Source organism: Pseudomonas sp. B21-012, from assembly GCF_024749305.1.
Lineage (GTDB): Bacteria > Pseudomonadota > Gammaproteobacteria > Pseudomonadales > Pseudomonadaceae > Aquipseudomonas.
This window is the reverse complement of sequence record NZ_CP087197.1, coordinates 3,324,799-3,382,469: the sequence shown is the minus strand read 5'-3', so window position 1 is coordinate 3,382,469 and position 57,671 is coordinate 3,324,799. Positions and strand designations below refer to the sequence as shown.

The 57,671-nt window shown below is 63.3% G+C and carries 45 protein-coding genes and 1 pseudogene (2 of these 46 only partly in view); 30 read left to right on the top strand and 16 right to left on the bottom strand.

The window, feature by feature from the left end; genetic code table 11:
- From LOY37_RS15345 to LOY37_RS15285, 13 genes and pseudogenes are all read left to right on the top strand, one after another.
- Positions 1 to 415, top strand: partial view of a NarK family nitrate/nitrite MFS transporter gene (locus LOY37_RS15345; protein ID WP_258715161.1) — the 3' end only. Its footprint begins 983 nt before the window's first position; 415 of the gene's 1,398 nt are visible here — the last part of the coding sequence; the start codon falls outside the window, past its left edge; the stop codon is at positions 413 to 415.
- A 73-nt stretch (positions 416 to 488) separates the two neighbouring features.
- The gene (locus LOY37_RS15340) at positions 489 to 4,256 is read left to right on the top strand and encodes a nitrate reductase subunit alpha (protein WP_258715160.1); all 3,768 of its coding nucleotides are present in this window, start codon (positions 489 to 491) and stop codon (positions 4,254 to 4,256) included.
- An 11-nt stretch (positions 4,257 to 4,267) separates the two neighbouring features.
- The gene (narH, locus tag LOY37_RS15335; protein ID WP_258715159.1) at positions 4,268 to 5,806 is read left to right on the top strand and encodes a nitrate reductase subunit beta; all 1,539 of its coding nucleotides are present in this window, start codon (positions 4,268 to 4,270) and stop codon (positions 5,804 to 5,806) included.
- 2 nt (positions 5,807 to 5,808) lie between these two features.
- Positions 5,809 to 6,564 (top strand): nitrate reductase molybdenum cofactor assembly chaperone, encoded by a 756-nt coding sequence (narJ, locus tag LOY37_RS15330; protein WP_045198015.1) that lies wholly within the window; start codon positions 5,809 to 5,811, stop codon positions 6,562 to 6,564.
- The gene (narI, locus tag LOY37_RS15325; RefSeq protein WP_195884341.1) at positions 6,557 to 7,237 is read left to right on the top strand and encodes a respiratory nitrate reductase subunit gamma; all 681 of its coding nucleotides are present in this window, start codon (positions 6,557 to 6,559) and stop codon (positions 7,235 to 7,237) included. The genes narJ and narI overlap by 8 nt, the downstream gene beginning before the upstream one ends.
- 10 nt (positions 7,238 to 7,247) lie before the next feature.
- Entirely contained in the window at positions 7,248 to 8,072 is an 825-nt protein-coding gene (locus LOY37_RS15320; RefSeq protein WP_258715158.1) for a peptidylprolyl isomerase, read from the top strand.
- A 10-nt stretch (positions 8,073 to 8,082) separates the two neighbouring features.
- Positions 8,083 to 9,075 (top strand): GTP 3',8-cyclase MoaA, encoded by a 993-nt coding sequence (moaA, locus tag LOY37_RS15315; protein WP_258715157.1) that lies wholly within the window; start codon positions 8,083 to 8,085, stop codon positions 9,073 to 9,075.
- A 158-nt stretch (positions 9,076 to 9,233) separates the two neighbouring features.
- A pseudogene (locus LOY37_RS15310) lies at positions 9,234 to 11,447 on the top strand (ribonucleoside triphosphate reductase).
- Positions 11,444 to 12,139, top strand: coding sequence for an anaerobic ribonucleoside-triphosphate reductase activating protein (locus tag LOY37_RS15305; protein ID WP_258715156.1), 696 nt, complete (start codon positions 11,444 to 11,446; stop codon positions 12,137 to 12,139). The pseudogene LOY37_RS15310 and the gene LOY37_RS15305 overlap by 4 nt, the downstream one beginning before the upstream one ends.
- Before the next feature lie 12 nt (positions 12,140 to 12,151).
- Positions 12,152 to 13,771 (top strand): methyl-accepting chemotaxis protein, encoded by a 1,620-nt coding sequence (locus LOY37_RS15300; RefSeq protein WP_258715155.1) that lies wholly within the window; start codon positions 12,152 to 12,154, stop codon positions 13,769 to 13,771.
- 95 nt (positions 13,772 to 13,866) lie between these two features.
- A complete protein-coding gene (locus tag LOY37_RS15295; RefSeq protein WP_258607037.1) occupies positions 13,867 to 14,088 on the top strand; it encodes a DUF3079 domain-containing protein in 222 nt (73 codons plus the stop codon).
- A gap of 59 nt (positions 14,089 to 14,147) precedes the next feature.
- Entirely contained in the window at positions 14,148 to 18,404 is a 4,257-nt protein-coding gene (locus LOY37_RS15290) for an NEL-type E3 ubiquitin ligase domain-containing protein (protein ID WP_258715154.1), read from the top strand.
- Positions 18,401 to 22,930: an NEL-type E3 ubiquitin ligase domain-containing protein gene (locus LOY37_RS15285; protein WP_258715153.1), complete on the top strand. Its 4,530-nt coding sequence runs from the start codon at positions 18,401 to 18,403 to the stop codon at positions 22,928 to 22,930. The genes LOY37_RS15290 and LOY37_RS15285 overlap by 4 nt, the downstream gene beginning before the upstream one ends.
- A 7-nt stretch (positions 22,931 to 22,937) precedes the next feature.
- On the opposite strand, the gene LOY37_RS15280 is transcribed toward LOY37_RS15285, so the two are convergent.
- The 3 genes from LOY37_RS15280 to LOY37_RS15270 all read right to left on the bottom strand — a co-directional run bounded on the left by LOY37_RS15280 (position 22,938) and on the right by LOY37_RS15270 (position 24,541).
- Complete coding sequence (locus tag LOY37_RS15280) at positions 22,938 to 23,186, bottom strand: hypothetical protein (RefSeq protein ID WP_195884332.1); 249 nt, start codon at positions 23,184 to 23,186, stop codon at positions 22,938 to 22,940.
- A gap of 257 nt (positions 23,187 to 23,443) precedes the next feature.
- On the bottom strand, positions 23,444 to 23,965 hold the full coding sequence (gene gloA / locus LOY37_RS15275) for a lactoylglutathione lyase (RefSeq protein ID WP_093381899.1): 522 nt from the start codon (positions 23,963 to 23,965) through the stop codon (positions 23,444 to 23,446).
- Between the two features lie 216 nt (positions 23,966 to 24,181).
- Positions 24,182 to 24,541, bottom strand: a complete 360-nt coding sequence (locus tag LOY37_RS15270; RefSeq protein ID WP_093381900.1) for a histone-like nucleoid-structuring protein, MvaT/MvaU family — start codon at positions 24,539 to 24,541, stop codon at positions 24,182 to 24,184.
- Between the two features lie 364 nt (positions 24,542 to 24,905).
- On the opposite strand from LOY37_RS15270, the gene LOY37_RS15265 reads away from it, so the two are divergent.
- Positions 24,906 to 26,195 carry an OprD family porin gene (locus LOY37_RS15265; protein ID WP_258715152.1) on the top strand — a complete coding sequence of 430 codons (1,290 nt, stop codon included), beginning with the start codon at positions 24,906 to 24,908 and terminating at the stop codon, positions 26,193 to 26,195.
- Positions 26,196 to 26,267: 72 nt separating this feature from the next.
- Entirely contained in the window at positions 26,268 to 27,017 is a 750-nt protein-coding gene (gene cobF / locus LOY37_RS15260) for a precorrin-6A synthase (deacetylating) (RefSeq protein WP_258715151.1), read from the top strand.
- Here cobF and LOY37_RS15255 read toward each other — a convergent pair.
- On the bottom strand, positions 26,983 to 28,302 hold the full coding sequence (locus LOY37_RS15255; protein WP_213604207.1) for a glycosyltransferase: 1,320 nt from the start codon (positions 28,300 to 28,302) through the stop codon (positions 26,983 to 26,985). The two genes, cobF and LOY37_RS15255, sit on opposite strands and share 35 nt — an antisense overlap.
- 64 nt (positions 28,303 to 28,366) lie before the next feature.
- Positions 28,367 to 28,729, bottom strand: a complete 363-nt coding sequence (locus LOY37_RS15250; RefSeq protein ID WP_258715150.1) for a response regulator — start codon at positions 28,727 to 28,729, stop codon at positions 28,367 to 28,369.
- A gap of 296 nt (positions 28,730 to 29,025) precedes the next feature.
- Here LOY37_RS15250 and LOY37_RS15245 point away from each other — a divergent pair, with 296 nt between their 5' ends.
- The 7 genes from LOY37_RS15245 to LOY37_RS15215 all read left to right on the top strand — a co-directional run bounded on the left by LOY37_RS15245 (position 29,026) and on the right by LOY37_RS15215 (position 38,054).
- Entirely contained in the window at positions 29,026 to 32,517 is a 3,492-nt protein-coding gene (locus LOY37_RS15245; protein ID WP_258715149.1) for a response regulator, read from the top strand.
- Positions 32,514 to 33,335, top strand: coding sequence for a protein-glutamate O-methyltransferase CheR (locus LOY37_RS15240; RefSeq protein WP_258715148.1), 822 nt, complete (start codon positions 32,514 to 32,516; stop codon positions 33,333 to 33,335). The genes LOY37_RS15245 and LOY37_RS15240 overlap by 4 nt, the downstream gene beginning before the upstream one ends.
- On the top strand, positions 33,332 to 33,907 hold the full coding sequence (locus LOY37_RS15235; protein WP_258715147.1) for a chemotaxis protein CheB: 576 nt from the start codon (positions 33,332 to 33,334) through the stop codon (positions 33,905 to 33,907). Before LOY37_RS15240 ends, LOY37_RS15235 begins: the two co-directional genes overlap by 4 nt.
- A complete protein-coding gene (locus LOY37_RS15230) occupies positions 33,901 to 35,127 on the top strand; it encodes a hybrid sensor histidine kinase/response regulator (RefSeq protein ID WP_045198057.1) in 1,227 nt (408 codons plus the stop codon). Before LOY37_RS15235 ends, LOY37_RS15230 begins: the two co-directional genes overlap by 7 nt.
- Before the next feature lie 53 nt (positions 35,128 to 35,180).
- Positions 35,181 to 35,558, top strand: coding sequence for a response regulator (locus LOY37_RS15225; protein WP_093381910.1), 378 nt, complete (start codon positions 35,181 to 35,183; stop codon positions 35,556 to 35,558).
- A 107-nt stretch (positions 35,559 to 35,665) separates the two neighbouring features.
- Positions 35,666 to 37,435 carry a PAAR domain-containing protein gene (locus LOY37_RS15220; protein ID WP_258715146.1) on the top strand — a complete coding sequence of 590 codons (1,770 nt, stop codon included), beginning with the start codon at positions 35,666 to 35,668 and terminating at the stop codon, positions 37,433 to 37,435.
- The gene (locus LOY37_RS15215) at positions 37,428 to 38,054 is read left to right on the top strand and encodes a DUF2931 family protein (protein ID WP_258715145.1); all 627 of its coding nucleotides are present in this window, start codon (positions 37,428 to 37,430) and stop codon (positions 38,052 to 38,054) included. Before LOY37_RS15220 ends, LOY37_RS15215 begins: the two co-directional genes overlap by 8 nt.
- 1 nt (position 38,055) lies before the next feature.
- Here LOY37_RS15215 and LOY37_RS15210 read toward each other — a convergent pair whose 3' ends face one another.
- Genes LOY37_RS15210 through LOY37_RS15200 form a run of 3 tightly spaced genes read right to left on the bottom strand, consistent with a single transcriptional unit; the run spans position 38,056 to position 40,708 of the window.
- Positions 38,056 to 38,649 (bottom strand): TetR/AcrR family transcriptional regulator, encoded by a 594-nt coding sequence (locus LOY37_RS15210; RefSeq protein ID WP_045198063.1) that lies wholly within the window; start codon positions 38,647 to 38,649, stop codon positions 38,056 to 38,058.
- 11 nt (positions 38,650 to 38,660) lie between these two features.
- Complete coding sequence (locus LOY37_RS15205; protein ID WP_045198065.1) at positions 38,661 to 39,509, bottom strand: 3-hydroxybutyryl-CoA dehydrogenase; 849 nt, start codon at positions 39,507 to 39,509, stop codon at positions 38,661 to 38,663.
- A gap of 14 nt (positions 39,510 to 39,523) precedes the next feature.
- On the bottom strand, positions 39,524 to 40,708 hold the full coding sequence (locus tag LOY37_RS15200) for an acetyl-CoA C-acyltransferase family protein (RefSeq protein WP_045198067.1): 1,185 nt from the start codon (positions 40,706 to 40,708) through the stop codon (positions 39,524 to 39,526).
- A gap of 170 nt (positions 40,709 to 40,878) precedes the next feature.
- Between LOY37_RS15200 and LOY37_RS15195 the strand changes: the two genes are divergently transcribed.
- On the top strand, positions 40,879 to 41,910 hold the full coding sequence (locus tag LOY37_RS15195; RefSeq protein ID WP_258715144.1) for an AraC family transcriptional regulator: 1,032 nt from the start codon (positions 40,879 to 40,881) through the stop codon (positions 41,908 to 41,910).
- Here the strand turns inward: LOY37_RS15195 and LOY37_RS15190 are convergent.
- The 3 genes from LOY37_RS15190 to LOY37_RS15180 form a co-directional block, all read right to left on the bottom strand.
- On the bottom strand, positions 41,879 to 43,408 hold the full coding sequence (locus LOY37_RS15190; RefSeq protein WP_093381921.1) for a catalase: 1,530 nt from the start codon (positions 43,406 to 43,408) through the stop codon (positions 41,879 to 41,881). The genes LOY37_RS15195 and LOY37_RS15190 overlap by 32 nt on opposite strands.
- Positions 43,409 to 43,568: 160 nt before the next feature.
- Entirely contained in the window at positions 43,569 to 44,453 is an 885-nt protein-coding gene (locus LOY37_RS15185) for a dihydrodipicolinate synthase family protein (RefSeq protein WP_258715143.1), read from the bottom strand.
- A 35-nt stretch (positions 44,454 to 44,488) separates the two neighbouring features.
- Positions 44,489 to 45,271 carry an aldolase gene (locus LOY37_RS15180; protein WP_195884321.1) on the bottom strand — a complete coding sequence of 261 codons (783 nt, stop codon included), beginning with the start codon at positions 45,269 to 45,271 and terminating at the stop codon, positions 44,489 to 44,491.
- A gap of 160 nt (positions 45,272 to 45,431) precedes the next feature.
- Here LOY37_RS15180 and LOY37_RS15175 point away from each other — a divergent pair, with 160 nt between their 5' ends.
- Complete coding sequence (locus tag LOY37_RS15175; RefSeq protein WP_045198076.1) at positions 45,432 to 45,968, top strand: helix-turn-helix domain-containing protein; 537 nt, start codon at positions 45,432 to 45,434, stop codon at positions 45,966 to 45,968.
- Positions 45,969 to 45,973: 5 nt separating this feature from the next.
- Positions 45,974 to 46,759 (top strand): AraC family transcriptional regulator, encoded by a 786-nt coding sequence (locus LOY37_RS15170; protein ID WP_258715142.1) that lies wholly within the window; start codon positions 45,974 to 45,976, stop codon positions 46,757 to 46,759.
- Here the strand turns inward: LOY37_RS15170 and LOY37_RS15165 are convergent.
- The gene (locus tag LOY37_RS15165; protein ID WP_258715141.1) at positions 46,748 to 47,335 is read right to left on the bottom strand and encodes a LysE family translocator; all 588 of its coding nucleotides are present in this window, start codon (positions 47,333 to 47,335) and stop codon (positions 46,748 to 46,750) included. The genes LOY37_RS15170 and LOY37_RS15165 overlap by 12 nt on opposite strands.
- A gap of 181 nt (positions 47,336 to 47,516) precedes the next feature.
- On the opposite strand from LOY37_RS15165, the gene LOY37_RS15160 reads away from it, so the two are divergent.
- Both LOY37_RS15160 and LOY37_RS15155 read left to right on the top strand, forming a co-directional pair.
- Positions 47,517 to 48,227 (top strand): SDR family oxidoreductase, encoded by a 711-nt coding sequence (locus LOY37_RS15160; RefSeq protein WP_258715140.1) that lies wholly within the window; start codon positions 47,517 to 47,519, stop codon positions 48,225 to 48,227.
- A 201-nt stretch (positions 48,228 to 48,428) separates the two neighbouring features.
- Positions 48,429 to 50,000 carry a TerC family protein gene (locus tag LOY37_RS15155; RefSeq protein WP_258715139.1) on the top strand — a complete coding sequence of 524 codons (1,572 nt, stop codon included), beginning with the start codon at positions 48,429 to 48,431 and terminating at the stop codon, positions 49,998 to 50,000.
- On the opposite strand, the gene rarD is transcribed toward LOY37_RS15155, so the two are convergent.
- Positions 49,963 to 50,850, bottom strand: coding sequence for an EamA family transporter RarD (rarD, locus tag LOY37_RS15150; RefSeq protein WP_258715138.1), 888 nt, complete (start codon positions 50,848 to 50,850; stop codon positions 49,963 to 49,965). The two genes, LOY37_RS15155 and rarD, sit on opposite strands and share 38 nt — an antisense overlap.
- Before the next feature lie 61 nt (positions 50,851 to 50,911).
- On the bottom strand, positions 50,912 to 52,483 hold the full coding sequence (locus LOY37_RS15145; RefSeq protein ID WP_258715137.1) for an EAL domain-containing protein: 1,572 nt from the start codon (positions 52,481 to 52,483) through the stop codon (positions 50,912 to 50,914).
- 325 nt (positions 52,484 to 52,808) lie between these two features.
- On the opposite strand from LOY37_RS15145, the gene hppD reads away from it, so the two are divergent.
- Positions 52,809 to 53,885, top strand: a complete 1,077-nt coding sequence (gene hppD, locus LOY37_RS15140; protein ID WP_123566094.1) for a 4-hydroxyphenylpyruvate dioxygenase — start codon at positions 52,809 to 52,811, stop codon at positions 53,883 to 53,885.
- Between the two features lie 63 nt (positions 53,886 to 53,948).
- Here hppD and LOY37_RS15135 read toward each other — a convergent pair whose 3' ends face one another.
- On the bottom strand, positions 53,949 to 54,737 hold the full coding sequence (locus tag LOY37_RS15135) for a CSS-motif domain-containing protein (protein WP_258715136.1): 789 nt from the start codon (positions 54,735 to 54,737) through the stop codon (positions 53,949 to 53,951).
- Positions 54,738 to 54,874: 137 nt separating this feature from the next.
- The gene (locus LOY37_RS15130) at positions 54,875 to 55,570 is read right to left on the bottom strand and encodes a type 1 glutamine amidotransferase domain-containing protein (RefSeq protein WP_258607006.1); all 696 of its coding nucleotides are present in this window, start codon (positions 55,568 to 55,570) and stop codon (positions 54,875 to 54,877) included.
- Positions 55,571 to 55,745: 175 nt separating this feature from the next.
- Here LOY37_RS15130 and LOY37_RS15125 point away from each other — a divergent pair, with 175 nt between their 5' ends.
- Together LOY37_RS15125 and LOY37_RS15120 are read left to right on the top strand one after the other, a co-directional pair.
- On the top strand, positions 55,746 to 56,183 hold the full coding sequence (locus LOY37_RS15125; protein WP_258717196.1) for a nucleoside deaminase: 438 nt from the start codon (positions 55,746 to 55,748) through the stop codon (positions 56,181 to 56,183).
- A gap of 64 nt (positions 56,184 to 56,247) precedes the next feature.
- Positions 56,248 to 57,671: the 5' portion of a PAS domain-containing sensor histidine kinase gene (locus LOY37_RS15120; protein WP_258715135.1), read on the top strand. The gene runs 604 nt beyond the window's last position; the window shows 1,424 of its 2,028 coding nt (coding positions 1-1,424); it begins with the start codon at positions 56,248 to 56,250; its stop codon lies off the right edge, out of view.

Below are 57,671 nucleotides of genomic sequence, written 5' to 3'. Positions count from 1 at the left end.
CATGGTCTTCGGCGTGCTGGCGTTCATCCCCGCCCAGGGCGAGAGCAGCAACTTCTACGGCTTTCTCGGCATGTTCATGCTGCTGTTCATCACCACCGGCATCGGCAACGGTTCGACCTTCCGCATGATCCCGGTGATCTTTCGCACCCTGCACGAACAGGCCGCCAGCGGCAAAGGCGCCGCCGCCCGCGAACAGGCGCTGAAGAACGCCGGCAAGGAATCGGCCGCAGTGCTCGGCTTCAGCTCGGCGATGGGTGCCTTCGGCGCGTTCTTCATCCCCAAGACCTTCGGCACCTCCATGGCCCTGACCGGTGGCCCGCAGATGGCCTTCTACCTGTTCGTCGGCTTTTACCTGAGCTGCATCGTCGTGACCTGGTGGTGGTACGCACGCAAAGGCGCTGCGACCCCCTGCTGACAGTACCCCGAATTCACACCTTGCCCGGGCGGGGCGCAGAACCCCGCAGCCGCAAGCCTGAGAGGAAAGCACCATGAGTCATTTACTGGATCAACTGCGGTTCTTCAATCGCAAGCAGGGCGAGTTCGCCGACGGTCATGGCGAAACCCGCAAAGAGTCGCGCGACTGGGAGAACGTCTACCGTTCGCGCTGGCAGTACGACAAGATCGTGCGCTCCACCCACGGGGTCAACTGCACCGGCTCCTGCTCGTGGAAGATCTACGTGAAGAACGGCCTGATCACCTGGGAAACCCAGCAGACCGACTACCCGCGAACCCGCAACGACCTGCCCAACCACGAGCCGCGCGGCTGCCCGCGGGGTGCCAGCTACAGCTGGTACATCTACAGCGCCAACCGCCTGAAGTACCCGAAGATCCGCAAGCCGCTGCTCAAATTGTGGCGTGAGGCGCGCCAGAACCTGGCGCCCGTCGAAGCCTGGGCCAGCATCGTCGAGAACCAGGCCAAGGCCGACAGCTACAAGAGCAAGCGCGGCATGGGCGGCTTCATTCGTTCCAGCTGGGATGAAGTCACCGAGATCATCGCCGCCGCCAACGTCTACACCATCAAGCAATACGGCCCCGACCGGGTGGTGGGCTTCTCGCCGATCCCGGCGATGTCGATGGTCAGCTACGCCGCCGGTGCCCGCTACCTGTCGCTGCTGGGCGGCACCTGCCTGAGCTTCTACGACTGGTACTGCGACCTGCCGCCGGCCTCGCCGATGGTCTGGGGCGAGCAGACCGACGTGCCGGAATCGGCCGACTGGTACAACTCCAACTACATCATCGCCTGGGGCTCCAACGTTCCGCAGACCCGCACCCCCGACGCGCATTTTTTTACCGAGGTGCGCTACAAAGGCACCAAGACCGTGGCCATCACCCCCGACTATTCGGAAGTGGCCAAGCTCACCGACCTGTGGCTCAACCCCAAGCAGGGTACCGACGCCGCCCTGGCCCAGGCCTTCAACCATGTGATCTTCAAGGAATTTCACCTCGACCGGCCCAGCGCCTACTTTACCGAGTACGCCAAGCGCTACACCGACCTGCCGGTGCTGGTGCTGCTCAAGCCGATGCTCGGCACCGCGCCGGGCAACGGCTATCAGCCGGACCGCTTCCTGCGCGCCTCGGACCTGGCAAACAACCTTGGCCAGGACAACAACCCCGAGTGGAAAACCATTGCCCTGGACGCCGACGGCGAGCTGGTCTCGCCCCAGGGTTCGATTGGCTACCGCTGGGGCGAGCAGGGCAAGTGGAACATCCTTGCCCGTGAAGGCGGCGAAGGCCGCGAGATCGACCTGACCCTGAGCCTGATCGGTGGCGACGTCGCCGAAGTGGCCTTCCCGTACTTTGCCGGCGAGAGCCACGAGCACTTCCAGCATGTCGCCGGCGACGCCGTGCAGTACCGCCGCGTGCCGGTGCGCAGCCTGACCCTGGCCGACGGCAGCCAGGTCAAGGTGGCCACGGTGTTCGACCTGTCGGCGGCCAACCTTGCCATCGACCGTGGCCTGGGCGGCGCCAATGTGGCCCGCGACTACGACGACGCCAGCGTGCCCGGCACCCCGGCCTGGCAGGAGCAGATCACCGGCGTCAGCCGCGAGAAAGCCATCCAGATCGCCCGCGAGTTTGCCGACAACGCCGACAAGACCCGTGGCCGCTCGATGATTATCGTCGGCGCGGCGATGAACCACTGGTACCACATGGACATGAACTACCGCGGGCTGATCAACATGCTCATGCTCTGCGGTTGCGTCGGCCAGACCGGTGGCGGCTGGGCCCACTACGTCGGCCAGGAAAAACTGCGCCCGCAGTGTGGCTGGCTGCCGCTGGCCTTTGGCCTGGACTGGAGCCGGCCGCCACGGCAGATGAACGGCACCAGCTTCTTCTACGCCCACAGCTCGCAATGGCGTCATGAGAAGATGAGCATGCACGACGTGCTCTCGCCGCTGGCCGACAAGCGCGAGTTTCCCGAACACGCCCTGGACTACAACATCCGCGCCGAACGCGCCGGCTGGCTGCCCAGCGCGCCGCAGCTCAACACCAACCCGCTGCACATCTGCCGCGACGCCGCCGCAGCCGGCATGGCGCCCAAGGACTACGTGGTCAAGGGCCTGCACGAAGGCAGCCTGCGCTTTGCCTGCGAGCAGCCGGACAACCCGGTCAACTTCCCGCGCAACATGTTCATCTGGCGGTCCAACCTGCTTGGCTCCTCGGGCAAGGGCCACGAGTACATGCTCAAGTACCTGCTCGGCACCCGCAACGGGGTGATGAACGAAGACATCGGCCAGGTCGGCGACTGCAAGCCGCAAGAGGCCGAATGGGTCGACGACGGCGCCATCGGCAAGCTCGACCTGGTGACTACCCTGGATTTCCGCATGTCCTCGACCTGCGTGTATTCCGACATCGTCCTGCCGACCGCGACCTGGTACGAGAAGGACGACATGAACACCTCGGACATGCACCCGTTCATCCACCCGTTGTCGGCAGCCATTGACCCGGCCTGGGAATCGCGCTCGGACTGGGAGATCTACAAGGGCATCGCCAAGGCCTTCTCGGCCATGGCCCAAGGGCACCTGGGTATCGAGCAGGACCTGGTCACCGTGCCGCTGATGCATGACAGCGTCGGCGAGCTGGCCCAGCCGTTTGGCGGCAGCGACTGGAAAACCGCCGGCGTCGCCCCGCAGCCGGGCAAGAACGCACCGAACCTGCAGGTGGTCGAGCGCGACTATCCGAATATCTACAAGCAGTTCACCTCGCTCGGCCCGCTGCTGGAAAAACTCGGCAATGGCGGCAAGGGCATCAACTGGAACACCGATGAAGAAGTGAAGTTTCTCGGTGAGCTGAACTACCGCGAAGTCGAGGCGGGCATCAGCCAGGGCCGGCCGAAGATCGACACTGCCATCGACGCCGCCGAGGTGATTCTCTCGCTGGCCCCGGAAACCAATGGCCACGTGGCGGTCAAGGCCTGGGCGGCGCTGTCGCAATTCACCGGCATCGACCACAGCCACCTGGCGCTGTCCAAGGCCCACGAAGCGATCCGCTTTCGCGACATTCAGGCGCAGCCGCGCAAGATCATCTCCAGCCCGACCTGGTCGGGGCTCGAGGACGATCACGTCAGCTATAACGCCGGCTACACCAACGTCCACGAGAACATCCCGTGGCGGACCATCACCGGCCGCCAGCAGTTCTACCAGGATCACCCGTGGATGCAGGCGTTCGGCGAGCAGTTGATGAGCTACCGGCCACCGGTCAACACCCGCACCATCGCCGGGGTGAAAGACAAGCGCAGCAACGGCGAGACCGAGATCGTCCTGAACTGGATCACCCCGCACCAGAAGTGGGGCATCCACAGCACCTACAGCGACAACCTGCTGATGCTCACCCTGAGCCGTGGCGGGCCGATCGTCTGGCTCTCGGAGATTGATGCGAAGAAGGCCGGCATCGAGGACAACGACTGGATCGAGTGCTTCAACGCCAACGGCGCGCTGACTGCGCGGGCGGTGGTCAGCCAACGGGTCAAGGAGGGCATGGTGATGATGTACCACGCCCAGGAGCGGATCGTGAACGTGCCCGGCGCCGAGACCACCAAGACCCGCGGCGGCCACCACAACTCGGTCACCCGCGTGGTGCTCAAGCCGACCCACATGATCGGCGGCTACGCGCAACAGGCCTATGGCTTCAACTATTACGGCACGGTCGGCTGCAACCGCGACGAATTCGTCGTGGTGCGCAAGATGGCCAAGGTCGACTGGCTCGACGGCTCGCGCGGCGATGAGCTGCCCCGTCCGCTGCCGACCGAGATGGAATAAGGAGCACTGTCATGAAGATCCGTTCACAAATCGGCATGGTCCTCAACCTGGACAAATGCATCGGCTGCCACACCTGTTCGATCACCTGCAAGAACGTCTGGACCAGCCGCGAAGGCATGGAATACGCCTGGTTCAACAACGTTGAATCCAAGCCCGGGGTCGGCTACCCGAAAGAGTGGGAAAACCAGGACAAGTGGAAGGGCGGCTGGCAGCGCAACGCCAACGGCTCGATCAACCCGCGCATCGGCGGCAAGTTCCGGGTGCTGGCGAACATCTTCGCCAACCCCGATCTGCCGAGCCTGGACGACTACTACGAGCCGTTCGACTTCGACTACCAGCACCTGCACACCGCGCCCCTGGGCGAGCACCAGCCGACCGCGCGGCCGCGCTCGGTGGTGTCCGGCAAGCGCATGGAAAAGATCGAGTGGGGGCCGAACTGGGAAGAAATCCTTGGCACCGAGTTCGCCAAGCGGCGCAAGGACAAGAACTTCGACCAGATCCAGGCCGACATCTACGGTGAATACGAAAACACCTTCATGATGTACCTGCCGCGCCTGTGCGAGCACTGCCTCAATCCTGCGTGCGCGGCGTCCTGCCCGAGCGGGGCGATCTACAAGCGCGAAGAGGACGGCATCGTCCTCATCGACCAGGAAAAATGCCGCGGCTGGCGCATGTGCATCAGCGGCTGCCCGTACAAGAAGATCTACTTCAACTGGAAGAGCGGCAAGTCGGAAAAATGCATCTTCTGCTACCCGCGCATCGAAGCCGGCATGCCTACCGTGTGCGCCGAAACCTGCGTCGGGCGCATCCGCTACCTCGGCGTGCTGCTGTATGACGCCGAGCGCATTGCCGAGGTGGCCAGCACCGCCAACGAGCACGACCTGTACGAGAAGCAGCTGGAGATCTTCCTTGACCCCAACGACCCGGCGGTGATCCGCCAGGCCCTGGAGGACGGCGTACCGCAGTCGGTGATCGATGCCGCGCAACGCTCGCCGGTGTACAAGATGGCCGTCGACTGGCAGCTGGCGCTGCCGCTGCACCCGGAATACCGCACCTTGCCGATGGTCTGGTACGTGCCGCCGCTGTCGCCGATCCAGAACGCCGCAGCTGCCGGCACCGTGGGCATGAACGGGGTAATCCCGGACGTCGACAGCCTGCGTATCCCATTGCGCTACCTGGCCAACCTGCTCACCGCCGGAGACGAAAAGCCGGTCAAACGCGCCCTCAAACGGCTGCTGGCCATGCGCGCTTACAAGCGCGCCGAGCAGGTCGAGGGCGTGCAGGACCTCAAGGTGCTGGAGGACGTCGGCTTGAGCGTCAACCAGGTCGAGAAGATGTACCGCTACCTGGCCATCGCCAACTACGAAGACCGCTACGTGGTGCCCAGCGCCCACCGCGAAGAGGCCATGAGCGATGCCTTCGCCGAGCGTTCCGGTTGTGGCTTCAGCTTCGGCAGCGGCTGCAGCGGCAGCTCCGACACCAACCTGTTCGGGGCGAAGAAGGCCAACCGCCGCGACATCCTCAAAACCGTACAGCTGTGGGAGGAATGAGCATGCGCATCCTGAAAGTGATTTCGCTGCTGCTCGATTACCCGAACGAAGCCCTGGTGGCCGGCCGCGACGAGCTGGAGCAGGCGATCATCCAGGCGCGGGAAATCAGCCCGCGCCAGCGCGGCGCGCTGTTCGAGCTGCTGGAGCTGATCTGCAACAACGACCTGATGGATGGCCAGGAGCATTACGGCGCGTTGTTTGGCCGTGGCCGTTCGTTGTCGCTGCTGTTGTTCGAGCATGTGCATGGCGAGTCCCGCGACCGCGGCCAGGCCATGGTCGACATGCTCGCCCAGTACCAAGCGGCGGGCTTTGCCATCGGCGTCAAGGAGCTGCCGGACTACATCCCGCTGTACCTGGAATACCTCTCGACCCGCGAAGACCTCGAGGCCCGCGAGGGCCTGGCCGATGTCGCGCACCTGCTGGCGCTGCTTGCTGCACGCCTGGAGGAGCGTGAGAGCGCCTACGCGAGTTGCTTCCGGGCGTTGCTGCAGATTGCCGGCGCCGAGCCGCACCAGGCGGTGGCTGATTTGCGCGAGCAAGTCGCCGCCGAGCAACGCGATGATTCTCTCGAAGCCCTGGACAAGATCTGGGAAGAGGAGGCGGTGGACTTTCTCAAGGCCGAGCAGCAGGAGCGTTGCAGCTCACTGCCAAGCGCGCCGGGCAAGGCCCGGGAAGAAAGCGCGGTACCGCTGCACTGGGTCGATTTTCAGCATCAAGGCCAGGCTGCTGCGCCGGCCGGGGAGGTGGGTAATGTCTAAGTGGAACCTATTGATGTTCGGGGTCTATCCCTATGTCGCCCTGGCGATCTGCTTGCTCGGCAGTTGGGCACGGTTTGACCTTTCGCAGTACAGCTGGAAGGCCGGCTCCAGCCAGATGCTCGACAAGCGCGGCATGCGCGTGGCGAGCAACCTGTTCCATGTCGGCGTGCTGTTCGTGTTGGCCGGGCACTTCGTCGGCCTGCTGACCCCGGCGTCGGTCTATCACCATGTGCTTAGCACCGAGCACAAGCAGCTGCTGGCGATGGTCTCTGGTGGTTTCTTCGGCCTGCTGTGCCTGATCGGCCTGATCATGCTGCTGCACCGGCGCCTGACCGAGCCACGGGTGCGGGCGACTTCCAGCACCTCGGACATTCTCATCTTGCTGGTATTGCTCGCGCAACTGGTACTCGGCCTGCTGACCATCGTCGCCTCCACCGGCCATATGGACGGCTCGGTGATGGTCATGCTCGCCGACTGGGCGCAGAACACCGTGCTGCTGCGCCCGGTGGATGCGGCGGCGGCAATCGCCCCGGTGAGCCTGGTGTACAAGCTGCACGTGCTGCTGGGCCTGACCCTGTTCGTGCTGTTCCCCTTCACCCGCCTGGTGCACATCGTCAGCGCGCCGGTGTGGTACCTGGGCCGGCGCTATCAAATTGTCCGGCAGAAAGCCTGAGGAGGTCGCCATGACGCACGCAAGCGAAGCGCACCTGATTGCCAGCAGTGAACAGCAGTGGCCGGTTATCAGCGTCAATGACGTGGTCATCAGCCAGCAGGCCCTGGCCCAGGAGCTGCAATACCACCCGGCCAACGATCGTGAAGAGGCCGTGTACATGGCCGCCCGCGCCCTGGTGATCCGCGAGCTGATGCAGCAGCGCATCGCCGAACTGGGGCTGGCGCTGCAGGTGGGCGCCGGCGAGAACCCGGAGGAAGCGGCCACGCGGTTGCTGCTGGAGCGCGAAGTGCAGGTGCCCAGCTGTGACGAGGCCACCTGCCTGCGCTACTACCACAGCAACCGCGGGCGCTTTCACAGCGCGCCGCTGCTCGCGGTGCGGCACATCCTGCTCGAATGCGCGCCGGACGATGCCGAGGCGCGCAGCCTGGCCCTGGTGCAGGCCGAGATCCTGCATGAGCGGCTGCAGCAGTTCCCCGAGCAGTTCGCCGAGCTTGCGCAAAAGTACTCGGCCTGCCCGTCGAAGGCCCAGGGGGGTGAGCTGGGGCAGATCAGCAAGGGCCAGACCGTGCCGGAGCTTGAGCGCCAGCTGTTCACCCTGGCGCCGGGCCTCGCGCTCAAGCCGCTGGAAAGCCGCTACGGCTGGCACCTGGTCAGTGTCGACCAGCGCATCGAAGGCCAGGCCTTGCCTTACGAGGCAGTGGCCACGGCGATCCGCACCCAGTTGCAGCAGGGCGTGTGGCAAAAGGCCCTGGTGCAGTACCTGCAAACCCTGATCGGCGCCGCCGATATTCGTGGCATCCGCCTGCAGGGCGCCGATTCACCGCTGGTGCAATAAGGGGACGCTGATGAGCACTGTGATGCAGGACGGCTTCGGGCGGCAGATCGATTACCTGCGCATGTCAGTGACCGATCGTTGTGATTTTCGCTGTGTGTACTGCATGGCCAAACACATGACCTTCTTGCCGCGCCAGCAGGTGCTGACCCTCGAAGAGTTGCGGCGCCTGGCCACGCTGTTCGTCGGCCAGGGCGTGGGCAAGATCCGCCTGACCGGCGGCGAGCCGCTGATTCGCCCGGGTATCGTCGAGCTGTGCCGTGACATTGCCGCCTTGCCCGGCCTGCGTGAACTGGTGATGACCAGCAATGGCTCGCAGCTGCAGCGCCTGGCCCGGCCGCTGGTAGAGGCCGGGGTCAAGCGCATCAACATCAGCCTCGACAGCCTCGATGGCCAGCGCTTTCGGGCAATTACCCGCACGGGCGATCTGGATCAGGTGCTGCGCGGCATCGAGGCGGCGCGCGAGGCCGGTTTCGAAGGCATCAAGCTCAATTGCGTGGTGATGAAGGGGCGCAACTTCGATGAGGTGTTGGCGCTGCTGCAGTACGCCATCGACCAGCGCATCGACATCACCTTCATCGAGGAAATGCCCTTGGGCGAGGTCGGCCGTGCGCGCGCTGAGTCGTTTTGCGCCAGCGACGAGGTACGGGCGCTGATTGCCAACCGCCACGCCTTGCTCGACAGCGCCGAGCACAGCGGCGGGCCGGCGCGCTATGTGCGCCTGGCCCGGCACCCGGCAACGCGCATCGGTTTTATCTCGCCCAACAGCCACAACTTCTGCGCCAGCTGCAACCGGGTGCGGATGACTGTGGAAGGGCGCTTGCTGCTGTGCCTGGGGCAAGAGGATTCGCTGGATCTGCGCGGCTTGTTGCGGCGCTATCCGCTGGATGACCAACCGATCATCAGCGCTCTGCAACAGGCGTTGCGCCGCAAGCCGTTGCGCCATGATTTCAACCCGCAGGGGGAGGTGCAGATCTTGCGGTTCATGAACATGAGCGGCGGGTGAGGGTGGCTGTTCTGGCCTTATCGCGGGTCAAGCCCGCTCCTACAGGATCTTGCCAGTCTTGATATCGATCAATTTCTTTCACCCGCTTTACCCGTAGCCTGCACTGCATATTGTGTTTCCAAATTAATAAACGTCTATATGTAGTGTCAGGAGGGCAAATGCACAGCACGCTGATCAGGGTAGGGCACAACCGGTTGCACAAGCGCGATGGCAGCCTGGTGGCCTTTGACGCCGACAAGATCCGCCAGGCGTTGATCGCCGCCGGCAAGGCCACTGGCGAATATGCCGAAGCCGAGGCAGACGGTTTGCTTGAAGCAGTCCTTGCCCACCTTGAGGGCTACTCCAAGCTGCACGTCGAGCAGATCCAGGACCGGGTCGAACGGGTGCTGATGGACGCCGGGCACTTCCTTTCGCTGCGTGCCTTTATCGTCTATCGCGAACAGCACGGACGCCTGCGCCGTGACCGCAAGACCCTGGTCGAAGTCGCCACCTCGATGAACGAATACCTCAACCGCGAAGACTGGCGGGTGCAGGCCAACGCCAACCAGGGTTATTCCCTGGGCGGCCTGGTGCTCAACGTCTCCGGCAAGGTCACTGCCAACTACTGGCTCGACGAGGTCTACAGCGAAGCCATCGGCCGCGCCCATCGCGAGGCCGACCTGCATATCCACGACCTCGACATGCTCGCCGGCTACTGCGCCGGCTGGTCGCTGCGCAGTTTGCTGCACGAGGGCCTCAATGGCGTACCCGGGCGGGTCGAGGCCGGCCCGCCCAAACACTTGAGCAGCGCCCTGGGGCAGATGGTCAACTTTCTCGGCACCCTGCAGAACGAGTGGGCCGGGGCCCAGGCCTTCAGCTCCTTCGACACTTACCTGGCGCCCTACGTGCGCAAGGACCGGCTGAGTTATGAAGAGGTGCGCCAGGCCCTCCAGGAGTTCATCTACAACCTCAATGTGCCGTCGCGCTGGGGCACGCAAACGCCGTTTACCAACCTGACCTTCGACTGGGTCTGCCCGCAGGACCTGCGCGAGCAGATCCCGGTGATCGGCGGCGAAGAAATGCCCTTTGCCTACGGCGAGCTGCAAGCGGAGATGGACCTGCTCAACCGTGCCTACATCGAAGTGATGCAGGCCGGCGACGCCAAGGGCCGGGTGTTCACTTTCCCGATCCCGACCTACAACATCACCCACGACTTTCCCTGGGACAGCGACAACGCCGAGCGCCTGTTCGCCATGACCGCGCGCTATGGCCTGCCGTACTTCCAGAACTTCCTCAACTCGGACATGCAGCCCAACCAGGTGCGCTCGATGTGCTGTCGCCTGCAACTGGATGTGCGCGAACTGCTCAAACGTGGCGGCGGCCTGTTCGGCTCGGCCGAGCAGACCGGCTCGCTGGGGGTGGTGACCATCAACTGCGCGCGCCTGGGCTACCTGTACAAGGGCGACATCAGCGGCCTGTTGCAGCGCCTGGATGCGCTGATGGAACTGGCCATGGAGAGCCTGGAGGTCAAGCGCAAGGTGATCCAGCATCACATGGATGCCGGGCTCTATCCGTACACCAAGCGCTACCTGGGCACCCTGCGCAATCACTTCTCGACCATCGGCGTCAACGGCCTGCATGAGATGCTGCGCAACTTCAGCGACGAGCAGATGGGCCTGCACACCGCCCAGGGCCGGCGCTTCGCCCTGAACCTGCTGGACCATGTGCGCGCCACCCTGGTGCGCTTTCAGGAAGAAACCGGCCACCTGTACAACCTCGAAGCCACCCCGGCCGAGGGCACCACCTACCGCTTCGCCAAGGAAGACCTCAAGCGCTTCCCCGACATCCTCCAGGCCGGCTGCAGCCAGGCGCCGTACTACACCAACTCCTCGCAACTGCCGGTGGGCTATACCGACGATCCGTTCGAGGCCCTGGAACTGCAGGACGAGCTGCAATGCAAGTACACCGGCGGCACCGTGCTGCACCTGTACATGGCCGAGCGGATCTCCTCGGCCCAGGCCTGCAAGCAACTGGTGCGCAGGGCCCTGGAGCGCTTCCGGCTGCCGTACCTGACCATTACCCCGACGTTCTCCATTTGCCCGGTGCATGGCTACCTGGATGGCGAACACGAGTTCTGCCCCAAGTGCGACGAAGCGCTGCTGCTGGCCCAGCAGCAGGGCAGCGTGCATTGACCCGTTTTACCCTCAACAGCAAGGAGCTTCATCATGACTGCACAGCAAACCCTGCCGACGGCGCAACGCCAGCGGTGCGAAGTCTGGACCCGGGTCATGGGTTATCACCGCCCGGTGTCGGCGTTCAACCCCGGCAAACAGTCCGAGCACCACGAGCGGCTGCACTTCAATGAGGGCGCGGCAACGGCCGGGCATCCATGAGCCGAGCGCTGCGGGTCGGGGGCATGGTGCCCCTGACCACCCTCGATTACCCCGGCAAGCTCGCCTGTGTGCTGTTCTGCCAGGGCTGCGCCTGGCGCTGCCGTTACTGCCACAACCCGCAACTGATCCCGCCCCGGGGCAGCGATGAGCTGCCCTGGGCGCAGGTGCTGGCGTTTTTGCAGCGCCGCCGCGGCCTGCTCGATGCCGTGGTGTTCAGCGGCGGTGAGGCAACCTTGCAGGACAGCCTGCCAGAGGCCATGGCCCAGGTGCGGGCCATGGGTTTTGCCATCGGCCTGCACAGTGCCGGGATCAAGCCCGAGGCGTTTGCCCGGGCATTGCCTGGGGCCGACTGGGTCGGCTTTGACGTCAAGGCGCTGGCCGAAGATTGCCAGTTGGTTACCGGCGTGCGCGGCAGTGGCCAGGCCAACTGGCGCAGTCTTGAATACCTGCTGGCCAGCGGCGTCGACTACGAATGCCGCACCACGGTGCACTGGCACCTGATCGATCCACCGCGACTCCTCACCCTGGCCCGGCGCTTGAATGCGCTTGGGGTCCAACGCTTCGTCGTGCAGCGGGTACGCACGGCACGCATGCTCGACCCGCAGCTGCCCGGTGCTTCGGCACACAGATTGCTACCCGAGCTGTGGGACACCCTCCACACGCTGTTTCCCGCGTTTGAAGTACGCGACTAGTAAGGCTTTGAAATGACCAGATTGACCACAGCACAACGTATCCTCATTGGTTTTGCCATCGCGCCCCTGGCGCTTCTGGGCCTGGCCTTTTATGCATTGCATGACCTGGCCACGCTCAAAGAGCAGGCGGTGGTGATCGTCAAACAGGACTGGCCGAAGATCGAACCGATCATGGTCATCGCCACCGGGGTTCGCGACAACGCACGCAACACCCGCGACCTGTTGCTCGACAAGGACAACCTGCAGGTGCAGCAGGCCATCGACACCACCAAGCAGCGCATCAGCCAGGCCCTGGCAACGCTTGAGCCGCTGTTCTACCTGCCCGAGGGCAAGGCCGCCTACGCTGCGCTGAAAGCCAGCCGCGAAACCTATGTCGCGGCGTTTACCCAGGTACAGACACTGATCCGCCAGGGTAATGCGCAGGCGGCAATGACCCAGCTCAAGCAAAACGTGGTACCCGCCGAGCACGAGGTATACCAGCACCTGGAAAGCCTGATGGCCTTGCAGGGGCAGATCTTCGTCGAGCGCGAACAGGCCGCCCAGGCCCTGTACAACGACGCGCGGCTGAACATGCTCGGCCTGGTCGTGCTGTGCCTGCTGGCGGTGATCGCCGCTGCGCTGCTGGTGACCCGCAGCGTCACCCGGCCGCTGGGCGGCGAGCCGGATGCCGCCGCACGGGTGCTCAGCCGGATCGCCGAGGGCGACCTGACCATCGCCGTGCCGACCCATGGCAGTGCCGACGGCAGCGTGATGCTCAACATGCAGCAGATGCAGCAGAGCCTGAACAGCATGGTCAAGCACATCGCAGCTTCGGTGGAGCGGGTCGCCAGTTCTTCCGAGGAACTCAGCGCGGTCAGCAGCCAGACCAGCAGCAGCCTGCAGCTGCAGGGCCTGGAAATCGAACAGGCGGCAGCCGCAGTCAACGAGATGACCGCCGCGGTGGACGAAGTGGCGCGCAACGCGGTGAGCACCAGCGAAGCCTCGAAGGTCTCCGAACAAACCGCCCAGCGTGGCCGTGAGCAAGTGCGCGAGACGGTCGCCTCGATCAGCACCCTGGCCGACGGCGTCAGCGATACCTCCGCGCGCATTCAGCAACTGGCCGGGCGTGTGCAGGACATCAGCACGGTGCTGGATGTGATCCGCAGTATCGCCGAGCAGACCAACCTGCTGGCGCTCAACGCCGCCATCGAAGCGGCCCGCGCCGGCGATGCCGGGCGTGGCTTTGCCGTGGTTGCCGACGAGGTGCGGGCCCTGGCCCATCGTACCCAGGTGTCGACCCAGGAGATCGAGCAGATGATCGGCAACATCCGGCAGGACACCAGCGAAGCGGTGAGCGCCATGCTCAGCAGCAGCGAGTTGGTGCACACCACCCTGGATGTGGCCCAGCGTGCCGGCGAAGCGCTGGAGGCGATCACCCGGTCGATTTCGCAGATCAACGAGCGCAACCTGATGATCGCCAGCGCCACCGAAGAACAGGCCCTGGTGGCCCGTGAGGTGGACCGCAACCTGGTGGGTATTCGCAACCTCTCCGAACAGGTGCTGCTGGGGGCGCAACACACCGACAGCGCCGGCCAGGACCTGGCGCAGATGGCCGGCAGCCTGAGCCAGACCGTGGCGCGCTTCAAGGTTTGATACCAGTCTGGATCAGCGCCCTTGATCTGTATCAAGGGCAAACCCGGCACTGGGCGCTAGCGTGAACGCTCGCCCATTGCCGCCTGAGGCACTTCATGGCCAAGCCCTTTCCTGTCAGCCCCAAGCACCCCGAGCGTATCTGCTGGGGCTGTGACCGCTACTGCGCGGCCAACGCCCTGGCCTGCGGCAACGGCGCCGACCGCACCATGCACCCGGCAGAAATGTTCGGTGACGACTGGAACGAGGAAGTTGACTACGGGCTGGCGTCGCCGGCCGGCAACGAAGGCGCAGCGCAGCGGGCCACACTACTTAAATAGCACCCGCGCAGACCATGCCCAGGGTCTGCTGCTGACTTTTCCAACACCAGGAAGTCAGCATGAACGACCACGACGATGCCTCGATCGACAGCTTTATCGCCCAGCGCCTGCCAGGCTGGTTACGGGATGCGCCTTTGGCCGCGGTGCAAGCCTTGCAGCAGAGCATGGGCGACAGTCAACGCGCCCAGGTGCCGATGCAGGCACTGCTGGACTCGCTGCAGTCTCCTGAAGATTTTGCCGCGCCACTGTTGAGCGCAGCACTGAGTGCTCGCTTTGCCCAGCGGGTAAATGTGCGCACCTGGCGCTTGCGTCTGGTGCGGCGCATCCTCGAGGGCCTGCCGCAAGCGTCTCTGCCGCCGGTTTTTCGCGTGCAGACCACTTACCAGAGCCTGTTGCATGCCGCGCTGCACAATTTTGCGGCTGAAGAAACGGTGGAGGGTAGCCATGACGAACTGACCGCGATCATCGACGAAAAGGGCGTAGTGCAGCCGCTGTCGGTGGCAGCGTTCGCCAGCCTGTGCCGGGAACTGGACCTGGGTGGCCAGTACCAGGCTCACCTCAAGGCGCTGCTAAGCCCTGCTGGCGAGGTGGCCAGGCAGGTAAGCAAGACCCTGGAGCAGGCCAGCCGCAGCGGCCTGGCCGTCGCCCTCAACCAGGCCTGGATCAAGGGCGACCTCGACGCCGCCAGCCATGACTGTCTGTTGCGCGTCCTGGCGCTCAGGCCGCTGGTGCCCAATGCCGCCTTGAGCAGTTTTCCCCACCACCTCAATCTGCTGGGCAAGCGTCTGGTCGGGGTGGTGGCGTTTGAGATGCGCGAGAAACTGTTCGATCCCAATGGTTATTCCGATGTTCTGGGGGTGGTCTTGTATGTGCCGGATGATCCGCTGTACCCGGTCAAACACTACAACTCGTGGAGTGCGGCGTATTCGGCGCTTGCCACACGCTTTGCGCAAGCAGGGTACGGGAAGTTCTTTCAACGCTTTGTCAGCGAACGCGATCGTGCGACATTCGTGATCACCCTGACGCGGCTGCTCAGGCAAGCCACGGCGGGCTCGGCAATCGAGCTCGATGGTCGACAGTTCTCCTTTACCGGGCCGCTGCTGGCCACGCTGGCAGGCGCACGGATCAGCAAGATCGAGGACGACGCCCGGGTGCTGGCGGTGCCAACCGATGATGAAGACCGCGCCAACCGCAACGTCAGGTTGCAGGAGTACCTGGACGCCGGGTTGACCCTGGCGAACCTGGCGGCGTTTTTTGTTCCGGGGCTTGGGGAAGTGATGCTCGGTGTCGCCATCGGACAGATGCTCGGCGAGGTCTATCACGGTTATGAAGACTGGCAGCAGGGTGATCGAGAGGGGGCCTTGAACCACTTGCTCGGGGTGGCGGAGAACCTGGCGGCCAACGCCTTGCTGGTGGCCGGTGGCACGGCGTTGGTCAAGGCCGTGAAGCGTTCGGGCTTTGTCGATGGCCTGGTGCCGGTAACGCTAGCTGACCAGCACCAGCGCTTGTGGAGTCCCGACTGGCAATCGTACCGGGCCAATGCGTTCGAGCATCGCCTGGAGCTTCTCGGTACCACGGGCTGGCGCCCGGCCTGGGACAGCCCGCAGCACTGGCAGGATAGCCGGTTGATGCTCAGGCGTTACGGCGGGCAATGGGCCCGGGCATCCGACGCGCAACTGGACCGGGTACTGGCAATTACCGGCACCGAGGAGGCGCAGGTCAGGCACTGGCAGGTGCAGGGCGCGGCGGTGCCGGCGACGCTGGTCGATGCGCTGGAGCGCGTGCAGCTCGACCACCAGCTCGCCTCGATGCTCAGCAGCCTGACCGTGGGTAACGTCGGCCAGCCGGTACCCTTGCTATTACGGGCGCTGACCGCTATTGAGGGCTGGCCCGCACAAGTGCTGTTGCAGCTTGGTGATGAGCGTTTCGGCCAGCAGGCGCTCGAGCAATCGCGCACCATTGAACTGACCGGTGTGCCTTCGGCCAGTGGCGATTGGCTGAGTCAGGTTCTGCAGGCACTGGATGAAACCGAAAAGAGCACGCTGCTGAGCGATGACGCAGAGGGCCTGAGCGAGCGCCAGCAATTGATCGCGCGTCTGTCCAGTCACCTTGAACAGCAACGACCGGATGCCTTTGACTACCTCTATGCCCGTAGGCGGACAAACCCCGGCGCCGGGGCGCAGATCCTCCAGCGCAACTTTCCCGGGCTGCCGCTGGTGGTTGCCGAAGAGATCTGCAGCCACGCCCGGGCCGATCACCTGCAGAGCCTGCTGGACACCTCGAAAGTGCCCTTGGCGATGCTGGAAGAGGCTCGCCTGTTGATGCGCGAAGTGCGCATCAACCGCGCCCTGGAAGCTGTCCACCTGCAGAGCCCGGGCCGGGTCAGCAGCGCTACGCTGGCGGCCCTGAGCGGGGCGCGACGCGAGGAGGTGGCTGGCATTATCGGCCTGAGCGAGCCGGGGCAGTGGTTTCACCCGCCGCAGCGCCTGGCCGACGGGCGTATTGGTTACCCCTTGAGCGGGCGTGGGGTGGGCGGGCGGCAGGCAGTCAATCGCGCCGTGCGTGAGTTGTACCCCACGTTCAGCGACGCCGAGATTGGCGAATTCCTCGCCGAGTTGCGGGTGTCTGGCCGCGAGTTGTGGAGCGGCTTGCAGGCACTGCATCAGGAGCTGGCAACCCTCAATGAAACCCTCTACAGCTGGCAAGCGGCAGACCCGATCCGCGGCGCTGCCCGCGAACGGGTCGCCGCGCGCTTGCGTCGCTGCTGGCGCCGGCAGACGGCGCGGGTGCGCAATCGCGGCGCCGACTATCGCCTGCTGCTCGAGCACGAGCCGATAGGTGCATTGCCGCAGCTTCCCGAGAGCATCAGCTTTGCTCATGTGGCGGAGATTACCCTCAATGACTTGCAGATCACCGAGTTGCCGCCAGGCTTTCTCCAGCGCTTTAGCGCATTGCGCTGGCTGGATGTGGTGCACGGTGATCTCGCCCGAGTGCCTGAAGGCATTGACGGGCTGAATCATCTGACCTGGCTGAACCTCAGTCACAACCGGATTGCCTGGACCCCGGCCGACAATCAACTGCTGGCATCGCTGGGCCGCCTGGAGGTGCTCGACCTGGATCACAATCCGCTGGCGTCCCCGCCGGATGTGACCGCGCTGTCGCGCTTGCGCTTGTTGCGCCTGCGCAGTACCGCCATCACCACGGTCCCGGCCGGCTTGCTCAGCCGCCCGGCGCTGGAGAGCGCCGACCTGCGCGAAAACCCCATTGTGGTGTTGCAGGAGGGCCTATTCAACGCCCCGCGGCGCATCCTCGAACGCATCAACTTCCACGACAACCCGCTCAACGCCGAGAGCCGCGAACGCTTGCTGGCGTTCGAACGCGCCGGTTTGTTGCCGGCGGTCGCCGGCTTCAGTCATGCGCGCTTCGACAACCTGCAGGAGGAGTGGCTGACGGGATCGCAAGACGAGGTGCGCGTGCAGCGCGCCCGGCAATGGCAGGCACTGCAGGGGGAGGAAGGCTCCGCCGACCTGTTTCGCCTGTTGGGTGACCTGCGTGAGACGGCCGACTTCAGGCGTCGGCGCCAAGACCTCACGCGCCGTGTCTGGGAGGTGCTTGAGGGTTGTTATGACGATACCGGCTTGCGCAACGAACTGTTCGCCCTGGCCGGCGCACCGCGAAGCTGCTCGGACAGCGTCGCCCTGAACTTCAGCGCCCTGGAGGTGCGCGCCCATGAACTCACCGCGACCCGTGGCCTTACCGGAGCCAGTCGCCAGCAACCGTTGCTGAACCTGGCCCGTTCGCTGTTTCGCCTGGATGAAGTGGACCGCCTGAGCGCCGAGGAAATCCAGCTGCGTCGCGCGATGGGCATGGCCCCGGACGAAATCGAAGTCCTGCTGGCTTTTCGCACCGGGCTTGCCGACGAACTGGAACTGGTCGGGCAGCCACGGAGCATGGCTTACCGTTTTGTCGCCGGCGTCGATCGGCATGCCTTGAACACCATGCGCGACCAGGTCCGTATGGCCGAGCGCACGCCACGCCTGGCGGCATCGGTGGCGGCACGGGGATTCTGGGTCCGCTTTATCGAAGCGCATCAACAGGCGGCGTTCGATGCGCTCGACCAGCCGTTCTTCCAGCAACTGGAATCGCTGCAGGCGATGCAGGCCGAACTCACCGACCAGCAGTACCTGCAGCGCAGCAATGACATCGGTGCGGCCCGGGAAGCGGCGCGTGGCGAACTGGTCCTGCAGTTGACCACCCTTGCCCTTGGGCAACACCCCGCGGCCAGCGCCGGCGCCTTCAGCGAGGAGGGGCGATGAACACGCCAGGCCCGCAGGCGCAGGTGCCAGTGAACGACAGCCAGGTCCATGACTACCTGCCTCAATGGCTGCTGCAGGCGCCGGCCGAGCGCCTGCTGGCCCTGAGCCGCGCAATGCAGTTGAGCCAGCAGCAACGTACCCGGGTTGCTGGCGTACTGTCGAACATTCAACCACTCGATAGTTTCGCCCGCACCTTGCTGCGGCAACAATTGCGCAGGCAGACCGGCGTGGACCTTGACGTCGAGCACAACCAACTGGTCCACACCCGGCACCTGAGCCGGACCTCGACCTTGCTGTCGCTGCCGCGCCAGGGTTCAACCGCAGTGGTCTCCAGCCACAGCCTGTTACAGGCGGCGCTACAGAACTTCAGCGCGGCCGAGGCGGCCAATGGCGGGCTTGCGGGCAAGGCCCGGCTGCAGTTCGTGCGACCGCTGGCAACCTTGGCGCAATTGACTCCCGAATCCTTCGCCGGCTTGTGCCGCACACTCGACCTGGGGGGCCGCTACCAGCTGCATCTGGATCAGGTGCTGACGGACGAGCTCACGCAAATGCTGCGGCGCAGCCACTACCACGACCTGGAAGTCGCCGCGTTGCTCGCGGTACTCAGTGGCGCGCTCGATGAGTACGGCTTCACGGCACTCCTGCAGCATATTCATGCAGATTTTCTGCAGCCGGGCGATGACCCGGTCATCCGCCCCCTGCAGGTGCGTTTGGGTGGGGTGAGGCTCAGTGGCTTGGTGGTCTTCGAGCTATTGCCGGAGTCGGCCTTCAATACATCGCCGGGCGTGGTGCGCCTTGGCCAACTGAACTGGCTATTGTACATCCCCGGTGACCCACAACGTCCGTTGGTTCAGTTCAGTGCCCGCGAAGATATGCTGGGTGAGCTGGGAGCGCGCTTGAAATCGCCCGGCTACGCGCGCTGGTTCACGCGCTTCGTGCCCCAGGCCGAGCAACTGGCATTTGCCGCGAGCCTGGGTGAGCTGCGCCAGCGCGCTGCGCCGGGAGCGCCGCTGGCAATAAGCATGGGCTTGTCGGCCTTCGCCGGGCCGTTGTTCAGTACCCTTGCCAGCCAACAGCTGGCGAAGAGCCGCAACGATGCGCGCACCTTGGCCGTGCCTACCGATGACGAAGATGAAAAACAGCGGGTGGAACGCCTGCATGCCTACGAGAACGCCGGCCTGTTGTTGCTCAATGTTGCCGGTTTGTTTGTGCCGGTACTGGGTGCGGCAATGCTCGGCGTGGCTGCAGCGCAGTTGGCCTCGCAGTTGTTCGAAGGCTTTGAGGACTGGCTGCAGGGCGACAGCGACAAGGCCCTCGAACACCTGAGCGACGTGGTCGAGAACCTGGCGTTGTTTGCGGCCGCTGGCGCCGGCGTGCACCTGGTGAGCAAGGCGCTGCGCCACGCAGCCTTCATCGAGGCGCTGGTACCGGTCAGTAGCCGGCAAGGCCAGGCGCGTTTGTGGAAGCCCGACCTGGCGGGTTACCAGGCCCGGATCGAACCAGGTACGGCTGATGCCCAAGGGTTCATTGGCGGCGCCCCGGGCCCTTATCTCACCCTGGACGACCGGGTTTACGCGGTGGAGCACGACAGCGCGCTGGGGCAATGGCGCATCGTCCATCCCGAGGGGGGCGAACGCTATTCGCCGGTCCTGCAGGGCAATGCTCGGGGAGGGTGGCGCCATAGCGGGGAGAACCCGCTGCAGTGGCAAGACACGCGGTTCATGCTCAAGCGCCTGCTACCTGAGCTGGCAACGCTGGCGGAGCCTGCGCAAGAACAGATTCTGACCATAAGCGGCCTTGATGGCGGGCAGTTACGCCGCTTGCACCTGGACAACCTGGCGGCTCCAGGCCTGCTGTGCGACTGCCTGTTGCGCTGGCGTCTGGATCAGGACATCGAGCGTTTTATCGAACAGCTTGCGGTAGGGGCTCCACTGGACACCACAGAGGCGCAGATGCGTGACTACCTGGTGTCGCGCCTGCCCGCTGACACTACCGCCAGCCCTGCGCCCGGGGTGCTGGCCCGGCAAGCAAGGATGCTGCGCCAGGCGTTGTTCAGCCATTGCTATGGCCTGCGTACGCGCCTGGCAGGCATCGCCGGGTCCGTAGTCCAGGTGGATTTTCCCGAGCTGCCCAGCAGCCTCGTCGGTGATTTGCTCGAGGCGGCCAGTGACGCTGAGCTGGAACGCCTGGTGGAGCAATGGCGGGTGCCTCTGGCGATGGCCAACCGCATACGGGCGCCGTTGCACGATGTACGGATCAGCCGCGCCGTCGAAGGGCTGTTCCTGCAATCGGTGCGCAGCCGCGACAGCGACAGATTGATCCTGGCCTTGCTTGGGCAACTGCCTGGCTGGCCGCAGGCGCTAACTATCGAGGTGTTCGAAGGCAGCTTGTCAGGGCCCAGACTCGTCCCGGCCGCGGCAGCGACCGGCAGCCGTCGCGTACAGATCGTCAGGCTGGAGTCGGGATACCAGCTGTATCGCCAGGCGGGGGAGCACGCGGGCGAGTTTTACCTTGATCTGTCCAGTGCCTTGAGCAACGCGCTGTCTGCCTCGGAACAGGCGGCGCTGGACACGCCGCTGCGCAGCCGCCTTGGCGAGCTGATGCACCTGCACCGCGGCAAGGTTGGGCAGTGGCTGCAACCGACGCCCAGGCAACGCCCCTGGTTCAATCCGCCACAGCGCTTGGCCGATGGGCGTATCGGCTATCCCTTGAGTGGTCGCGGCCTGTTCGGTGGGCGCCGCGCGGCCCAGGTGCGGGATATCCGCCAGCTGTACCCGGGGCTCTCGGATACCGACGCCGATGCCTTTGTCGACGCACTGCAGCGCAATGGTGTCGACGTCGCGGCGCGTATCACAGCCTATCAGCGTGAATACCAGCTGCTCGACGGCACCTTGCGGGCCTGGAGCCAATCAGTAGCCGTCGATGAAGCGGGCCAGGCCCTGCGCCGCAGCCGTCAGCAGGCGGCGCTGCTGATCCGCCGTGCCTGGCGCAAGCTGTCGCCCAAACGTTGGTCCAACCACAGCGTCATCGGCTACAGCTTGAGCCTCGAAGGGCTGTACACCGGCGACTTGCCTGGCTGGCCGGCCGAGGTCAATTTTGACCATGTGGTCGATCTACAGTTGCACAACATGGGCCTGGGCGACGCCTCGGCGGCTTTCCTGCTGCCCTTCAAGCGCTTGCGCGAGTTGAACCTGGGCAACAACGCCCTGACCCGTTTGCCCGACGCCCTGAGTGCTATGCCGGCGCTGGCGCGCTTGTTGGCGCCGGGTAACCACATCGAACTCGACCAGCAGGCGGCCCGGCAACTGGCCGGGCTGTCGCAACTGCGCATCCTCAACCTCAATGACAATCCTGTGGGGCCCTTGCTGGACCTTGAACGTTTGTCGCGCCTGGAGGAGGTGCAACTGCGCAACACCGGGCTGCAAGCCTGGCCGCACGGGCTGTTGAACCGCTATCACGGCTACCGCCTGGACCTGCGCAACAACCAGATCGACAGCCTGCCGCAAGCGGTACTCGACGCCCCGGGCTGGATCAACCGCGGGCTGGCGCTGCATGACAACCCGCTGTCGCAGGCAACCCTTGAACAGCTTGAGCAGTACCAGCAGCGCACCGGTATTCGCCTGGCCAGCCGCCGTAGTCATCAGTCGTCAGTGAGCAAGGCGCGGCGCCTGTGGCTGCAAGCGGCGCCGGCCGGCGACAGCGCCCAGGCGCTGACTACCTGGCAGGCATTGGCCGACGAGCCGCAGGCGACAGGTTTGTTCCAGCTGCTGGCCGACCTCAGCGCGACTGCCGAGTTTCAGCGCACGCCTGCTGACCTGGGGGGGCGAGTATGGGCTTTGCTCGATGCCGCCAGCAAAGCGCCCGAACTGCGCGAGTCGCTGTTCGAGCTTGCGGCCTCACCAATCACCTGCGGTGACAGCGTCACCCTCAATTTTGCCACCCTGGAAATCCGCGCGTCGGTGTACATCGCCTCGCACCTGGCGACCGACCAGCCTCTGGCACAGCGGCTATTGAGCCTGGGGCGGCGGCTGTTTCGCCAGGAGCAACTGGACCTGCTGGTTGCCGAGCAGGCGCAGGCGCCAACAAACGCGGCGGCAGTTGTCGATGTCGTCGAGCTGAACCTGGCCTACCGCATTGCCCTGGGCGAGGCCCTGGACTTGCCGAGCAAGCCACAGAGCATGTTGTTCCCGGCCCTGGCGCCGCTGGATGAGGGCGAGATCGCCAGCGTCCGCCAGCGCATCGAGGGCCTTGAACAGACGCAGGCGCTGCAGCGCTTCATCGGTAGCCGGGACTTCTGGCTCGACTACCTCAAGGAGCAACACAAGGCGCAGTTCGACACCCTCGACCTGCCTTATCGCAACCAGCTGGAGGCGATCATGGACAGCCAGGGCGAGCTGCGCGATGACGATTATCTTCAGCGCATGCGGGCATTGGCCAGTGCCCGCGAGCACGCCGAAGCGAACCTGGCGTTGCGTTTGACCGAGGAGGCGTGGGCCGCCTTCGTGGCCCAGGCGGCCGAACCGTGAAGGTGCCTCAGAACAACTGCTGGCGCCTGTCCAGTTGCTGATCGACCAGCCACTTGCCGTGGGCCAGCGCCGCATGCTGGGCGTTTTCCAGGTCGGCCAGGTAGGCCATCTTCACCGGCAATGACAAGCGCCGGCTGGTGTGGCCTTCGGGATCGGTGATCAGGCAGCCGGCGTTATAGGGCGTGGGGATGCCGGGGTGGGTTTCGACGCTGGCGGTGATGGTGTGGTTGCGATGCTCGCATTGAAGGGTTTTCATCGTCCTTACCTCGCTGCTGTGGTATCGAAAGCGCCTCAGTCAGGGTGCTTTTTCGGGTATACCACAGCAGCGGCGCGGTTGGATCCGGGCCGACGAACGTCAGCTTCAGCGAAACGCTGGCAGCACTTCGTTGATGGGGCGTGATCCTCGGAAGCTAGACCGTAATACGTGATTTGCAGGTGTAATAGTTGGCTGCGAGCGCTGGCAAGTCCGGCTCCCACAGCTCTGGCGCACACCGTGGGAACCGGCGAGAAGGATCAGAACTCGGTCGGCTGGATGATCTCAACCCAGTAGTCATCCGGGTCCTTGATGAATGCCAGGTGCTTCATGCGGCCGTCGCTCAGGCGCTTCTGGAAGGTGACGCCCAGTTGCTCGAAACGCTCGCAGGCGGCGCGGATGTCCGGCACCGAGATGCAGATATGACCGAAGCCACGCGGGTCGGTGTTGCCGTTGTGGTAGGCAAACCCGGCGTCGTTTTCGGTGCCGTGGTTGTGGGTCAGCTCGAGAATGCCCGGGATCGATTTCATCCACTCGGTGCGCTGGGCAGCATCGGCCGGGATCTGTGCCTTGTCGACCAGGGCGAGGAAGTACAGGCTGAACTCGGCCTCGGGGAAGTCGCGCTTCTCGACCAGGCTGAAGCCCAGCACGCGGGTGTAGAAGTCCAGGGACTTGGCAACGTCCTTGACCCGCAGCATGGTGTGGTTGAAAACGAATTTGTGGGTCGCGGCATCCGGTTGCGCGGTGACACCAGGGAGGGTGTCGAGATGGTTCAGGCTCATGGGCTCTCCGCATTTGAGGCTGGCAACAGCGCTGCCAGCAAAACAGTCAGGGCGTCATGATACGGAACTGAAGCGATTGCGCAAACGATTTGCGCCCCGCCTTTGTGGGGCGGGGCGCAGGAATTAGAAGCCCGCCGAAGCGGGCGTATGGGGCGCTAGTCCGTTAGCAGTCTTCATCCTGAGCCAGTCGATGTGAAAAAAGTGTGAAGGGTTTTTTCACCTGCGCAACCAGCTGTCGACAGTCTTGGCCCCGTACTGCTCCTTCCAGGCCTTAAGGCCGCGGTGGTTGCCACCCTTGGTTTCGATCAACTCGCCGGTGTGCGGGTTTTCATAAACCTTTACCACCCGCGCACGGCGTTGTTTCGGTGCACTGGGCGGGGCTTTGTGGGTAGCCTTCGGGTCGAGGATCGCGACAATATCGCGCAGGCCCTTGTCGTAGTGTTTCATCAGGTCGACAAGTTTCTTCTCGAACTCGATTTCACGCTTCAGGCCGGCGTCCTTTTTCAGCGCCTCCAATTGCGCCATTTGTTCCTGAAGGGCCTTTTCGGCGGCGCGGAACTCTGCAAGTCTGGACACTGTCATCACTCCTTTAAGTCTGCAGTGGCCCGGCATGCGTGTAGATAGCAACATTCTGTATAACGCAGCCGCCACCGGGTTGGGCACAACATCGCACTAATAAAGAGTGTAGTAGTCGTCGCGCAGTGGGTAAACATTAAACTTTTATATTGTGTGTTATGGAACTTTCTTAATTGCCACCAGACCTTGACCAGAGAACTAGTCAATATTCCGCCAGCGGCCTTAGACCATGGTCCAATGGCCCGCAATAGAGCGGTTGCGAGATCATGATCGGTCACCGTCGACTGCCATCGACGCTGGGAGCATTGTCGGCGCCGGGATCGGCGCCGGTTGTTTTTTGCCTTTCTTTCGGATTTCGCTTCTCATGTTTGCCCCATACCCTCTCGCGCCCGGGCGCAGCCTTGTCGGCCTGCTCGCGATGTTTGCTGCTGTCTCGACACAGGCCGCTGGTTTTCTTCAAGACAGCAGCGCCAAAGTCGAAGCACGCAACGTCTACTTCAATCGTGACTTTCGCGATGGTCATACCAGTTCCGACCAGGGCGCGTCGAAACGCGAAGAGTGGGCCCAGGGTTTTATTCTCAATGTGCAGTCTGGTTATACCGAAGGCACTGTAGGATTTGGTGTAGATGCCATCGGCATGCTCGGCTTCAAACTCGACTCCAGTCCGGCCGATAGCAACAGTGGTCTGTTGCCCTCCAGCGGACATGATCCGCGTGGTTCGGTGGACCAGTACGCGAAGATGGGCGTAGCCGGCAAGATGCGTTATTCGCAGACTGTGCTCAAGGTCGGTTCGATGATGCCGGACATGCCGCTGCTCAAGTACAACGACGGCCGCCTGTTGCCGACGATGTTCCAGGGCGCGATGCTGAGTTCCGAAGAATTCAAGGACCTGAAGTTCACCGTGGCGCGCCTGGACAAGTACACCGCGCGGGACTCGACCGACCGCGAGGACATTCGCGTTCACTGCAAGAACAAGCGCTACGCCTGTGGTACCACGGCCGATCATTTCGACATGGCCGGGATCGACTACAAGTTCAATGACCGCCTCAGTGCGCAATACCAGGTAGGCAAACTTGAAAACATCTACCGCCAGCACTTTTTCGGCCTGGTGGCCAGCCAGCCGCTGAGCGTCGGCAGCCTGTCGGCCGACCTGCGCCTGATAAAAAGCGATGACATTGGCCGTGCCCGCGCCGGTGACATCGATCACCGCGCCTTCAGCGGTATGCTCGGCTACAGCCTTGGTGGTCACAAGGTCAGCGCCGGCTGGCAGCGCATGTATGGCGAGAACGCCATGCCGTACCTGGATGGCAGCAACCCGTACCTGGTCAACTACGCCCAGGTCAACGACTTCGCGGCGGCCCAGGAGCGTTCCTGGCAACTGCGTTACGACTACGACTTCAAGGCCATGGGTGTACCGGGCCTGAGCTTCTTTACCCGCTACATCAACGGCGACCATGTCAAGGTTCCGGGCAGCCTGGCCGAGGGCAAGGAGTGGGAGCGCGACAGCGAACTCAAGTACCAGGTCCAGAGCGGTACCTTCAAGGATGTCAGCGTGCGCCTGCGTAACTCCACCTATCGCAGCAACTATGAGAAGTATGCCCGCGACATGGACGAAACCCGGGTGATCGTCAGCTACAACTTCTCTATTTTCTAAAGCGCAGTACGTTGCCATTGTGCTTCGGCCAGCCGACTATGAAGGCTGGCTGAATCATGGAAGCGACGCGCAATGAAACAACTGCTGTTGATTGGTATCGGGCCGGGCAATCCGCGCCAGATCACCCTGCAAGCCATCGACGGGCTGAACCGGGCCCAGGTGTTCTTCGTGCTCGACAAGGGCGCGGTCAAGGACGAATTGCTGCAACTGCGCAAGCACATTCTCGAGCGTTACATCGATAAGCCCGGCTATCGCCTGGTGCAGGTCGAAGACCCCCTGCGCGATGGCGCTGCCAGCGATTACGTTGGCGCCGTCGAGGACTGGCACCAGCAGCGTGCGGCGTTGTACGCCAACCTGATCGAAAACGAACTGGCTGACGGCGAATGCGGCGCTTTCCTGCTCTGGGGCGAGCCGACCCTGTACGACAGCACCCTGCGTATTCTCGACCTGGTCCAGGCCCGTGGCGTGGCCCTGTCGCTTGAGGTGATCCCCGGCATCAGCAGCGTCCAGGCCCTGGCCGCCGCTCACCGTATTCCCTTGAACCGTATCGGCGAGCCGCTGACCGTGCTGCCTGGCCGGCGCCTGGCTGAACAGCCGTGCATCGACAACCTGGTGGTGATGCTCGACGGCCAGTGCGCCTTTGCCGCGTTGGACGATCCGCAGTTGCATATCTACTGGGGCGCTTACCTGGGTAGCGCCGATCAGGTCCTGATCGCCGGGCCGCTACTGGAGGTCAAGGCGCAGATCCTCGCCGCCCGTGAACAGGCACGGGCGCGCAAGGGCTGGATCATGGACACTTATCTGCTGCGTCGGCCGCTGTAGCCAGGCGGTTCTTGGCCTCGATCCACTGCGACATGTACTGGGTACTTTTGTGCTGGTGGTGACGGAGCATGGCGCCGGTGAAGTTGAACAGCCGGTGCTGGTCGAGGTCGGCCAGGGCGTACTCGATACGCTCGACCAGGGCGCTGGCGTGCTGGCGCCGGTCGTAGCGTGCGCCGAGCAAGCGCAGCGCGTCCTGCTGGGCGCGGTTCCAGCGTGCTTCATCGCTGTACAGGGCGGCGGCGGCTTCGGCCAGGCCTTCGGCGGTTTCGGCGATTGCCCCGGGCCAGGGCAGGGCGCCGTGCATGGCTTCGGCGCCGATGGGGGTGGTGACGCTGGGGGTACCGCACTGCATGGCGTCGGTGAGCTTGCCCTTGATCCCGGCGCCAAAGCGCAGCGGCGCCAGGCAAATGCGCGCGTTGCTCATCACTTCAAGGGCGTCTTCGGCCCAGTTCATGATGTGAAAGCCCTCGGCGGGTTTGTGCAGCGCCGTGGCCTTGGGCGGGGTGTAGGCGCCGTAGATGTGCAGCTGCGCCTGGGGCAGGCGCCGGCGGATCATCGGCCACAGGCTGTTCTTCATCCACAGCACCGCGTCCCAGTTAGGCGCATGGCGAAAGTTGCCGATGCTGAGAAAATGCGCGCGCTCGGCAAATGGCTTGAACGGCTCGCTGGGGGCGTCGAGCATCAGCGGGCACCAGTGCAGCAAGTGCTCGGGCACGCCGAAGCCGTTGATCAGCAGGTCGATCTCGACATCGGAAATCATCAGGCTGAGGTCGCTGCGGTAAATGGCGGCGAGTTCGCGCAGGGTCAGGTCGGCGCTGGCCATCTGCCGATAGAGGTCGGGGCCGGAAGTGTTGAACAGCGCGCGAAAGTCATTCGGGTCCAGGCCTTCGATCAGGCGCCGGCGCAGCAGTTGCTGGCGGGCATCGCGCAGGCTTTGCAGGTCGGAGGTTTCCAGCACGCGCAAGGCGTTGGGGCAGTGTTTTTCGACGCGCCAGCCGAACTGCTCTTCCATCATGAAGCGGTCGAACAGCACCACGTCCGGGGCCAGTTCGCTGACAAACGCGTCGAAGCTGCTGTCGTTGAGGGCAATGGCCTGTTCGCCGATGCCCAGGCTCGCCAGGTCGGCCTTGTGCTCACCGATGGCTGCGGGGCTGCTGAAGGTGACGCGCCAATCGCGCTGCACGAAGCTTTCAAGGATCTGCATCATGTGCGAGCCGGCGGCCGAAGAGCGCGGCTCGGGCCACACGTAACCGATGACCAGGACGTTGAGGGCAGGGGCGGGCATGGGCATCGGGGACCTTGGCAAAAAGTGCGTATTAAAGCAGATTCCGTGCTGGCCGGTAGGTGCACTAAATGGCCTGGAGAATACCCTGCACCTTGTCACGCAACTGGTCGATGCTGAACGGCTTGGTTATCTGGTGCATGCCGAGCGGTATGTCAACGTCGCCATAGCCGCTGGCAAACAGCACCGGCAGCTCCGGCCGCAGTTCCCGGGCTTTGACGGCCAGGTCCTTGCCGTTCATGTCCGGCAGGCCGACATCGGTGAGCATCAAGGCCAGGGATTGTTGCGTGTCTTTCAAAACCTTCAGCGCCGCTTCTGCATCGGCAGCCTGCAGCACCTGATAGCCCAGCTCTACAAGCACCTCGACCGTCAACATGCGCACGATATCGTCATCTTCAACGACGAGCAGGGGCGGGGATGTCTGCGCCATGGCGGTATTCCTGTACAAAAGTCTGTTCATTATCTGTAAGCCGGGCACGCCCTGAAGTTCCCTCTGCGCTGAAAAAAGCCTCCCGAATGAACAGCATAGCGGTCATTGAAAAAGCAGGGAACGTTTGCGCGCGACACCTCTCAAATGCTGGCTAAATGCCCTGCCAGAATGGCCAAAGGCGTTTAGACTCGGAGTAGGAAGGGCTGGCAGAATGGCCGTTCCCGCGGAAAATAGAACGATTACTCGAAAATTCCGCCACACTCTTTCGTTTGCTTCCTTTGCTCGGGCGTCTTGAGATGATTCAACCAGCCTCAATCGATCAGCGCAGCTTTCGCAAGCTGCTGACCCGCAACATCGGCCTGCCCCTGGGGGTAGGGCTGCTCAGTGCGGTGGTGTTCGTGACGATCATCAGCTACCTGCTGTCGGCCATTCAATGGGTCGAGCACACCGACCGGGTGATCAACAACGCCAACGAGACGGTGAAACTGTCGATCGACATGGAAACCGGCATGCGCGGCTTCCTGATCACCGGCGAGGAGCGCTTTCTCGACCCCTATGAGGTGGCCAAGCCGCAGGTGATTGCCGGCATCAAGGGCCTGGAACAACTGGTGGCCGACAACCCGCAGCAGGTTGACCGCCTGCAGCGCCTACTGGGCCTGCAGGATGAGTGGAACACCTTCGCCGCAAACATGATCAGCCTGCGCCGCGACAACGGTAATTTCCGCGAGGCCGTCGGCTCCGGACGGGGCAAGCGCCTGACCGACGAGATCCGCAAGGAGTTCGACGCGTTCATTGCCATGGAGCATCAGCTGCGGGTGGCCCGCAACGACACGGTGAATACCACCACCATCGTGTCGATTTCGGCATACCTGGTGTTTGTCATCCTGCTCAGTGGCCTGCTGGCCTACCTGGGTCGCCGCGACCTGCTGGCGCTGTCGGGCAGCTACGCCAGCAGCCTTGAATCGCAGCAACGGGCCAATCAGCGCCTGGAACGCCAGGCCTGGCTGCGTACCGGGCAGACCGAGCTGGCCGGCCAGGTATTGGGGCAACTGACCCTGCCGATGCTCGGCAACAACATCCTGCGCTTTTTTGCCGGGTACCTGGGCAGTGCTGTCGGCGCCATGTACGCCCGTGACGAGCACGGCGGCCTGCGCCGGGTGGCCACTTACGGCATGTCGGCCGAGCAGGCCGGGCAAGAGCAGTTGGTCGGCAGCCACGAAGGCATTCTGGCCCAGGCGGTGATGCAGGAGCGCCTGTTGCGCCTGGACGAGTTGCCGGCTGACTACTTCAAGGTCAGCAGCGGCCTGGGCCAGGGCTTGCCGCGCAGCGTGCTGGTGATGCCGACCAGCAACGACGGGCAGATCAACGGCGTGGTCGAACTGGGCTTCTTGCGCAGCCTGGATGAACGCGACATCGAATTCCTCGAACTGGTGGCCGGCAACATGGGCACTTCGATCGAGAGCGCCCGCTACCGCCAGCGCCTGCAGGAAGTGCTGGCCGAAACCCAGCAGCTCAACGAAGAGCTGCAGGTGCAACAGGAAGAGCTGAAAACCGCCAACGAAGAGCTCGAAGAGCAATCGCGGGTGCTCAAGGAGTCCCAGGCGCACCTGGAAACCCAGCAGGCCGAGCTTGAGCAGACCAACGAGCAACTGGCCGAGCGCACCGAAGCCCTGGCCGAGCAGCGCGACGTGCTGGACCGCAAGAACGGCGAGCTGAACCAGGCTCAGGTCGAGCTGCAGGAGCGCGCCGAAGAGCTGCAGCGCTCGAGCAAGTACAAGTCCGAGTTCCTCGCCAACATGTCCCACGAGCTGCGCACGCCGCTCAACAGCTCGCTGATCCTGGCCAAGCTGCTGGCCGAGAACGGCGAAGAGAACCTCACCGGCGAGCAGGTCAAGTTTGCCGAGTCGATCTACTCGGCGGGCAACGACCTGCTCAACCTGATCAACGATATTCTCGACATTGCCAAGGTCGAGGCCGGCAAGCTTGAAGTGCGCCCGGAAACCACCCATGTGGCGCGCCTGAGCGAAGGCCTGCGCAACTTGTTCGAGCCGCTGGCCAGCGAGAAGCAGCTGAGCTTCACGGTGTCGGTCGAGCCGCAGGTGCCGGCGACCCTGTACACCGATCGCCAGCGCCTGGAGCAGATCCTCAAGAACCTGTTGTCCAACGCGGTGAAGTTCACCGAACGCGGCGAAGTCAGCCTCACTATCGGCTGGCAGCCCGGCGCCGGCATTGTCTTCTCGGTGCGCGACAGCGGCATCGGCATCGCCGCCGACCAGCAGCAGAGCATCTTCGAAGCCTTCCACCAGGCCGATGGCACCACCAATCGCCGGTATGGCGGCACCGGCCTGGGCCTGTCGATCTCGCGCGACCTGGCGCAGTTGCTGGGCGGGCAGATCAGTGTCGACAGTAGCCTGGGCCAGGGCAGTGTGTTCAGCCTGGTCTTGCCGGAACGCTACGAGCCGATTGTCGATCAGAGCCCGGTGCAGATCGTTCATCAGCCAGCGCGCCTGGTCAGCGCGCCGCTGCCCGCACCCGTTGCGCCTGCGCCGCTAGCACGCCCGGCGCCGAGCTTTGCCGACGACCGCGACAAGGCGCCGTTCAGCAACCGGCTGATCCTGGTGATCGAAGACGAGCCGAATTTCGCCCGTATCCTCTTCGACCTGGCCCACGAACTGGGCTACAGCTGCCTGGTGGCCCAGGCTGCCGACGAGGGCTTTGAACTGGCGGCGAGCTTCATTCCCGATGCGGTGCTGCTGGACATGCGCCTGCCGGACCATTCCGGTCTCACCGTGCTGCAGCGCCTGAAAGAACAGGCCAGCACCCGGCACATTCCGGTGCATGTGATCTCGGTCGAGGACCGGGTCGAGGCGGCGCTGCACATGGGCGCCATCGGCTACGCGGTCAAACCTGCCACCCGCGAAGAGCTCAAGCAGGTGTTCGCGCGCCTGGAAGCCAAGCTGACCCAGAAGCTCAAGCACATCCTGCTGGTCGAGGACGATGACCTGCAGCGCGAAAGCATTGCCCGCCTGATCGGCGACGAAGACATCGAGATCACCGCGGTGGGCATGGCCCAGCAGGCCCTGGACCTGCTGCGCGAGAATATCTACGACTGCATGATCATCGACCTCAAGCTGCCGGACATGCTCGGCAACGAGCTGCTCAAGCGCATGTCCGACGACGACATCCGCGCGTTCCCGCCGGTGATCGTCTACACCGGGCGCAACCTGACCCGCGAAGAAGAAGCCGACCTGCTCAAGTACTCGCGCTCGATCATCATCAAGGGCGCGCGCTCGCCTGAGCGCCTGCTTGATGAAGTGACGCTTTTTCTGCACAAAGTCGAATCCAAGCTGTCCCATGAAAGACAGCGCATGCTCAAGACCGCGCGCAGCCGCGACAAGGTCTTCGAGGGCCGCAAGCTGCTGCTGGTGGATGACGATGTGCGCAATATCTTTGCCCTGACCAGCGCTCTGGAACACAAGGGCGCGATTGTCGAGATCGGGCGCAATGGCCGCGAAGCCATCGAGCGCCTGGAGCAGCACGAGGACATCGACCTGGTGCTGATGGACGTGATGATGCCGGAGATGGACGGCTACGAAGCCACCCGCCTGATCCGCAAGGACCCGCGCTGGCGCAAACTGCCGATCATCGCCGTCACCGCCAAGGCGATGAAGGATGACCAGGAGCGTTGCCTGCAGGCCGGGGCCAATGACTACCTGGCCAAGCCCATCGACCTTGACCGGTTGTTCTCGCTGATCCGTGTCTGGCTGCCGCAACTGGAGCGAATTTGAGTATCGAACGCAACACCGACATTGAAATACGGCTGCTGATCGAGGCGATCTACCTCAAGTACAGCTATGACTTTCGCGATTACTCCGGCGCCTCGATCAAGCGCCGGATCCAGCACGCATTGCGCCAGTTCGACTGCAAGACCGTCTCGGCCCTGCAGGAGCGGGTGCTGCACGACCCGGGCATGTTCATGCAGTTGCTGCAGTTCCTGACCATCCCGGTCAGCGAGATGTTCCGCGACCCCGAGCACTTCCTTGCAGTGCGCCAGGAAGTGGTGCCGCTGCTGCGCACCTGGCCGTCGATCAAGATCTGGATCGCCGGTTGCAGCACCGGCGAGGAGGTCTATTCGATGGCCATCCTGCTGCGTGAAGAAGGCTTGCTGGAGCGCACCATCATCTATGCCACCGACATCAACCCCAGCTCCCTGGAGAAGGCCAAGCAGGGCATCTACAGCATGCACAACATGCGCCTGTACGCTGACAACTACCGCAAGGCCGGCGGGCGCGGTGAACTCAGCGACTACTACACCTCGGCCTATGGCAACGCCATCGTCGACAGCAGCCTGCGCGACAACGTGACCTTCGCCGACCACAGTCTGGCCACCGACAGCGTGTTCTCCGAAACCCAGTTGATCTCCTGCCGCAACGTGCTGATCTACTTCAACAAGACCCTGCAGGATCGCGCGTTTGGTCTGTTTCACGAGTCGTTGTGCCATCGCGGCTTCCTGGTGCTTGGCAGCAAGGAAACCCTGGACTTTTCGGCCTATGCCGACAAGTTCGAGGCGCTGGTCAAGCCCGAACGGATCTACCGCAAATCATGAGCGGCGTTCAGGCGATTACCCTGGGCGCTTCGGCGGGCGGCGTCAGTGCCTTGCTCACGGTGTTTCATGCCTTGCCGCCGGCGTTTCGCATTCCGCTGCTGTGCGTGCTGCACTTGCCGGATGACCGGCGCAGCCACCTGGCCGAGGTCCTTGCCCGCAGGCTCAAGCGCCCGGTGCGCGAAGCGCGCGACAAGGAAGACATCGCCCCCGGCACCATTTATGTGGCCGGGCCCGGTTATCACCTGTCGGTGGAGCGCGACCACAGCCTGTCGTTGAGCCAGGAAGAGCGCGTGCATTTTTCCCGGCCTTCAATCGATTTTCTTTTCGAGTCGGCCGCCGATGCCTACGGCGCGAGCCTGCTTGGCGTGCTGCTGACCGGTGCCAACGAGGACGGTGCCCGCGGCCTTGCCTGCATCAAGCGCCAAGGCGGCCGGACCATTGTCCAGGACCCGCTTGAAGCGCAAGTGTCGACCATGCCGCGTGCGGCGCTGGCCCTGCATCGGCCCGACTACATACTCCCTTTGAATGGCATCGGGCAACTGCTCGCCAGCCTGGAAGCCCCAGAATGCTAAGGCACATACAAGCAAAACTGCTGATCGTCGACGACCTGCCGGAGAACCTCCTGGCCCTGGAGGCGTTGATCAAAGGCGAAGACCGCGAGGTGCACCAGGCCCAGTCCGCCGACCAGGCCCTGGCGCTGCTGCTCGAGCACGAATTCGCCCTGGCCATTCTTGACGTGCAGATGCCCGGCATGAACGGCTTCGAGCTGGCCGAACTGATGCGCGGCACCGAGAAGACCAAGAACATCCCCATCGTCTTCGTCAGCGCCGCCGGGCGCGAAATGAACTATGCCTTCAAGGGTTATGAAAGCGGCGCGGTGGACTTCCTGCACAAGCCGCTGGACAGCCTGGCGGTGAAAAGCAAGGTGGCGGTGTTCGTCGACCTGTTCCGCCAGCGCAAGGCCCTCGGCCAGCAACTGGAAGCCCTGGAGCGCAGCCGCGAAGAGCAGGAACTGCTGTTGGCCCAGTTGCAGGTGACCCGCCGGGAGCTTGAGCACGCGGTGCGCATGCGCGATGACTTCATGTCGATCGTCTCCCATGAGGTGCGCACGCCGCTCAACGGCCTGATTCTGGAAACCCAGTTGCGCAAGCTGCACCTGGCCAAGGACAACGCCGATGCCTTTACCCTGGACAAGATGCGCGCCATGGTCGAGCGCGACGAGCGGCAGATCAACAGCCTGATCCGTTTGATCGAAGACATGCTCGACGTGTCGCGGATCCGCACCGGCAAGCTGTCGATCCGCCCAAGCCAGTTCGACCTCGGGCAACTGGTCGGCGGCTTGATCGAGAACTTCCAGGCCCAGGCCGCAGCTGCCGAGTCGCATATCGAGTTCAACGCCGGCGTGCCGCTGGCCGGCGTATGGGACGAGTTTCGCATCGAGCAGGTGGTCGCCAATCTGCTGACCAACGCCCTGCGCTATGGGGCGAAAAGCCCGGTGCAGGTGCGCACCTTCGAGGAAGGCGGCATGGCCTGCGTCGAAGTGCGCGACCACGGCATCGGCATCAGCGAGCACAACCAGCAGCGGATTTTCCAGCAGTTCGAGCGGGTTGCCTCCAGCCAGAGCAGCGCTGGCCTGGGCCTTGGCCTGTATATCTCCGAGCAGATTGTGCTGGCCCATGGCGGCAGCATCAGCGTGCACAGCATTGAGGGTGCGGGCGCGACCTTTACCGTGCGTCTGCCGCTGCCGCAATCGCTGCGGGAAAATGACCGGCACCAGGCAACCTCTGCCTGAGGTCGGGGTCGTATAGCCAAACAGCTGAATATTTTATCGAACAAGGCATTGGCATGAGTGAAGATGCGCAAGACGTAGTACTGGTGGTCGAAGATGAGCCAGTGATTCGCATGATTCTCGAGGACTACCTCAAGGGCGAGGGTTACCACGTGCTGGTGGCGGAGAACGGTGAGCAAGCTTTCAAGATTCTCGCGAGCAAGCCGCACCTGGACCTGATCGTCACCGATTTTCGTTTGCCGGGAGGAATCACCGGGGTGCAGATCGCCGAACCTGCGGTGAAGATGCGCCCGGACCTGAAGGTGATCTTCATCAGCGGTTACCCGGCAGAAATTCGCGAATCAGGCAGCCCGATCGCCTTCAAGGCGCCGATCCTGGCCAAGCCGTTCGACCTGAACAGCTTGCGCGAGCAGATTCAGGAGCAATTGCGCTAGGAGCCTGCTGACACTTCCCACGCCATCCAGCATGGATGGCTGATGTTCCCCGTCGAGTAAAAAAGCGTCCGATAGCACCCTTGTGAGTCGCCACAGGGAGTCGGCGCATGCGCTTTATCGTTCGCAAGGGAGACGCCACCAGCACCGGTGGTGAAGTACGCAATGGCTGCGCAAAGCACCCGCTTGGCGGTCGGCCCATCGCCCGCATGGGCGACCCGGTGTATTGCCCTCGCTGCCAGCGTACCGGCGAAATTGCCCAGGGCAACCCGGCCTACCGGGTAAGCGGCCAGGCGGTGGCCGGCGAAGGTCACCTGGTGCGTTGCGCCTGCCCTTATGGCAGCCACACGCTGATTGCCAGCCAGCGGCGCGCACGCATGGGCCTGACCACCACCGGGCGAACGCTACCGCCCGCTATTGCCCTCGAAGAAGAGGAGGAAGAGGTCGAGGCAGACAATGGCGTCACCCTGCGTATTGGCGTGTTCTTTGATGGCACCGGTAACAACCTGGCCAACAGCGCCACCGTCGCCCAGTGTTTTGCCCGCGATGTAGAGCTGGCAGACGAGGCCGAGGAAGTGCGTCGCCATTGCGCCAGGTATGGCTATGACGGCCAGGGGAGTGTGCCGGAAGACAGCTACGGCAATGACATGACCAATGTCGCGCGGTTGTATGAGTTGTATCAGGATCGGGTGTGGGGTGATGAACAGCAGGGCAGGCGCCGCGATGTGCTCAAGGTCTACATCGACGGTATTGGCACCACGGCAGGTCAACAGGACTCGGCGTTAAGTCAGGCCACCGGTCGTTATTCGGCAGGGGTCGTGGCGCGTGCTGAAGAGGCCCACCAGAAAGTACTGAATCAGATAAGTGCATGGCTTAGTGTCGTTCCACAGGCACGCATCATTCGTCTGGAGTTCGATCTCTTCGGCTTTAGCCGAGGCGCGGCCGCAGCGCGTCATTTTGCCAATGATCTGGCCAAGGGTGGCAACAGTCACCTGGCGAAAATCTGGCCCAGGCACATGGAGGTGTTTTGCGAACAGTTTGACTGGAACACCCGCCGAAGCCTTGGTATCAACTTCATTGGCTTGTTTGACTCCGTGGCGGCCATCGTGTCAGTACTTGAAGGGAATTTCAGCCCGGCGAATGCCCGTTACTCTGGTGTCAACATGCGACTCGCGCCGGGCATTGCGAAAAAGGTTGTACAGTTGGTGGCACAAGATGAGCGCCGCAAGAATTTCCCGCTGACACAAACCGATAACGACATTATCGTCCCCGGTGCCCACTCGGACGTGGGTGGCGGTTACTTGCCACGTATACGCGAGAAGGTACTGCTGACGCGCCCGCGTAGCAGTACCGAGCAGCGAGGCGTGCCCGATGAGCGAAGCCAGGCTTACCTGAAAGTTCAGGAGGATTATTTGCGCAACCGGCGGGTATGGGAGGGGTTGAATTTACAGGTCGACATCATCGTCTGGTCCATCGACCTTCCGTTTTCACCCAAGCGTGACCTCTCTGCACAGAAGCGGGTATATGCGTTCCTGCGCTGCGAGCGGGAGGTGCTGGCAGATCTTTCCCTTGTGTATCTACGTGTCATGCGCGAGCTGGCCATCCGTGAAGGGGCGCCGTTCAACGAGATTCGAGCGCAGAAGGCATGGCTGCTACCGGACGAGCTACGGGGGATAACACGCAAGTTGATGGCCTATGCCCTAGGTGAAACCAGCAGCCCTGAACTTGTCTGGGAGGAAGAGAAGTTACTTCGGACCAAGTACATTCACTTGTCGGCCCATTGGAATCCCGCAGGCTATCCCATCAGCGACAGTGCTGATGTGATGTTTATCCATCGGCCTAATGACAGCGGCGAACGTAGCGTATACCCCAATGAATAGAGGGCTTCGAACCGCGCTACTTTGTGTTTTTTTGATTTTGACCGGCTGTGCCAAGCGAGGTGTATCCAGCCTGCCGTATGACGCCTGGTACCTGGGTTTTGTAGCCCCCACCCATATGGCTGTCTGGATCGAGGCCGCCGACGTACTGGACATTCGCGATCGGGGGTTCTGGAGGGTCATGGGCGGCGGCGCCAGGATGGACTTTTCGCACAGGCCTGAGGACGGCTGGTCTGAACGTACCGGTGTTGGCTCGGGCAAATACATAAGCGGCAGTGATCTGCCCAAGATGATTCGTGTTCGATGGCAGTCGTTGGCTGAAATGAAAACCTATGACGTGGTCGTTGAGATACCGCAATCCGCTCGTAACACCATGTTGACAGCGCAAAGGGTCTATTGCCGATTGGACGGCAAAGTGGTTCCTCAGTACCGCACCTACCTTACCATCGGCCTGGCCCCAGGCGGCATCGCCCAGGCCTGGCTACGGGGTGTTTGTCTGGACCGCATCCAGGTCACCCGCGCGGTCGGTCGCAGCGTGCCATCGGAGGACGGCTACCTACCCCTGGAACCCGAATCCCAAGCCTACATCGACGCCCACGGTATCCCCTATGGCGCCTGGTAAGTCAGGCCATCGAGTTCAGGCTTTCACCGCGCAGGGTCCGCTCGATTCCGCCCAGCAGCATGCTTTCCATCAGCGCCAGGCCCTGGGCCTGGGGCAGTTGCGAGGCTTGCAGCCAGCCGGGCAGGCTGTTGAGCAGGTTGGCGATGACATGGGCGGTGGCTTGCAGTGCCTTGCCGTGCAGAGTTGCCTTGGGCGCCAGCAGGCGCAGCAGGGCGCTTTCATACTGTTGACGCAGTTGGCCGATGCGCGCTTGCTGCTCGACACTCAAACAGCACAGGTCACGCTCGGCCAGACGAAACTGCAGCGGCCGCTCGGCATGCAGGCTCCAGTGCGCGGCAATCACCTCGCCCAGGGTCTGCTGCTGGCTGCGCCGCCCCGGGTTAAGGGTGGCCAGCAGCTCCTCGAACAACTCCTCGATGAGGTCGAACAGCAAGTGCTGCTTGCTCGGGAAGTGGTGGTACAAGGAGCCTGCGGTCAGGCCCAGGTGGGCGGCCAGTTCGCGCATGCTGACCTGGCCGAAACCCTTCTCGGCGAACAGCTCCAGGGCCTTGTCCCGCCGCTCTTCAAAGTTCGCACAACGCAAAGCGGCGTCCATGGCAGGGCTCCCTAGTAGGTGAAAAAGCCGCGACCGCTTTTACGCCCCAGGTAGCCGGCGGCAACCATTTCCTTGAGCAGCGGGGCAGGGCGGTACTTGCTGTCGTTGTAGCCTTCGTGGAAGGCTTCGATGATCGCCAGCAGGGTGTCGAGGCCGATCAGGTCGGCCAGGGCCAGCGGGCCGATCGGCTGGTTGCAGCCAAGGCGCATGCCGGTGTCGATGTCTTCGGCGCTGGCCAGACCTTCCTGGAGCACGAAGATCGCCTCGTTGATCATCGGCACCAGGATGCGGTTGACCACAAAGCCCGGGCGATTGCCGGCGCTGATCGGGGTCTTGCCGACCTTTTCGGTCAGGGCCAGGGCCTTGGCGTAGGTGGCGTCACTGGTTTGCAGGCCGCGGATGATCTCGACCAAGGCCATCATCGGTACCGGGTTGAAGAAGTGCACGCCAACAAAGCGCTCCGGCTGGCTGACCGCCGCGCCCAACTGGGTGATCGACAGCGACGAGGTGTTGGTGGCGATCACGCACTGCTCGCTGACGCTGGCGGCGATCTGCTTGAGGATGCGCAGCTTGAGCTCGAGGTTCTCGGTGGCCGCCTCGATCACCAGTTCGGCCTGTTGCAGTTGCGCGTAGTCGGTGCTGGTGCGGATGCGTGCCACGGCGGCTTCGGCATCTTCTGCGGCCAGGGTCTGCTTGCTGACCTGGCGCTCGAGGTTCTTGCGCAGGGTGGCCAGGCCGCGCTCCAGGGCGGCGTCGGAAACGTCGATCAAGGTGACCTGGTAACCGGCAACCGCACAGACCTGGGCAATGCCATTGCCCATGGTGCCGGCGCCGATTACTGCAATGTTCTGAATACTCACTTTTAAATCCTTGCTCAGACGCGTTCGAAGACGATGGCGATACCTTGGCCGCCGCCAATGCACATGGTTGCCAGGGCGTAGCGGCCCTGGATGCGCTGCAGTTCATGAATGGCCTTGGTGGCGATGATCGCCCCGGTGGCGCCGACCGGATGGCCGAGGGAGATGCCCGAGCCGTTGGGGTTGACCTTTTCCGGGTCGAAGCCCAGTTCACCGGCAACCGCGCAGGCCTGGGCGGCAAAGGCTTCGTTGGATTCGATCACGTCGAGGTCGGCAACGCTCAGGCCGGCCTTGTCGAGCACCTTGCGGGTCGCCGGTACCGGGCCCAGGCCCATCAGCTCAGGTTCGACGCCGGCGTGTGCGTAGGCCACCAGGCGTGCCAGCGGCTGCAGGTTGTGGCGCTTGACGAAGTCACCTGTGGCCAGCACCAGGGCGCCGGCGCCGTCGTTCAGGCCGCTGGCATTACCGGCGGTGACCGTACCGTCCTTCTTGAACACCGCCTTCATGCCGGCCAGTTGCTCTGCGGTGACTTCGCCGCGCACATGTTCATCCACCTCGAAACGCACCGGGCCTTTGCGGCTGGGGATCTCGATCGGCACGATCTGGCTGGCGAAGCGGCCCTCGGCGATGGCGCGGGCGGCGCGGCGCTGGCTGGTCAGGGCCAGTTCGTCCTGCATCTGGCGGGTGATGCCATTGCGTTCGGCGACGTTTTCCGCGGTGATACCCATATGAAAGCCGGCGAACGGGTCGTGAAGGATGCCGAGCATATAGTCGATGCCCTGCAGGTCACCCATGCGTGCGCCCCAGCGGGCTTGCGGGAGCAGGTAAGGGCCGCGGCTCATGGATTCGGCGCCAGCGGCGACCACTGCTTCAGCGTCGCCCAGCAGCAGGCTTTGCGCCGCCGAGACAATGGCCTGCAGGCCCGAGCCACACAGGCGGTTGACGTTGAACGCCGGGGTTTCCTTGGGAATGCCGGCGTTCATGGCCGCTACCCGCGCCAGGTAGGCGTCGCGCGCCTCGGTCGGAATCACGTTGCCCATGACCACATGGCCGATCTGCTCGGGGGCAACGCCTGCACGTTCGATGGCGGCACGGGTCACGCTGCTGGCCAGGTCCGCCAGGGGCAGGTCCTTGAGGGCGCCGCCGAAGCTGCCGATGGCCGAGCGTACAGCGCTGACTACATAGATGTCCGGGGTATTCATGATCGACTCCAGTGTGCGAAAGCGTGGCGGGGCAGGCCCGGCGTCTGCCAGAATGCTGCCCGCAGCCACCTTCAGGTTGGCTTCGAGTCTAGGCAAAGCCTGCGTACGGGCCTATGCCATAACTGTCCAGTGACACTGGTATTTTTTGCCACACCCTTGCGGAATCCGCCATGCGGGAAAACGATACAGTCGCCGTCTATTTCGTCCATACCATGCTCCATGCCCTGCGCGCGCAACCGGCGCGGGCGGCGGCGCTGCTGGTCGAAGCCGGAATCGACCCGGCGCTGCTCCAAGCGCCTGGCGCACGGGTGCCAGCGTCTGCGTTTGCACGCCTGTGGTTGCTGCTGATCGAGACCCTTGACGACGAATTCTTCAACCTCGACAGCCATGGCATGCCGTTGGGCAGCTTTGCCCTGATCTGCCGCGGGCTGATCCAGGAACCTAACCTGGAAAGGGCGCTGCGCCAGTGCCTGAACAACTTTGCGTTGTTCTTGCGCGATATCCGCGGGCAGTTGACGATCAAGGGTGGGCGCGCGGTGATCAGCCTGCGCACTGGCATCGAAGATCCGCTGACCCGGGTCTACGCCGAGGAAACCTTTCTCGCCCTGGTGATCAGCCTGGCGTGCTGGCTGGTCGGGCGACGTGTGGTCATCGATCGAACGGCACTGGCCGACACACGCCCGGCCCAGGACGATGACCCGTTGCTGTGGGGCGCCAACGTGCAGATGGGCGGTGGCCGTACCGAGATCGAGTTTGCCGCCGATTACCTGCGCCTGCCGGTGGTCCAGGACCTGGCGGCGCTGAAGACCTTCCTGCGCAGCGCACCGCAGTGGCTGGTGATTCGCTACCGCAACCAGAATGGCCAGGTGGCCCAGGTGTACCGTTACCTGCGTGCCCGTCAGTACGGCCAGTGGCCGACCCTGCTGGCCATGGCCGAACGCCAGGGCCTGAGCCCCAGCAGCTTTCGCCGCCAGCTGGAGCGCGAGGGCCGTTCGTACCAGCAGATCAAGGATGAAGTGCGTCGGGCGATGGCCTTTGAGTGCCTGCGCCAGACGCACCTGAGTATTGCCGAAGTCGCCGAGCTCACCGGCTTCCAGGAGCCCAGTGCGTTCCACCGGGCGTTCAAGAAGTGGACCGGCGAGAGCCCCGGCAGTTACCGCCAGCGCATGCTCAGTCCCGCAGCTGCGCTGCCAGTTGCTTGACCCTTACCAGGTCGCCACCGGCAACCTTGGCCACGCCCTTGCCATAGGCAGGGTCGGCCTTGTACAGGTACGCGAGGATGAGGTGCTTGCTTTCGTCGTCGCTGCTGGCCAATGAGCCACCGAAGCTATTGATCAGGTCGCGGCGGTCGTTGGCGCTATAGGAGCGGAACAGCTCGCCGGCCTGCTTGAAGTTCTGCTGACGTTCGATGCCTTGCTGCTGGGTGCTGCCGCTCAAGGGTTGCTGGCTGTAACGTGCCGACTCGGTCGGGGGGCGTGGCATCAGGCGGCTGGGCTCGTAGTTGACCCCGCTGACACTACGCGCGCTGTTGAGGGCACCATCCTGATTGGCGTTATTGATCCTGACCCTGGGCTGATTGATTGGCAAACCGGCGGCATTGGCGCCGACCCGGTACATCTGGGTGTCGGCATAGGAGAACAGCCGGCCTTGCAGCAGGCGGTCTTCCGAAGGCTCGATGCCCGGCACCAGGTTGGAGGGCGCCAGGGCCACCTGCTCGGTTTCCTGGAAGAAGTTGCCGACATTGCGGTTGAGTACCATCTGCCCGACTTTTTGTTCAGGCACATCTGGCCAGATCTTGGTCGGGTCCAGTGGGTCGAAGTCAAAACCGGCGAGCTGCTCGGGCTTGAGCGTCTGGATGTACAGGTCCCACTTTGGATGATCACCACGATTGATCGAATTGACCAGGTCGTTGGTCATGTGGCTGAAGTCATGCCCCTGAATCTTGGCCACTTCGCCAGGGCTCAGGTTTTTCTGACCTTGCAGGGTTTTCCAGCGAAACTTCACGTAGGTGATTTCGCCATCGCGGTTGACGAACTTGTAGGCATGCACGCTGTTGCCATCCATGTGCCGGTAGCTCAGCGGCGTGCCTTCGTTGGAGTAGAGCAACGTCAGGGTGCGGGTGGCTTCGGGCATGTGCGAGAGCAGGTCGAAGCGGCGCGCGTCATTGCCAAGGTTGGTGCGCGGGTCGGGCTTGAAGGCGTGAACCATGTCCGGGAACTTGATGGCATCACGAATGAAGAAGGTCGGGAAGTTATTGCCGACCAGGTCCCAGTTGCCATCGGTGGTGTAGAAACGTGTGGCAAAGCCGCGCGGGTCGCGCAGGGTTTCCGGGGAATGAAGGCCGTGCACCACCGAGGAGAAGCGCACGAACACCGGGGTTCGCTCCCCCGGGGTGAATACCTTGGCCTGGGTCAGTGCGGAAATATCGGCGCTGGCGGTGAACTCGCCATGGGCACCGGTACCGCGGGCATGCACCACACGCTCAGGCACCCGCTCGCGATCAAAACGCTGCAGCTTCTGGATCAACTGCACGTCCTGCAGCAGGGTGGGGCCGGTACTGCCAGCGGTCTGCGAGTTCTGGTTGTCGCCCACCGGGGCGCCATTGTCGCGAGTTAGCGGGGCGGCGAATGCCGTGCTGGCAATCAATACGGCCGAGGCGAGTACGCCCAGCGTAAAGCCTGAAAAACGTCGGGTGCTCATGGTGACTGTCCTGTCATGGGTTAGAGCAGCCGATGATAGAAACGGCAGGACACCAGCCCCAGATGGGCTTTCTTCAAGCAGTGTCGGACTTCTCCGGAACTGCTGGGTGACTCTGCATCGGTCCCCGGCACTGTTGCAGTGCCGGGTTGTTACGGTCGTCCTACAGCATGTGTTTGAGCAGTTGTTGCAAGTGCGCCTGACCTGCGTTGTCGAGAGCAAACACCGGCCGCCGCGGCTCACCCACCGGCAAACCGGTCATGCCCAGACCCGCCTTGATGGTTGCCGGCAGGCCACCTTTGAGGATGAACTCCAGCAGCGGCAATTGACGGTAGAACACCGCCTTGGCTGTGCCCAGGTCGTTGGCCTGGACGGCCTGGTAAAGCTGCTGGTTGAGGGCCGGGATCAGGTTCGCAGCGGCGGTGCACCAGCCGCTGGCGCCGGCCACGAAGGCTTCCAGGGCCAGCGGGTTGCAGCCGTTGTAGAACGGCACCTTGCCTTCACCCAGTAGCTGCAGCTTGTGCATGCGCTGGATGTCGCCGGTGCTCTCCTTGACCATGGTGACGTTTTCGACCTCGCGCACGATGCGCAGGATCAGTTCCACCGACATGTCGGTACCGCTGGTGGCCGGGTTGTTGTAGAGCATGATCGGCAGCTCGATGCTGGCGCCAATGGCCCGGTAGTGCTCGAGTATCTCCTCCTCGGTGAGCTTCCAGTAGGCGGCCGGCAGCACCATCACCGCATCGGCACCGTGTTCCTGGGCAAAGCGCGCGCGGCGAATGGCACCGGCGGTGGTCAGGTCGGAGACGCTGACGATGGTCGGTACTCGCCCGGCGATCTGGCGCAGGCTGAAGGCGGCTACCTGCTGCCATTCCAGATCGCTCAGGTAGGCGCCTTCGCCGGTGCTGCCCAGTGGCGCAATGGCGTGAACGCCACCCTCGATCAGGCGCTCGATCGAGCGGCCCAGGGCCTCGAGGTCAAGCTGTTCGCCGTCGGCGCTGAACGGGGTGATGGTGTAGCCGATGATGCCGTGAAAAGTCTTGGACATGAAATCTACTCCGCAAGGTCAGTGACAGGCTTGGTTCAGTTCAGGCAGTCGCCATGTACCCGCAGGCATTGGCGCGCATAGTAGTTGAAGGCGGCGCTGTGGCGCTTGGGCCGGGAGATCCAGTCGTGGGCTTCACGACCCAGCTCAGGGGCGATCGGCTTGATGCTGCCGGCGGCCATGGCCAGCAGTTGCAGCTTGGCGGCGCGCTCGATCAACTGGGCGATCACGCAGGCTTCCTCGATGCTGGCACCGGTCGACAACTGGCCGTGGTGCGACAGCAGGATGGCGCGCTTGTCGCCCAGGGCGGCGCTGATGATCTCGCCTTCTTCGTTGCCCACCGGCACGCCGGGCCAGGCCTCGAGGAACGCGCAATCGTCGTACAGCGGGCAGAGGTCCATGTGCGAGACCTCAAGTGGCACTTCCAGCATCGACAGGGCGGCGACGTGGGTCGGGTGGGTGTGGATGATGCAGTGCACATCCGGGCGGGCACGGTACACCCAGCTGTGGAAGCGGTTGGCCGGGTTGGGCATGCCCTGGCCTTCGAGCACGTCCAGGTCTTCGTTGACCAGCAACAGGTTGCTGGCGGTGATTTCGTCGAAACCCAGGCCCAGTTGCTGGGTGTAGAAGGTGCCTGGCTGCGGGCCGCGGGCGCTGATCTGCCCGGCCAGGCCGGAGTCGTGGCCGTTGTCGAACAGAATCCGGCAGGTCAGTGCCAGCTTTTCGCGCACAGTCCACGTATTATCGGCAAGCGAGCCTTGCATCTGCTTAAGGGCCTGCTGGATCAGTTGGTCCTTGGGGAGTGCCATTGTCTTGGCCATGGGGCTATCCTCGGTGGCGTGATGGAGTGTCACGGCTGGCCCGCCCCGGTTGCTTGGAAGGTGACGGGGTGGTCAACCGCATGACACAATCAAGGCTATATGACACAAGGTGTCATTAGCAAGAAAATACTTGCCCATGGCATTGGGAAAATCGCGTCACATGTCTATCCGATTGAAACTGTTGAGAAAAAAACTGGGTATTACCCTGGAGGCGCTGGCTGAAACGGCTGGCATGACCAAGAGTTACCTGTCCAAGGTTGAGCGCGGCTTGAATACGCCCTCCATCGCTGCAGCGTTGAAGCTGGCGCGTGCCTTGAACGTCAATGTCGAGGAGCTGTTTGCCGAAGACCAGCCAGGCCAGGCCCGCTACAGCCTGGTGCGCAGCCATGAACGCCAGGCGGTGTCGGGGCAGGGGCCGGGTTATTCGGTGCTGGCCAAGCAGATCGGCAGCCGCAGCCTGCTGCCGTTCATCATCAGCCCGCCGCCGGAGTTCAGCGATGCCTCGTTCAAGGAGCACCTTGGCGAGGAGTTCCTGTTCGTCCATGAAGGCCAGGTCGAGGTCGACTTCATGAACGAGCGAGTGATCCTCGAGCGTGGCGATGCCCTGTATTTCAACGCCCAGACCCCGCACCGCCTGCGTTCGTTGGGGCCGGTGCAGGCCCAGTTGCTGGTGGTGGTGCACGACGCCGAGGGCTGAAGCCTATGCACGCAAATTCGCGATTCTGGCGTAACCCGGCGCTGCCCTTCGTTGAAGTGCGCAGCGTCGCCGATGGTCGCAAGGTCTGTTACGCGGCGCATTCGCACGAGAGTTTCTCGATTGGTGCGATTACCGCAGGGCGCAGTACCTACATCAGTGGCGACCGCCAGCAGCAAGTGGCTGCCGGCACCGTGGTGCTGATGAACCCCGGAGTGGTGCACACCTGCAATCCCATCGAGGGCGAGCCCTGGTCCTACCTGATGCTGTTCATCGACTGGGCCTGGTTGCAGGGCCTGGGTTTCTCGCCGCTGGCGGCTGTCAGCAGCACCGAGGCGGGGCTGTTCGATGATTTGCTGCAGCTGTTTGCCGTGCTACTGGATGAGCAGCAGCCGCCAGTTGGTAAAGAGGCGGCACTGCGAGTGTTTTGCAGCGCACTGAGCCTGCGCCTGGGCGAAAGCGCAAGCGCGCTGGGCCAGGGCGACCCGCGCCTGCTGGCCGCAGCCGAATTCATCCGCGCGCACTGCACCGAGCCTTTGCGCCTTGAAGACATCAGCCGCGCTGCCGGCTTGTCCGCGTCCTACCTGATCCGTGCGTTCAAGCAGCAGTTCGGCTTGACGCCCCATGGCTACCTGCTCGATCAACGGGTGCACTATGCCCGTGCCCAGTTGCGCCGCGGGCGGTTGATCGCCGAGGTGGCACTGGAGGCAGGTTTTGCCGACCAGGCGCACTTGCAGCGTGCCTTCAAGCGCCACCTGGCGGCGACGCCTGGGCACTATCGTTCAGCCCACTAGCAGGTACAGCGCGCTGGCCAGCAACAACAGCGCCAGGCAGCGGTTGAACCGGCGCATACGCTGGGCATTGCTCAGGGAGTGGCTGATTGCACTGCCGGCCCAGGCCCAGCTGGCAATCGACAGAAAACAGATTACCAGGTAGATCGCGCTGAACTGCCACAACCGGCTGCTATCGCCCTCGCCGACATAGGCACCGATGCCGGCCACGCAGGCCAGCCAGGCCTTGGGGTTGAGCCATTGCAGGGTGGCACCGGCAAGCACCGAGGGCGCGCTCTTAGCGCCGCCAGCGCCCAGCTCGCCATTGTCGCTGGCCAGTTTCCAGGCCATGTACAACAAGAACACCACGCCGGCCCAGTGCAACACTTGGGTCATGGCCGGCCAATGGCGCAGCAACTGGTGCAAGCCAAGGCCGATCAGCACCAGCAGCAGGACAAAGCCGAGGGTTGCGCCGCTGACATGCCGCAAGCTGGCGCGAAAGCCGTGGCGGGCGCCGGCGCTGAGGGCGACGATATTGACCGGGCCGGGGGAGATTGAGGCGGCCAGGGCGAAGGCGGCCATTGATAACATCAGGCTCATGAGGGGTATCCAGCAGTGGAAGACCGGCACAGCCTAAGGCGCAGTGAGCGGCCGGGTATTGAAGAAAATTACCCTGGATATCTTCAAGCAATGGTTACAGGTGCTTGGCGTACAGCCTGGTTTTTCCCTGATTGCTCGCAGAGCAAGATGTAATCACTTCAAAGCACAGGCAGTGATCATCATGTACAACGCTCATCAATCCTTGTTGCACCAGACCGTGCTGGTGCTCGGCGGCGCCAGCGGTATCGGCGCGGCGGTAGCGCGCCAGGCCAGGGCACGTGGGGCACGGGTCATCGTTGCCAGCCGCCAGGCGGTAAGCCCGGGCGAGGGGATCGAGGCATGTGTTGCCGATATCACCGATACCCGGGCGCTGCAGGCGCTGTTTGCCGGCGTTGGCACCGTCGATCATCTGGTCATCAGCGCTGGCCCCGCCGTGCAGGCCAGGCCCCTGGCGCAGAGCGACCTGCAACTGGCGCGCGAGGCTTTCGAGGTGAAGTTCTGGGGCGCCTTGCAGGCGATCCAGCTGGCGTTGCCGCACCTTTCGGCGCACGCCAGCATCAGCCTGACCTCGGGGTTGCTGTCACGCAAGTTCGTCGCCGGGCAGATGATCAAGACCACCCTCAATGCGGCGCTCGAAGCCCTGGCCAGGCAACTGGCCAAAGAGCTTGCACCACGCCGGGTCAACGTTGTCAGCCCGGGGCTGACCGAAACCGAAGCCTACGCCGGGATGGACGCCGAGTCGCGGCAGGCGATGTTCGCCCGCGCCGGCGCGGGCCTGCCGGTCGGACGGGTGGGGGCGGCGGATGAAGTGGCGGCGGGGTATCTGCTGGCCATGGAGAACGGCTTCATGACCGCCAGCGTCATTGATATCGATGGTGGTGGGTTGATCTAGGCAGTTGTGGGAACGGGTGGGTACAGAATTTGAAATAGTTTCGCGCTGTGAGAAAAGCCTGCTGAAATTGTAGGATCACATCCCCAATTGATTTCAGGTTGATATGACTTCGTTCTCGGAGCCTCCCAGTACCCGGCCGTCCCGGCCATTCTCCCGTCCTTGCGACGTTTTCCGCCCGTTCTCGCACATGAGTAATCGCCCATGGAATGGCTAGCCGACCCCACGGCCTGGCTGGGCCTTGCCACGCTGATTGTGCTCGAACTGGTACTGGGTATCGACAACCTGGTGTTCATCGCCATCCTCGCCGACAAACTGCCGCCCCATCAGCGCGACCGTGCGCGGGTGATCGGCCTGTCGCTGGCGCTGATCATGCGCCTGGGCCTGCTGGCCAGTATCTCGTGGATGGTGACCCTCACCGCGCCGCTGTTCGAGGTGTTCGGCAAGAGCTTCTCCGGGCGCGATCTGATCATGCTCTTCGGTGGTGTGTTCCTGTTGTTCAAGGCCACCATGGAGTTGCACGAGCGCCTCGAAGGCCACGTTGCGCAGAACACCGGCAGTGTGCGCCATGCCGCGTTCTGGCCGATCGTTGCGCAGATCGTGGTGCTCGATGCAGTGTTCTCCCTCGACGCGGTGATCACCGCCGTGGGCATGGTCGAAGAGTTGTCGATCATGATGATCGCGGTGATCTTCTCCATCGGCATCATGATCGTTGCCAGCAAGCCGTTGACCCGCTTCGTCAACAATCACCCGACGGTGATCATGCTGTGCCTGGGCTTCTTGATGATGATCGGCTTTAGCCTCACCGCCGAGGGCCTGGGCTTTCATATTCCCAAAGGCTACCTGTACGCGGCCATTGGCTTCTCGATTCTGATCGAGCTGTTCAACCAGCTGGCCCGGGCGCGGCGCAAGCGCAGCCTGCAGCAACACCGGCCGCTGCGTGAGCGCACCGCCCACGCGGTCCTGCGCCTTTTGGGCGGGCGCCGGGTCGGGGCCGATGATGTCGGCGAGGAAATTGCCGACCTGGTCGAAGGTGGCGAAGAACAGGTGCTGTTCGACCGCCGCGAACGGGTGATGATCAGCGGCGTGCTGAACCTGGCCGAACGGCCGATCAAGACGGTGATGACGGTGCGCGCCGAGGTCGATGCCATCGACCTGGCGCAGCCGGCCGAGGCGATTCGTACCGCACTGATGCATTCGTCCTACTCGCGCCTGCCGTTGATTCGTGACGGGCGTATCGAAGAACCGCTGGGCTTCGTGCACAAGAAGGAGCTGCTCAAGGAACTGCTGGCCGGTAATCAGCCTGACCTCGAGAGCCTGGCCCGGGCGCCGGTGAACCTGCTGGAGAGTTTCAGCATCCTCAACGCCCTGGAGCAGATGCGCAGCCAATCGACGCACATCGCCTTCGTGGTCAACGAGTTCGGTGATTTCACCGGGGTGCTGACCATGACCGACATCCTTGAGTCCATTGCCGGTGAACTGCCCGATGCCAGTGAGGTGGAAGGCCCGGGCATCGTCGAGGACGGCCACGGCTTTGTCGTCAGCGGCGCCCTGAACCTCAGCCAGATCCAGGCACGCACCGGTTTTGCCGCCAAGCCCACCGAGGACTACCAGACCCTCGCCGGCCTGGTCATGAGCCTGCTCGATCGCTTGCCGATGGTCGGCGACAGCCTGGTGTGGAACAACTGGCAAATGACCGTGGTCGCGGTGGAGGAGCGCCGCGTGCGCCAGGTGCGCCTTACACCGAACGCCGCCGTTGACGCAGCAGGTGCCTGACGCCTTCGGCGATCAATACCAGCACCGCCAGCCAGATCGGCACGTAGGTCAGCCACTGGTCGGGGCCGATGGTCTCGCCCAGCAGCAGGGCCACGGCCACCAGCAGCACCGGCTCGACATAGCTGAGCAGGCCGAACAGGCTGAAGGCCAGCAGGCGGCTGGCCAGCACATAGCAGATCAGCGCCAGGGCGCTGATCACCCCAAGCAGCGGGATCAGGCCGTACAGCCCCGGATGCGCGGCCAGGTCCTGGGCTGACAGCGGCCCCTGGATGACAAAGTACAGCGCCGCCGGCAGCAGCAGGCACATGTCGGCCCACAAGCCGCCAAGGTGATCGGTCGCGCATTTGCGCCGCAGCACGAAGTACAGCGGGTAGCCTGCGGCGACCAGCAAGGTCTCCCAGGCAAAGCTGCCGTGCTGGTAGAGCTCATGGCCGACGCCGGTCATCGCGCAGGCTACCGCGACTTTCTGCAGCCGCGACAATTGTTCGCCATACACCAGGCGGCCGGTCAGGACCATGGTCAGCGGCAACAGGAAGTAGCCCAGCGACACTTCCAGGCTGCGCCCGTGCAACGGCGCCCAGAGGAACAGCCAGAGTTGCACACCCATCAGCGATGAAGTGCCCAGCAGGCCGAGCAACAGCAACGGCGTGCGCCGAACCCGCGCGAGCAAGCCGGTGACCAGCGGCCAGTCGCGGGTAAACAGCATGAACAGGGTAACGCAGGGCAAGGTCAGGAGCATGCGCCAGCCGAACACCTCCTCGCCATCGAGCGGGGTGAGCAGCGAGGTGTAGTAGTACATCACGGCAAACAGGAACGAGGCCGTGACCGATGTAATGATGCCTTTTGACACAAATGCCTCGGTTACAGAAGAAAACAGAGCGGGGAACCCGCCATGATCTCAGGGCGCAGGCCTAACCGGCAACCTTCGCGACCTGCGGCGCGGTTTCGGCCTGGGCCGCCAGGGCGGCGACAAAGTCCTCGATCGGCATCGGCCGGGCAAACAGGTAACCCTGCTGGAAATCGACATTGTGGCGCGCCAGGTAATCGCGCTGGGTTTCGTTCTCGACGCCTTCGGCGACGATGCCCAGCTCAAGCTTGGCCGACAGTTCGATAATGCTGTCGAGAATGTGCAGCGACAACGCATCGACCCCGATCAGGGCGACGAAGCTTTGGTCAATCTTCAGGTAATCGACCTTGAACTGGCGCAAGTAGCTGAGGCTGGACTGGCCGGTGCCAAAGTCGTCGATGGCGATCATCACCCCCAGTTCGTGGAGTTTGCCGAACAGCGTCTGGGTAACTTCGCTGGGGGCGATCAGCTTGCGTTCGGTCAGCTCCAGGGTCAGCAATACCCGGCCAGGCGGGAAGGCGCCGAGAAAGGCCCGGCAGTCGTCGTACAGGGCCAGGTCCTGGCAATGATCGGCGGTGATGTTGATGCCGACATGAAAACCCTCGCCCATCAATGCGGCATGCGGCGCCAGCAAGTGCGCAGTGCGCTGCATGAGCATGCGCGTCATCGGTACGATCTGGCCGCTGTGCTCGGCGTAGGGAATGAACAGGTCGGGGCGCACCAGACCGTCGCGCGGGTGCTGCCAGCGCATCAGCACTTCGGCGCCGGCCCAGCGGTAGTCGCCCTTGCGCACCACTGGCTGGAAGTACGGCAAGAACTCGTTGGCTTCCATGGCCCGCTGCAGCTCGGCCCGTGGGGAGCTGGCACGGCGCAGCATCCAGCGGCATACGGTACCGGCAATCACCCCGAGAAACACCAGCAGGCCGAACAGGGCAGGGTATTCATCGCGCATTACCTGGCCGACCTTGCCTGGCGCATAACCGCTGTGGATCGAGAACGGGTAGTGGCTGGAGGTCAGGCGCACTGGCGCGACCTCAGCGGCGGGGGTGATCCCTTCATGCACCACGCCGTCCTTGCCCATCCAGTAACGGCCCACCTGTAGCAGCAACTGGGTCTGCGGGCCGATCAGGCGCAGGGCGGTCAGCAGGTGGTCACCATCGACGGTAGTGATGGCGCCGCGCTCGCCTTCATAGACCCGATACACCAGCAATGGGTGGCCAGGAGTCACCGAGTTGCCGTTCATCAGCCAGAGCTTGCCGTCTACATAGTCGCTGGCATTGACCGGTTCGCTGTAGGGGCCGAACAGCGAGCTGCAATACAGCTCGTTGCGGTACACCAGGTTGGTCGAGCGTACGAACGAGCGGCGGGTGACCTGGTCGCGCAGGGCCAGTTTCTCTTCCACGCACGGCATTCCGGCCAAGGGCAGCAACGACCTGGCCGCGCCAGAAATGTTGTCGAGGATCAGCTCTACCTGGGCCACCACTTGCTGCGCCGTGGCGCGGCTGCGGGCGTCCAGTTCGCGCTGGGCCTGCAGGTGCATGATCAGCAGCCCGCACAGCACCGGCACCGCGCCCACTACCCAGGGCAGCAGAGCACGCAGGGTCCAGCGTCCGGGGCGTTTTACCGTGAGCGGCATGGCAGCTAACCTGTACAAGCGGAGGGAAGTAAACGGCTGTGTGCCAAGGATAGCCGTTCGTCGCCGCTCGGGCGTCAACTAAAGTGCGGACAAAACGTTTTACGCACTGTAGAATCCCGTTACGCATACAATAATAAGGTTCTCCACCTTCGGGGAATCAACCCGCCGAGAATGGGTCCATATGAAGTGTCATGGGTTCAAGCTGATCTATGGTGACTACCTCGCCAGAAGTGTGAGGGGCATCTCTTGCGCGCCACCACGCCTGCTCGACATCGATAGCAATTAACGACCGTTATTTACCCGCTTTGATGATGAGGAAACGAGCATGGCTGATATCTTTGAAAACCCGATGGGCCTGATGGGCTTTGAATTCATCGAGTTCGCATCGCCGACCCCGGGCGCCCTGGAACCGATCTTCCAGATCATGGGCTTCACCAAGGTGGCTACCCACCGTTCCAAGGACGTGCACCTGTACCGCCAGGGCGGTATCAACCTGATCCTGAACAACGAACCGAAAAGCGTCGCCTCGTACTTTGCCGCCGAGCATGGTCCGTCGGTGTGCGGCATGGCCTTCCGTGTGCGTAACGCCCACGAAGCCTACGCCCGCGCCCTGGAGCTGGGCGCCCAGCCGGTCGAGATCGAAACCGGGCCGATGGAGCTGCGTTTGCCGGCGATCAAGGGCATTGGCGGTGCGCCGCTGTACCTGATCGACCGTTTCGAGGAAGGCAGTTCGATCTATGACATCGACTTCAACTTCATCGAAGGTGTCGATCGTCACCCGGTCGGTGCGGGCCTGAAGATCATCGATCACCTGACCCATAACGTTTATCGCGGGCGCATGGCCTACTGGGCCGGCTTCTACGAGAAGCTGTTCAACTTCCGCGAAATCCGTTACTTCGACATCAAGGGCGAATACACCGGCCTGACCTCCAAGGCCATGACCGCGCCGGATGGCATGATCCGTATCCCGCTGAACGAAGAGTCGTCCAAGGGCGCCGGGCAGATCGAAGAGTTCCTCATGCAGTTCAACGGCGAGGGCATCCAGCACGTGGCCTTCCTCAGCGACAACCTGCTCGAGAGCTGGGATGCCCTGAAAAAGCTCGGCATGCGCTTCATGACCGCGCCGCCAGACACCTACTACGAGATGCTCGAAGGGCGTCTGCCGGGCCATGGCGAGCCGGTCGGCGAACTGCAGGCCCGTGGCATCCTGCTCGATGGCTCCTCCGAGGCCGGTGACAAGCGCCTGCTGCTGCAGATCTTCTCCGAAACCCTGATGGGCCCGGTGTTCTTCGAGTTCATCCAGCGCAAGGGTGACGATGGCTTCGGCGAAGGCAACTTCAAGGCCCTGTTCGAGTCGATCGAGCGTGACCAGGTCCGTCGCGGTGTACTCAGTACCGACTGATCCGGACCGTCACTGAAAAAGGCCATTGAGCAAACGCTCAATGGCCTTTTTTCATGGTGGAGCTCACGCTGTTTTTCGTCGTTGCCTGAACAGCCCCCAGTAGGCCACGGCGCAGGTGATAATGCCGACCAGAAGCAAGGAAGGCGCTGTGGAGGCCATGGCCTGGCTGAGCATCTTGCTGGTGTGGCCATCGGGGTAGCCGGCGTGGACGGTGTAGCCGTACTTCTCCGAGACCATGCGCTGGCTGTTTTCTTCATGGTTGGGTACCTGCTTGGCGCTGCCACTGCCGGTTGCCCAGACAAAATCGCTGCCGAACTGCAGGGCCAGGACAATGGCGTTCTTGAAGCCCTGCAGTTCTGTTTGCAGGGAGCGCGCATCGCTGATGGCGATGACGCCCATGGGATATTCCTGCAGGCGGTAGTGCAGCACCGGCATGTCCGGGGTGATTTCGTTGCGCGAGTCCAGGCGCAGGCGCTGGTTGAAGTAGCTGCCCGGGTCGATTGCCGTGTCGATGCTGCCGAGCAGGGTGCTGCAGTAGGCACGGTTTTCTCGGGTCAGCACCAGCGAGCGCACGCTTGGCTGCCTCAGCGCTTCCTGGCGCAGAGTCGGGAGGATTTTCTCGCAGGGTTGCCCGACCAACCCGAGCACAGCATTGCTGGAGCCGTGCATGGCATCGAAGACCCGGTCGATAGCATAGATAGCCTCGACCACAGACACCTCGGCGGTTTCTTCCTGCTTGCGCTCGACCTGCAGGGCCAACACCAGAAGGCCACAGGCCACGGGCGCCAGGCCGATCAGCAGGGTTATCAGAAACTCGAGCAGGCTGCGGCCGGCAAGACGGGTTGGAGCCATGAGTGCACCTCTATGCTGAACAAGAGCCCGACCTTCCTGGTCGGGTGACACTCGTCAGCATAAAGAGCGCAATCAGCGGCGGATGTAGGCCGCGTTTACCCTCGGCGAAGTATCTATCGGCAAGCCAAGTAGGCGCCTCAGCGCTTTTTCAGTGCGGCCACCACCAGGTCAGCCACCGCGCCCCCGGAGGCGGGATTCTGTCCGGTAATCAAGCGTCCGTCTTTCTGGTCGGCGATGGCGAAGGCCTGCCACGGCTCTTCTGCCTTGCGGTACAAACCGCCGCGGGCCTTGAGCTCGGTTTCGGTGAGGTAAGGCACCACTTTGTCCAGTTCGGCCAGTTTCTCTTCGGTATCGGAAAAACCGGTGACTTCGCGGTCCTTGACCAGCAAGGTGTTGTCACTGAGCTTGATATTGAGCAGGCCAACCGCGCCATGGCACACCGAGGCCACTACGCCGCCGGCCTCGAAGATGCGCCGGGCCAGGTCCTGCAGCCCACTGTTGTCGGGAAAGTCCCAGATCACCCCATGACCGCCGGCATAATAAATGGCGCTGTAGTCCTGGGCCTTGACCTCGCCGGGGCTCAGGGTCTTGCCCAGGCGGTTCATGAACGCCTTGTCCTGGTACCACTGCCAGTCGATATCTGCGGCCATCTGCAGGCTGTGCGGGTCAATCGGCACGTAACCGCCGCTGGGGCTGAGGTAATCGACCTTGTAGCCGGCGTTTTCGACCTTGTCGACAAAGTGCACCGCCTCGCCCAGCCACAATCCGGTGGCGCGCTTAAGCGTCGGGTATTTGGCCGTATTGGTCAGCACCACCAGTATTTTCTTGCTCATCGCAACGCTCCCTATACTGGAACGGACCCGGACTGCCCAGGTCGCAGAGGAGAAACCTGTTCAGCATAGTAGCGACTGGCATGGATGCCATTCCTTGCTGGCGGTATGCTAGCCTGCGAAGAAAACCGCTTTGCCACAGGGAGTCGACCAACCGATGAGCACGTTGAACCAAGACATAGATGCGTTCATGCAGGCTGCTATCGATGAGGCCCAACTGGGCCGTAAAGAAGACGGCATACCGATCGGGTCGGTGCTGGTACACAATAACCAGATCATCGGCCGTGGCCACAACCGCCGGGTCCAGAAGGGCAGCGCGATCCTGCACGGCGAAATGGACGCTCTGGAAAACGCCGGCCGCCAGCCGGCCAGGGTTTATCGCGAGGCGACCCTGTACACCACCTTGTCGCCATGCCCGATGTGCAGCGGGGCGATCCTGCTGTATGGCATCAAACGCGTGATTGTTGGTGAAAACCAGACCTTCATGGGTGAGGAAGCGCTGCTCAAGGCCCGCGGCGTCGATGTGCAGGTGCTGCACAATGATAACTGCGTCAAGATGATGCGCGATTTTATCAAGGACAGCCCCGAACTCTGGAACGAAGATATCGGCGTTTAGGTCCGATTGTTCAGGCCCCCACCGTCAGCCGAGCTTGCCCATGCCAGGATCAATGAGTGTAAAGGTGCGTAACCACGACTGGGCCAGTACCGCCCTTGGGCCTTTGCACCTGTGGCCGGCGCCCTTGCGCATTGCCGTGGACATGCTGCTGGCGTCCAAATTCCCCGGTTGCCTGGTCTGGGGGCCGCAGTTGGTGACCATTTACAACGATGCCTTCAAGCCGATCCTCGGGGCCAAGCCCGAGGCACTGGGACGCGGGTTTGACGAGGTGTGGAGCGAGGCCTGGGAGAACATCGGCGCGCTGGTCTTCCGTACCCTGTCGGGGGAGGCGATCTTCATCGAGAACTTCCCGTTGATGATCAATCGCAACGGCAGCCTCGAGCAGGCCTATTTCACCTTCTGCTACAGCCCCATTCGAGACGAGCGCGGGGCGGTGGCCGGCTTTCTCGACACGGTGATCGAAACCACCGCCAGCGTCGAATCGGCGCAGCAGTGGCGTCACCTGGCCAATACCTTCGAGCGCCAGGTGCAGGAGCGCACCTGCGATCGAAACCATTTCTGGGACTTGTCCGGCGACATCATGGTGATTGTCCTGCCGGATTTGCGCATCAGTGCGGTCAACCCGGCCTGGAGCCAGATCCTTGGCTGGGCAGCAGACGAGGTGCTGGACACCTCGATCATGGACTTGCTGCATGCCGACGACCAACCGCAAGTCGCCTCGCTGGTTGAGCGCCTGCGCGCCGGCCAGCGCACCGAGAACACCATCAGCCGCTTGCGTCACAAGGACGGGCACTACCGTTGGTTCAACTGGGCAGCGGTACCCTCGCAGCTTGGTTTTACCGCCGTGGGCACCGACATCAGCCAGGAGCGCGAGCGCGAAGAGGCGCTGCGTCACGCTGAAGAACTGTTGCGCCAGAGCCAGAAGATGGAAGCCATCGGCCAACTGTCCGGCGGCATGGCCCATGACTTCAATAACCTGTTGACCGGCATCAGCGGCAGCCTGGAGTTGCTCGAGCGACGCATTGCCCAGGGTAATGTGGATAATCTGCAGGTCTACCTTGATGCCGCTCGGGGTGCGGCCAAGCGTGCCGCCACGCTCACCCACCGCTTGCTTGCCTTCTCCCGGCGCCAGGCGCTCGACCCCAAGCCCGTCTGTGTCAACCAACTGGTGCAGGACATCGAGCAGTTGGTCCAGCAGACCGTGGGTAGCCATATCGATCTGCAGGTCCAGGTGGAGCCGGCGCCCTGGTGGGTACTGATTGATGCCAACCAGCTGGAAAATGCCCTGATCAACCTGTGCATCAATGCCCGCGATGCCATGGGCGCCGGTGGCTGCCTGCGCATCACCACCGCTAACGAACGTCACGAGCTGGCCCTGGAGGGCGAAGATAGCCTGGGCCCGGGCGATTACTTTGCCTTGCAGGTGCAGGACAACGGCCACGGCATGAACGCCGATATCGTCGCACGGGCCTTTGACCCGTTCTTTAC

Excerpts from the sequence above, each read along its gene's own strand:
- LOY37_RS15340 (WP_258715160.1), top strand. The coding sequence starts at position 489 with ATGAGTCATTTACTGGATCAACTGCGGTTCTTCAATCGCAAGCAGGGC.
- narH (WP_258715159.1), top strand. The coding sequence starts at position 4,268 with ATGAAGATCCGTTCACAAATCGGCATGGTCCTCAACCTGGACAAATGC.
- narJ (WP_045198015.1), top strand. The coding sequence starts at position 5,809 with ATGCGCATCCTGAAAGTGATTTCGCTGCTGCTCGATTACCCGAACGAA.
- narI (WP_195884341.1), top strand. The coding sequence starts at position 6,557 with ATGTCTAAGTGGAACCTATTGATGTTCGGGGTCTATCCCTATGTCGCC.
- LOY37_RS15320 (WP_258715158.1), top strand. The coding sequence starts at position 7,248 with ATGACGCACGCAAGCGAAGCGCACCTGATTGCCAGCAGTGAACAGCAG.
- moaA (WP_258715157.1), top strand. The coding sequence starts at position 8,083 with ATGAGCACTGTGATGCAGGACGGCTTCGGGCGGCAGATCGATTACCTG.
- LOY37_RS15305 (WP_258715156.1), top strand. The coding sequence starts at position 11,444 with ATGAGCCGAGCGCTGCGGGTCGGGGGCATGGTGCCCCTGACCACCCTC.
- LOY37_RS15300 (WP_258715155.1), top strand. The coding sequence starts at position 12,152 with ATGACCAGATTGACCACAGCACAACGTATCCTCATTGGTTTTGCCATC.
- LOY37_RS15295 (WP_258607037.1), top strand. The coding sequence starts at position 13,867 with ATGGCCAAGCCCTTTCCTGTCAGCCCCAAGCACCCCGAGCGTATCTGC.
- LOY37_RS15290 (WP_258715154.1), top strand. The coding sequence starts at position 14,148 with ATGAACGACCACGACGATGCCTCGATCGACAGCTTTATCGCCCAGCGC.
- LOY37_RS15285 (WP_258715153.1), top strand. The coding sequence starts at position 18,401 with ATGAACACGCCAGGCCCGCAGGCGCAGGTGCCAGTGAACGACAGCCAG.
- LOY37_RS15280 (WP_195884332.1), bottom strand. The coding sequence starts at position 23,186 with ATGAAAACCCTTCAATGCGAGCATCGCAACCACACCATCACCGCCAGC.
- gloA (WP_093381899.1), bottom strand. The coding sequence starts at position 23,965 with ATGAGCCTGAACCATCTCGACACCCTCCCTGGTGTCACCGCGCAACCG.
- LOY37_RS15265 (WP_258715152.1), top strand. The coding sequence starts at position 24,906 with ATGTTTGCCCCATACCCTCTCGCGCCCGGGCGCAGCCTTGTCGGCCTG.
- cobF (WP_258715151.1), top strand. The coding sequence starts at position 26,268 with ATGAAACAACTGCTGTTGATTGGTATCGGGCCGGGCAATCCGCGCCAG.
- LOY37_RS15255 (WP_213604207.1), bottom strand. The coding sequence starts at position 28,302 with ATGCCCGCCCCTGCCCTCAACGTCCTGGTCATCGGTTACGTGTGGCCC.
- LOY37_RS15250 (WP_258715150.1), bottom strand. The coding sequence starts at position 28,729 with ATGGCGCAGACATCCCCGCCCCTGCTCGTCGTTGAAGATGACGATATC.
- LOY37_RS15245 (WP_258715149.1), top strand. The coding sequence starts at position 29,026 with ATGATTCAACCAGCCTCAATCGATCAGCGCAGCTTTCGCAAGCTGCTG.
- LOY37_RS15235 (WP_258715147.1), top strand. The coding sequence starts at position 33,332 with ATGAGCGGCGTTCAGGCGATTACCCTGGGCGCTTCGGCGGGCGGCGTC.
- LOY37_RS15230 (WP_045198057.1), top strand. The coding sequence starts at position 33,901 with ATGCTAAGGCACATACAAGCAAAACTGCTGATCGTCGACGACCTGCCG.
- LOY37_RS15225 (WP_093381910.1), top strand. The coding sequence starts at position 35,181 with ATGAGTGAAGATGCGCAAGACGTAGTACTGGTGGTCGAAGATGAGCCA.
- LOY37_RS15220 (WP_258715146.1), top strand. The coding sequence starts at position 35,666 with ATGCGCTTTATCGTTCGCAAGGGAGACGCCACCAGCACCGGTGGTGAA.
- LOY37_RS15215 (WP_258715145.1), top strand. The coding sequence starts at position 37,428 with ATGAATAGAGGGCTTCGAACCGCGCTACTTTGTGTTTTTTTGATTTTG.
- LOY37_RS15210 (WP_045198063.1), bottom strand. The coding sequence starts at position 38,649 with ATGGACGCCGCTTTGCGTTGTGCGAACTTTGAAGAGCGGCGGGACAAG.
- LOY37_RS15200 (WP_045198067.1), bottom strand. The coding sequence starts at position 40,708 with ATGAATACCCCGGACATCTATGTAGTCAGCGCTGTACGCTCGGCCATC.
- LOY37_RS15195 (WP_258715144.1), top strand. The coding sequence starts at position 40,879 with ATGCGGGAAAACGATACAGTCGCCGTCTATTTCGTCCATACCATGCTC.
- LOY37_RS15190 (WP_093381921.1), bottom strand. The coding sequence starts at position 43,408 with ATGAGCACCCGACGTTTTTCAGGCTTTACGCTGGGCGTACTCGCCTCG.
- LOY37_RS15185 (WP_258715143.1), bottom strand. The coding sequence starts at position 44,453 with ATGTCCAAGACTTTTCACGGCATCATCGGCTACACCATCACCCCGTTC.
- LOY37_RS15180 (WP_195884321.1), bottom strand. The coding sequence starts at position 45,271 with ATGGCCAAGACAATGGCACTCCCCAAGGACCAACTGATCCAGCAGGCC.
- LOY37_RS15175 (WP_045198076.1), top strand. The coding sequence starts at position 45,432 with ATGTCTATCCGATTGAAACTGTTGAGAAAAAAACTGGGTATTACCCTG.
- LOY37_RS15170 (WP_258715142.1), top strand. The coding sequence starts at position 45,974 with ATGCACGCAAATTCGCGATTCTGGCGTAACCCGGCGCTGCCCTTCGTT.
- LOY37_RS15165 (WP_258715141.1), bottom strand. The coding sequence starts at position 47,335 with ATGAGCCTGATGTTATCAATGGCCGCCTTCGCCCTGGCCGCCTCAATC.
- LOY37_RS15160 (WP_258715140.1), top strand. The coding sequence starts at position 47,517 with ATGTACAACGCTCATCAATCCTTGTTGCACCAGACCGTGCTGGTGCTC.
- LOY37_RS15155 (WP_258715139.1), top strand. The coding sequence starts at position 48,429 with ATGGAATGGCTAGCCGACCCCACGGCCTGGCTGGGCCTTGCCACGCTG.
- LOY37_RS15145 (WP_258715137.1), bottom strand. The coding sequence starts at position 52,483 with ATGCCGCTCACGGTAAAACGCCCCGGACGCTGGACCCTGCGTGCTCTG.
- hppD (WP_123566094.1), top strand. The coding sequence starts at position 52,809 with ATGGCTGATATCTTTGAAAACCCGATGGGCCTGATGGGCTTTGAATTC.
- LOY37_RS15135 (WP_258715136.1), bottom strand. The coding sequence starts at position 54,737 with ATGGCTCCAACCCGTCTTGCCGGCCGCAGCCTGCTCGAGTTTCTGATA.
- LOY37_RS15130 (WP_258607006.1), bottom strand. The coding sequence starts at position 55,570 with ATGAGCAAGAAAATACTGGTGGTGCTGACCAATACGGCCAAATACCCG.